The sequence below is a fragment of the Paenibacillus sp. FSL R5-0749 genome, from assembly GCF_038595085.1.
GTDB lineage: Bacteria > Bacillota > Bacilli > Paenibacillales > Paenibacillaceae > Paenibacillus.
Window position 1 is genome coordinate 6,686,602 of sequence record NZ_CP152005.1, and the last position, 57,671, is coordinate 6,744,272.

The 57,671-nt window shown below is 45.8% G+C and carries 56 protein-coding genes and 1 tRNA gene (2 of these 57 only partly in view); 9 read left to right on the plus strand and 48 right to left on the minus strand.

Going from position 1 to position 57,671, the window contains the following annotated elements; genetic code table 11:
* Together MKY85_RS29750 and MKY85_RS29755 are read left to right on the plus strand one after the other, a co-directional pair.
* Window positions 1-597, plus strand: the 3' portion of a protein-coding gene (locus tag MKY85_RS29750; RefSeq protein WP_342571498.1) for an AraC family transcriptional regulator. It extends 165 nt beyond the left edge of the window; only the last 597 of its 762 coding nucleotides appear in the window; its start codon lies beyond the left edge, outside the window; the stop codon is at window positions 595-597.
* 341 nt (window positions 598-938) lie between these two features.
* On the plus strand, window positions 939-1,178 hold the full coding sequence (locus MKY85_RS29755) for a hypothetical protein (protein ID WP_342571499.1): 240 nt from the start codon (window positions 939-941) through the stop codon (window positions 1,176-1,178).
* A gap of 268 nt (window positions 1,179-1,446) precedes the next feature.
* On the opposite strand, the gene MKY85_RS29760 is transcribed toward MKY85_RS29755, so the two are convergent.
* The 5 genes from MKY85_RS29760 to MKY85_RS29780 all read right to left on the minus strand — a co-directional run bounded on the left by MKY85_RS29760 (window position 1,447) and on the right by MKY85_RS29780 (window position 7,600).
* A complete protein-coding gene (locus MKY85_RS29760) occupies window positions 1,447-2,700 on the minus strand; it encodes a TerD family protein (protein WP_342571500.1) in 1,254 nt (417 codons plus the stop codon).
* A 299-nt stretch (window positions 2,701-2,999) separates the two neighbouring features.
* Window positions 3,000-4,490, minus strand: a complete 1,491-nt coding sequence (locus tag MKY85_RS29765; protein ID WP_342571501.1) for an aldehyde dehydrogenase family protein — start codon at window positions 4,488-4,490, stop codon at window positions 3,000-3,002.
* A gap of 28 nt (window positions 4,491-4,518) precedes the next feature.
* Window positions 4,519-5,604, minus strand: a complete 1,086-nt coding sequence (locus MKY85_RS29770; protein WP_342571502.1) for a 5-methyltetrahydropteroyltriglutamate--homocysteine S-methyltransferase — start codon at window positions 5,602-5,604, stop codon at window positions 4,519-4,521.
* Between the two features lie 313 nt (window positions 5,605-5,917).
* The gene (locus tag MKY85_RS29775) at window positions 5,918-6,499 is read right to left on the minus strand and encodes a TetR/AcrR family transcriptional regulator (protein ID WP_339258102.1); all 582 of its coding nucleotides are present in this window, start codon (window positions 6,497-6,499) and stop codon (window positions 5,918-5,920) included.
* Between the two features lie 90 nt (window positions 6,500-6,589).
* A complete protein-coding gene (locus tag MKY85_RS29780) occupies window positions 6,590-7,600 on the minus strand; it encodes a fumarylacetoacetate hydrolase family protein (protein ID WP_339258104.1) in 1,011 nt (336 codons plus the stop codon).
* 165 nt (window positions 7,601-7,765) lie between these two features.
* On the opposite strand from MKY85_RS29780, the gene MKY85_RS29785 reads away from it, so the two are divergent.
* Window positions 7,766-8,788: an MBL fold metallo-hydrolase gene (locus MKY85_RS29785; RefSeq protein WP_342571503.1), complete on the plus strand. Its 1,023-nt coding sequence runs from the start codon at window positions 7,766-7,768 to the stop codon at window positions 8,786-8,788.
* A 144-nt stretch (window positions 8,789-8,932) separates the two neighbouring features.
* Here MKY85_RS29785 and MKY85_RS29790 read toward each other — a convergent pair whose 3' ends face one another.
* Window positions 8,933-9,904, minus strand: coding sequence for an aldo/keto reductase (locus MKY85_RS29790; protein WP_339258106.1), 972 nt, complete (start codon window positions 9,902-9,904; stop codon window positions 8,933-8,935).
* 93 nt (window positions 9,905-9,997) lie between these two features.
* On the minus strand, window positions 9,998-10,750 hold the full coding sequence (locus MKY85_RS29795) for an SDR family oxidoreductase (RefSeq protein ID WP_339258108.1): 753 nt from the start codon (window positions 10,748-10,750) through the stop codon (window positions 9,998-10,000).
* A 149-nt stretch (window positions 10,751-10,899) separates the two neighbouring features.
* On the opposite strand from MKY85_RS29795, the gene MKY85_RS29800 reads away from it, so the two are divergent.
* Together MKY85_RS29800 and MKY85_RS29805 are read left to right on the plus strand one after the other, a co-directional pair.
* The gene (locus MKY85_RS29800) at window positions 10,900-11,349 is read left to right on the plus strand and encodes a MarR family transcriptional regulator (protein ID WP_301246303.1); all 450 of its coding nucleotides are present in this window, start codon (window positions 10,900-10,902) and stop codon (window positions 11,347-11,349) included.
* A gap of 552 nt (window positions 11,350-11,901) precedes the next feature.
* Complete coding sequence (locus tag MKY85_RS29805; RefSeq protein WP_342573511.1) at window positions 11,902-12,156, plus strand: transposase; 255 nt, start codon at window positions 11,902-11,904, stop codon at window positions 12,154-12,156.
* 128 nt (window positions 12,157-12,284) lie between these two features.
* On the opposite strand, the gene MKY85_RS29810 is transcribed toward MKY85_RS29805, so the two are convergent.
* On the minus strand, window positions 12,285-12,875 hold the full coding sequence (locus MKY85_RS29810; protein ID WP_340003695.1) for a YdeI/OmpD-associated family protein: 591 nt from the start codon (window positions 12,873-12,875) through the stop codon (window positions 12,285-12,287).
* Window positions 12,851-13,792, minus strand: coding sequence for an alpha/beta hydrolase (locus tag MKY85_RS29815; protein ID WP_342571504.1), 942 nt, complete (start codon window positions 13,790-13,792; stop codon window positions 12,851-12,853). Before MKY85_RS29815 ends, MKY85_RS29810 begins: the two co-directional genes overlap by 25 nt.
* A 99-nt stretch (window positions 13,793-13,891) precedes the next feature.
* Here MKY85_RS29815 and MKY85_RS29820 point away from each other — a divergent pair, with 99 nt between their 5' ends.
* Window positions 13,892-14,803 carry a YafY family protein gene (locus MKY85_RS29820; RefSeq protein ID WP_342571505.1) on the plus strand — a complete coding sequence of 304 codons (912 nt, stop codon included), beginning with the start codon at window positions 13,892-13,894 and terminating at the stop codon, window positions 14,801-14,803.
* Window positions 14,804-14,846: 43 nt separating this feature from the next.
* Here the strand turns inward: MKY85_RS29820 and rlmH are convergent, their stop codons facing one another.
* The 8 genes from rlmH to MKY85_RS29860 all read right to left on the minus strand — a co-directional run bounded on the left by rlmH (window position 14,847) and on the right by MKY85_RS29860 (window position 21,753).
* A complete protein-coding gene (gene rlmH / locus MKY85_RS29825; protein ID WP_017691463.1) occupies window positions 14,847-15,326 on the minus strand; it encodes a 23S rRNA (pseudouridine(1915)-N(3))-methyltransferase RlmH in 480 nt (159 codons plus the stop codon).
* A gap of 685 nt (window positions 15,327-16,011) precedes the next feature.
* Window positions 16,012-16,179, minus strand: coding sequence for a CxxH/CxxC protein (locus MKY85_RS29830; protein ID WP_017691462.1), 168 nt, complete (start codon window positions 16,177-16,179; stop codon window positions 16,012-16,014).
* 228 nt (window positions 16,180-16,407) lie between these two features.
* A complete protein-coding gene (locus tag MKY85_RS29835; protein ID WP_342571506.1) occupies window positions 16,408-17,385 on the minus strand; it encodes an MBL fold metallo-hydrolase in 978 nt (325 codons plus the stop codon).
* Window positions 17,386-17,456: 71 nt separating this feature from the next.
* A complete protein-coding gene (locus tag MKY85_RS29840) occupies window positions 17,457-17,852 on the minus strand; it encodes a nuclear transport factor 2 family protein (RefSeq protein WP_339258110.1) in 396 nt (131 codons plus the stop codon).
* A complete protein-coding gene (locus MKY85_RS29845) occupies window positions 17,842-18,648 on the minus strand; it encodes an MBL fold metallo-hydrolase (protein WP_339258112.1) in 807 nt (268 codons plus the stop codon). The genes MKY85_RS29840 and MKY85_RS29845 overlap by 11 nt, the downstream gene beginning before the upstream one ends.
* A 74-nt stretch (window positions 18,649-18,722) precedes the next feature.
* Window positions 18,723-19,436: a DsbA family oxidoreductase gene (locus tag MKY85_RS29850; RefSeq protein WP_342571507.1), complete on the minus strand. Its 714-nt coding sequence runs from the start codon at window positions 19,434-19,436 to the stop codon at window positions 18,723-18,725.
* Window positions 19,437-19,648: 212 nt separating this feature from the next.
* Window positions 19,649-20,173, minus strand: a complete 525-nt coding sequence (locus MKY85_RS29855; RefSeq protein WP_342571508.1) for a hypothetical protein — start codon at window positions 20,171-20,173, stop codon at window positions 19,649-19,651.
* A gap of 302 nt (window positions 20,174-20,475) precedes the next feature.
* Entirely contained in the window at window positions 20,476-21,753 is a 1,278-nt protein-coding gene (locus MKY85_RS29860; protein WP_342571509.1) for a trypsin-like peptidase domain-containing protein, read from the minus strand.
* Window positions 21,754-22,480: 727 nt separating this feature from the next.
* Here MKY85_RS29860 and MKY85_RS29865 point away from each other — a divergent pair.
* Window positions 22,481-22,693, plus strand: coding sequence for a hypothetical protein (locus MKY85_RS29865; protein WP_036611899.1), 213 nt, complete (start codon window positions 22,481-22,483; stop codon window positions 22,691-22,693).
* Here the strand turns inward: MKY85_RS29865 and MKY85_RS29870 are convergent.
* From MKY85_RS29870 to rpsF, 27 genes are all read right to left on the minus strand, one after another.
* A complete protein-coding gene (locus tag MKY85_RS29870; protein ID WP_339258117.1) occupies window positions 22,662-23,468 on the minus strand; it encodes an MBL fold metallo-hydrolase in 807 nt (268 codons plus the stop codon). The two genes, MKY85_RS29865 and MKY85_RS29870, sit on opposite strands and share 32 nt — an antisense overlap.
* Window positions 23,469-23,474: 6 nt before the next feature.
* Window positions 23,475-24,218, minus strand: coding sequence for a two-component system regulatory protein YycI (gene yycI, locus MKY85_RS29875; protein WP_253442245.1), 744 nt, complete (start codon window positions 24,216-24,218; stop codon window positions 23,475-23,477).
* A 272-nt stretch (window positions 24,219-24,490) separates the two neighbouring features.
* Window positions 24,491-25,771, minus strand: a complete 1,281-nt coding sequence (yycH, locus tag MKY85_RS29880; protein WP_339238872.1) for a two-component system activity regulator YycH — start codon at window positions 25,769-25,771, stop codon at window positions 24,491-24,493.
* Entirely contained in the window at window positions 25,755-27,605 is a 1,851-nt protein-coding gene (walK, locus tag MKY85_RS29885; protein WP_342571510.1) for a cell wall metabolism sensor histidine kinase WalK, read from the minus strand. The genes yycH and walK overlap by 17 nt, the downstream gene beginning before the upstream one ends.
* The gene (gene yycF / locus MKY85_RS29890) at window positions 27,605-28,327 is read right to left on the minus strand and encodes a response regulator YycF (protein ID WP_074092884.1); all 723 of its coding nucleotides are present in this window, start codon (window positions 28,325-28,327) and stop codon (window positions 27,605-27,607) included. Before yycF ends, walK begins: the two co-directional genes overlap by 1 nt.
* 232 nt (window positions 28,328-28,559) lie before the next feature.
* Window positions 28,560-30,092 (minus strand): peptidoglycan DD-metalloendopeptidase family protein, encoded by a 1,533-nt coding sequence (locus MKY85_RS29895; RefSeq protein ID WP_342571511.1) that lies wholly within the window; start codon window positions 30,090-30,092, stop codon window positions 28,560-28,562.
* Window positions 30,093-30,572: 480 nt separating this feature from the next.
* Window positions 30,573-31,316, minus strand: a complete 744-nt coding sequence (locus MKY85_RS29900; RefSeq protein WP_342571512.1) for a hypothetical protein — start codon at window positions 31,314-31,316, stop codon at window positions 30,573-30,575.
* A 223-nt stretch (window positions 31,317-31,539) separates the two neighbouring features.
* Window positions 31,540-32,826 carry an adenylosuccinate synthase gene (locus MKY85_RS29905; protein ID WP_339238880.1) on the minus strand — a complete coding sequence of 429 codons (1,287 nt, stop codon included), beginning with the start codon at window positions 32,824-32,826 and terminating at the stop codon, window positions 31,540-31,542.
* Window positions 32,827-33,270: 444 nt separating this feature from the next.
* Window positions 33,271-34,632 carry a replicative DNA helicase gene (gene dnaB, locus MKY85_RS29910; protein ID WP_253442260.1) on the minus strand — a complete coding sequence of 454 codons (1,362 nt, stop codon included), beginning with the start codon at window positions 34,630-34,632 and terminating at the stop codon, window positions 33,271-33,273.
* A 1-nt stretch (window position 34,633) separates the two neighbouring features.
* Entirely contained in the window at window positions 34,634-35,077 is a 444-nt protein-coding gene (rplI, locus tag MKY85_RS29915) for a 50S ribosomal protein L9 (protein ID WP_036611925.1), read from the minus strand.
* On the minus strand, window positions 35,074-37,065 hold the full coding sequence (locus tag MKY85_RS29920) for a DHH family phosphoesterase (RefSeq protein WP_339238881.1): 1,992 nt from the start codon (window positions 37,063-37,065) through the stop codon (window positions 35,074-35,076). The genes rplI and MKY85_RS29920 overlap by 4 nt, the downstream gene beginning before the upstream one ends.
* Window positions 37,066-37,076: 11 nt before the next feature.
* Window positions 37,077-37,988, minus strand: a complete 912-nt coding sequence (locus MKY85_RS29925; RefSeq protein WP_017691446.1) for a DUF2232 domain-containing protein — start codon at window positions 37,986-37,988, stop codon at window positions 37,077-37,079.
* 5 nt (window positions 37,989-37,993) lie between these two features.
* Window positions 37,994-38,296 (minus strand): MazG-like family protein, encoded by a 303-nt coding sequence (locus MKY85_RS29930; protein WP_253442948.1) that lies wholly within the window; start codon window positions 38,294-38,296, stop codon window positions 37,994-37,996.
* A 265-nt stretch (window positions 38,297-38,561) separates the two neighbouring features.
* Entirely contained in the window at window positions 38,562-38,987 is a 426-nt protein-coding gene (locus tag MKY85_RS29935) for a CBS domain-containing protein (RefSeq protein WP_091035263.1), read from the minus strand.
* Window positions 38,988-39,171: 184 nt separating this feature from the next.
* Window positions 39,172-40,206: an LCP family protein gene (locus MKY85_RS29940; RefSeq protein WP_091035261.1), complete on the minus strand. Its 1,035-nt coding sequence runs from the start codon at window positions 40,204-40,206 to the stop codon at window positions 39,172-39,174.
* A 432-nt stretch (window positions 40,207-40,638) separates the two neighbouring features.
* A complete protein-coding gene (locus tag MKY85_RS29945; protein WP_342571513.1) occupies window positions 40,639-42,228 on the minus strand; it encodes an MFS transporter in 1,590 nt (529 codons plus the stop codon).
* Window positions 42,229-42,454: 226 nt separating this feature from the next.
* On the minus strand, window positions 42,455-44,884 hold the full coding sequence (locus tag MKY85_RS29950) for an alpha/beta fold hydrolase (protein WP_342571514.1): 2,430 nt from the start codon (window positions 44,882-44,884) through the stop codon (window positions 42,455-42,457).
* 119 nt (window positions 44,885-45,003) lie between these two features.
* On the minus strand, window positions 45,004-45,894 hold the full coding sequence (locus tag MKY85_RS29955; RefSeq protein ID WP_339238886.1) for a D-alanyl-D-alanine carboxypeptidase family protein: 891 nt from the start codon (window positions 45,892-45,894) through the stop codon (window positions 45,004-45,006).
* Between the two features lie 252 nt (window positions 45,895-46,146).
* On the minus strand, window positions 46,147-47,976 hold the full coding sequence (locus MKY85_RS29960; protein WP_339238887.1) for an oligopeptide ABC transporter substrate-binding protein: 1,830 nt from the start codon (window positions 47,974-47,976) through the stop codon (window positions 46,147-46,149).
* 19 nt (window positions 47,977-47,995) lie between these two features.
* Window positions 47,996-48,901 carry an ABC transporter permease gene (locus MKY85_RS29965; RefSeq protein WP_253442274.1) on the minus strand — a complete coding sequence of 302 codons (906 nt, stop codon included), beginning with the start codon at window positions 48,899-48,901 and terminating at the stop codon, window positions 47,996-47,998.
* 29 nt (window positions 48,902-48,930) lie between these two features.
* Window positions 48,931-49,893 carry an oligopeptide ABC transporter permease gene (opp4B, locus tag MKY85_RS29970; RefSeq protein ID WP_253442276.1) on the minus strand — a complete coding sequence of 321 codons (963 nt, stop codon included), beginning with the start codon at window positions 49,891-49,893 and terminating at the stop codon, window positions 48,931-48,933.
* A 7-nt stretch (window positions 49,894-49,900) separates the two neighbouring features.
* Window positions 49,901-50,833 carry an ATP-binding cassette domain-containing protein gene (locus MKY85_RS29975; RefSeq protein ID WP_339238889.1) on the minus strand — a complete coding sequence of 311 codons (933 nt, stop codon included), beginning with the start codon at window positions 50,831-50,833 and terminating at the stop codon, window positions 49,901-49,903.
* The gene (locus MKY85_RS29980) at window positions 50,833-51,837 is read right to left on the minus strand and encodes an ABC transporter ATP-binding protein (RefSeq protein WP_339258133.1); all 1,005 of its coding nucleotides are present in this window, start codon (window positions 51,835-51,837) and stop codon (window positions 50,833-50,835) included. Before MKY85_RS29980 ends, MKY85_RS29975 begins: the two co-directional genes overlap by 1 nt.
* A 738-nt stretch (window positions 51,838-52,575) precedes the next feature.
* Entirely contained in the window at window positions 52,576-53,169 is a 594-nt protein-coding gene (locus MKY85_RS29985) for a M15 family metallopeptidase (RefSeq protein WP_339238891.1), read from the minus strand.
* 217 nt (window positions 53,170-53,386) lie between these two features.
* Complete coding sequence (rpsR, locus tag MKY85_RS29990; RefSeq protein WP_017691433.1) at window positions 53,387-53,659, minus strand: 30S ribosomal protein S18; 273 nt, start codon at window positions 53,657-53,659, stop codon at window positions 53,387-53,389.
* A gap of 56 nt (window positions 53,660-53,715) precedes the next feature.
* Complete coding sequence (ssb, locus tag MKY85_RS29995; RefSeq protein ID WP_307218987.1) at window positions 53,716-54,201, minus strand: single-stranded DNA-binding protein; 486 nt, start codon at window positions 54,199-54,201, stop codon at window positions 53,716-53,718.
* A 48-nt stretch (window positions 54,202-54,249) separates the two neighbouring features.
* Window positions 54,250-54,543: a 30S ribosomal protein S6 gene (gene rpsF / locus MKY85_RS30000; protein WP_036611944.1), complete on the minus strand. Its 294-nt coding sequence runs from the start codon at window positions 54,541-54,543 to the stop codon at window positions 54,250-54,252.
* 202 nt (window positions 54,544-54,745) lie between these two features.
* Here rpsF and MKY85_RS30005 point away from each other — a divergent pair, with 202 nt between their 5' ends.
* On the plus strand, window positions 54,746-54,940 hold the full coding sequence (locus MKY85_RS30005; protein WP_036611947.1) for a YjzC family protein: 195 nt from the start codon (window positions 54,746-54,748) through the stop codon (window positions 54,938-54,940).
* Between the two features lie 441 nt (window positions 54,941-55,381).
* Here MKY85_RS30005 and MKY85_RS30010 read toward each other — a convergent pair.
* The 4 genes from MKY85_RS30010 to MKY85_RS30025 form a co-directional block, all read right to left on the minus strand.
* Window positions 55,382-55,472: transfer RNA gene (locus MKY85_RS30010), tRNA-Ser, on the minus strand.
* Between the two features lie 103 nt (window positions 55,473-55,575).
* Window positions 55,576-55,785 carry a DUF951 domain-containing protein gene (locus tag MKY85_RS30015; protein ID WP_339238893.1) on the minus strand — a complete coding sequence of 70 codons (210 nt, stop codon included), beginning with the start codon at window positions 55,783-55,785 and terminating at the stop codon, window positions 55,576-55,578.
* Window positions 55,775-56,713 carry a mechanosensitive ion channel family protein gene (locus MKY85_RS30020; RefSeq protein ID WP_339238895.1) on the minus strand — a complete coding sequence of 313 codons (939 nt, stop codon included), beginning with the start codon at window positions 56,711-56,713 and terminating at the stop codon, window positions 55,775-55,777. Before MKY85_RS30020 ends, MKY85_RS30015 begins: the two co-directional genes overlap by 11 nt.
* 14 nt (window positions 56,714-56,727) lie before the next feature.
* Window positions 56,728-56,991 (minus strand): DUF3343 domain-containing protein, encoded by a 264-nt coding sequence (locus MKY85_RS30025; protein WP_342571515.1) that lies wholly within the window; start codon window positions 56,989-56,991, stop codon window positions 56,728-56,730.
* A 117-nt stretch (window positions 56,992-57,108) separates the two neighbouring features.
* Here MKY85_RS30025 and yyaC point away from each other — a divergent pair, with 117 nt between their 5' ends.
* Window positions 57,109-57,671: the 5' portion of a spore protease YyaC gene (gene yyaC, locus MKY85_RS30030; protein ID WP_036611957.1), read on the plus strand. It continues 43 nt past the right edge of the window; the window shows 563 of its 606 coding nt (coding positions 1-563); its start codon is at window positions 57,109-57,111; its stop codon lies beyond the right edge, outside the window.

Consider the following 57,671-nt stretch of genomic DNA (forward strand, 5'->3'; position numbering starts at 1 on the left):
GCGCCACATCAACAGCATGATGAGGATCACCGGGGGGACGCCGAGGTGCTTTTCGTTGGATTCCAAACGGATTTGTCTGAAATTGCCGAGCTGCAAGGCATGCATCAGGATGACCGGGAGCGTAGCATCCATAACTACATGCTACAGTTGAACACGGAATATACACGGCGGGGTGAAGGAGCTCAGGGCTACTTGAACGACCGTCTGCACCACATGTTACTGCACTTGCTTCATCGTGGAGGTAACAGTATGTATCCTCTGTTCTCCGGAGATCGACTCCAGCATGTGCTTGCTTATATGAATGAACATTTCACACAACGTCTCTCCATCGAGATGTTAGCTGATATGTCCGGCTACAGCTATGATCGCTTCCGGCATTTGTTCAAAGAGAAATACGGAGCCTCCCCTTCTCGATATATGCTGATCAAACGCCTGGATTACGCCAAGCATCTGCTTGCCAGCACACAGATGTCCATCTCGGATGTCTCCGCCGAGGCTGGATTCGTAAATGATGCTCAGTTCTGCAACATGTTCAAAAGAGAGAGCGGCATAACGCCGCGCTCCTATCGCAAAAATTTGCAGATCAAGAACATCTAACGCCCTCGATTTTTGCTCTGTGAGAGAGTGAGGGTGCCAGATGCTTTTTTGGGGTTAGATGTTGGATAAGCACCTCTCCAAATCCTTAATTTCTGTGCACTGTGCAAGCCTGTTCGGTTTAAGATCAACCTTCTTGAAAAACCGGCACGTTATAGTACTCCCCAAATTCCCTCTCGTCAAGAAATAATGTGCGAATGAGCGATATAACGAGCGAGCCCCCCTTATGCTTTCTATACAGTAATGAATCTCAGGATATGCAGGGCAATATCACTTTTTTCAATTCATCCGATATCACGTAAAATATTGTTCAGATTGATGAGGAATGAAGAAAGGAGCTCTACATGAACAGCGTGGATAAAATCCAATTTTTGCTCTTTTATGGTGAAGTGCCTGAGGCAACTTGTTACGGGTATATGGAGATGAATCAGGATGGCAATATGATTGCTCTCTACAACAGTTATGGCGAGGAGATCGACCTGTTTGGCGGGCATGAAATGGTTAAGGTGCGGACGCTTGGCAAATTCGATGATGAAGACCGCGATAATTTTTACTCCCTGTTAGAAAGTGATGGCGTGGGATAAACTTTACAATATTCGCCTAACATCTCGTGGCCAACCAGTAAACTCTTCCATGTTTAATTGATCGGCGATACATCCATTCGGCGCATTATATTTACGTTTTCGAACTTTACATAGCCCTGTAAAAATTCTCGCTACTTGTAGTATGTTTTACCATGTTGATTGTAACGAAAAGTCAGAAGGCCATCCTCTAAAGGATGGCCTTCTATACATGTTCACATCCGACATTTCATGCACGGATTTGTGGGGCAGTTAACTTGAACGAACCATTCTACTTATAGTTATTCATCGGCCCTTTATCCATGATCACTTCTACCATTTTGGAAGATCCCATCTTGAGCTTAGGCCTGAATTCTGAATTCGGTTTACTGTATAGCTCCAATGGACTGATTATTACGCCGTCTGGCGTGTTATAGAGTATTCCTGGAACACAGGTATAAATCTTATCATTATTATTGGCATTCTTGGACGAGATCGTAACAGAGGTCCCCTCATGATTATCTATACTCATCGACACCTTATATCTGTAAAATGATCCGGTCCCATTGGATTGAGCTGAGTAAACGACAGGAACAACCGCGAGAATATCATCTTTTAATCTTAATTTGATAACCTCTGTCTTCATGGCTTGGTTGCTTCTCCCCACATCGCCCATATGTTCTACGGCCCCGTTACCCAAGCTTTGAAGAGGCGGTACACCCTTCGCACCAAACATCGCCACATCAATCTGCTTTCCATCCTTATTGTAGACCAAAGCGTAGATATCATAATCTGTCCCGGTCTCCCATGATACCGTAGCCGTAATCTCTGGTGTCTTATCAATGAGTACTGACTTTTGCCCTTTCTCGAGGTTAATCTTACCCGTTACTTTTTGAAGGTTTAAAGATGACTTGGATGGTTGATTATTTTTTTGATCTGCGGTAGCGGTTGCTACAGTCGCATCAGGTCCTTTTGATGCTTCATTTGGAGTAATTTGAGGTGGGGAAGACTTCTGTGGCTCATCTGCTTCAACCTCAACACCATAGTTTTTACATAAGCCTTCAAGTCCGGAATTAAATCCACGCCAGATCGATTTCGCCTTTGTTTGCCCATTCCTTAGGTATAATTCGAGAACTACGATTCCATTTTCGCTCGTGAAATTGGATGGTGATAACTGAATAATCGTATTGTCCGTACATATTTCGGCTGTCAGCTTTTTCACATTCGAAAATCCTGTGTTATGATCCTCTGTCAGTGTTATTGCTATTTTGCTTATCCCATCAGGGACTTTATCCATATCGAAATGTATTCTATGTACTTTGGTATTGCCCACTTGCTCAGATGGTATAAGCGTGGCTACACCTGTCGAACTTGTTGGTTGATTGTAAAAGATGATCCCGCTATCTCCTTGTACCTTGTCCGAATCGGTTAAAAGGAAGGCTGTTAATGAAACATCGATGGAATTTGACATCTCGTGGCTAATCTTGATACTCCCTTTTGCCGAACTTAAAGTTGTATTTGCTCCCATCTGAAGAAACTGACTCACTTCCAATCACTCCCTATTCATTGATGTCTCGTATTCATGTTGATCTTTTCATTTTCAAAATTCAGAATATGTACTCACTCACTTATATTACCACATGAGGTGAATACTTAGGTGATACATACAGTGTGTTCCAAAGGCATTGAAAATTTTAATAATATAGCTTAACAAAAAAAGCGCCCTGTCTACTGATTTTACAGATCAGTAACAAAGCGCAAGTGTAGAGCTTAAATTAAGTTTTCATTTCACATCATATTCATTTCTGTACGATGCATGTTTGTATGCTATAAGATTAATACCTATTATTCTGGTATATAAGGAAGATCCAGTGTCTTCGGAACGTTGATGACATGTTTTTCGGTATAGGTGCGGATACCTTCCGCGCCGTATTCACGTCCAATACCCGATTGCTTGAATCCACCGAAAGGGAACCGAACGTCGAGCCCCTGCACAGCGGCGGTATTAATCATGGTCGTTCCAGCTTCAAGTTGACGTGCGACGGAGATGGCATCATCTTCTGTGCCCCACACAGAACTCGTCAATCCATATATGCTCTCATTGTGCAGTTGAATAACCTGCTCTTCATCGTCAAATGGTAGAATCGGAACCGTAGGACCAAACTGTTCCTCCACGACAATCGGATCATGAACATCGCAATCCAAAACAAGCGTAGGTTGTAAGAAGTAACCTTGGTCAAACAGCTTCTGATCCAAAATTTGGCCGAGAGGGATGACCTTAGCTCCGCGCTTTTGCGCATCTTCAACCAAACCAAGCACGACATTCTTCTGCTTCAGGTTATTCACCGGACCTACCGTTGTATTTGAATCAAAAGGATCGCCAATGCGAATCCAACGATTCGCCGCCTCTATATATTTTTCCACAAATTCATCATATATCGAACGGTGTACATACACACGTTTGGCGATCATACAGATCTGTCCTGTTGTTAAGAAATTAGAAATGACAATCCGGCGCATGGCTCGTTCATCATGAACATCAAAACTTGCCAAGAAGATCGCCGCATCATTACCACCAAGCTCAAGTGTCATATCCTTAATCGTTTCCGAAGCTGCTCTGATAATATGCTTAGCGGTTGCGGTTCCACCTGTGAAGGCGATCTTTGTGACATGAGGATTGGTAGTCAGTTCAACGCCCACATCCGCATCACCATGAACGACATTGATTACACCAGCCGGGAACTCACTCGCAATAATCTCTGCCACCTTCGCAGCCGCCAGCGGCGCAAATGGACTGGGTTTAAGTACAATCGTGTTGCCCGCAAGTAAGGCAGGAGCAATCTTAATCGTAGATAAAGCAATGGGATAGTTCCACGGACTAATCGCTGCCACCACACCAATGGGATCATAGGAAAGAATCGTTTTACCATTCTCATGCGTTTTGATCTCTTCCTGTAGAGCCGATGTAACTTCATTACAAGCAAACTCCATCCACATTAACGAAACATATATCTCACCATGTGCATCATACAGGGGCTTGCCATGCTCTCTAGACAGCAAATGCACAATTTCATTCTCAGCTGCTCTAATCTTCTCGATCGCCTTGCGCATCATCATAATGCGTTCATCAACGGAGGTCTGCTTCCATGTTTTAAAAGCCCCTGCTGCCGCTTCAATCGCTTCAACCGCTTGTTCTCTCGTAGTGACAGGGAAATAGCCTACAATCTCGGATGGGTTTGTCGGATTCTCTTTTGCTAACTGCGAAAGGGATTTTACATTTTGACCATTAATGAACGCTTCAACTATAATTTTCTCTTGGTCTGCTTGTGTCGTCATTTTGTATCCCCTCCGTTATTTAGATGGATTAATTCCAAACTTCTTCTGCAATTTCCTTCACATAACGAAGTTTACGCCATTGTTGTTCTTCCGTTAGAATGTTGCCTTCTTCTGTAGATGAGAAACCACATTGTGGGCTCAAACATAGTTGCTCAAGGGGTACATAGGTTGCCGCCTCTGCAATCCGAGCTTTAATTTGTTCTTTATCCTCCAACTCGCCTGTTTTCGATGTGAGTAAACCTAGTACGATTTTCAAATCTTTTCGATTCACATATTGTAATGGTTCAAAACCACCCGAGCGTTCATCATCAAATTCTAAGAATAATCCATCTACGTTTAAGCCTCCAAAGATAACTTCAGAAGCGTACTCGTAACCACCCGTTGAGAAATAATTTGATTTATAGTTACCGCGACAAATATGCATCGTCACAACTAAATCTGCCGGTTTATGAGCCAAAGTCTCGTTAATCATTCGCTGCATCGTTTTCAACTCTTCCGCCGGTTCCAGACCTTTGGCACGCAGCTTATCGTGACCAGCTTCTGAGAATAGATCTGCCCAAGCGGTATCATCTAATTGCAGGTATCGACATCCCGCATCATAGAAAGCTTGAATGGCTTTTTGATACGCCGCAATCGTATCCTGAAGGAATTGCTCCCGGTCCGTATAGATATTGGCGCCATTCTCCAATCGATATAGAAGCATGTTGGGACTTGGAATGGTCTGTTTCGCGACAGCGTCACCTGCATGCTTTTTCAAAAATTCAAAATCCTTAACAAAAGGATGACTCGAAAAATCTACTTTACCAACAACACGAATCCCGCCCTTGCGAGTCTGCATGTTATGGAATTTTGGTCCGTCTATTTGCTCATATAACTCTACGCCATCCAAGCCACCCAGAAAATCAAAATGCCACCAGCTTCTGCGGAATTCACCATCCGTAACGGCAGATACACCATTCTCCTTCTGCTTTTCAATGATTCGAATAATCTCTTGATCTTCCACAGCTCTTAATTCTTCATATGTGATGTTGCCTGATTTATATTGTTCACGTGCCTGACTTAAGTTTGCAGGGCGTAGAAAGCTGCCTACATGATCATTACGAAAAGGTATCATAGTTATTTCTCCTTCTAACTTTTTATTCTAATGAGTATAGCATGGTCGAAAGGAATGATTGTTATATGAAAAAAACATGGCTGGTTATAGCTTTTAACAATAGCCAAAAGACTTTAATACGCAAAAATCCACAACCTTCTATGGTAGTGGATTTATAGGTTGGAGCGAAGTGCAGTGGTCATTCGTTTCACTTGAATCTTACTAGGAGGCTGTAACATGACGACAGAGCGCAACCAACGAGGATGGAACAAACTAATGGAAGTAGGCGGAGGCGGAAAGCAGTCTTAGGCATATTTAAATAAATCAACAAAGCTTATGACTGAGACAAAATTCCTTTAACAAACAATGAGACACTGTGCTTGTAGAACTCTTCCTCGGTGACGAGTTGGAACTGATAGTGCTGGTGAATCAGCTCGCTCATCTGAAATCCGTAACACATCGAGAGAAAAGACATAGCGGTAAGACGCTCATCCTGTCTAGCTATAACTTTTTTCTTTTGCAGGCGTTCAAAATATTCAACCAGCAAGGAGTGCAGCTTCACTGGCGGATCGGCCAGCACTCTGTCCAATTCGGGAAGCATTCCTTTGTCACGGATGCCAATCAAAATGATGTCCGCATTTTTATGGAAAAACAAACGGTACTGCTGGCTTACATTCAGTAGATCGACTTCCGGATTATCGGTCGCGTCCTCTTTTAACAGCTTCTCAAATTGCGGGATATCTGCATGTCTTTCAACGATGGCTTCCAATATGCCTTGCTTGCTTCCAAATTGCCGAAAAATCGTAGATTCATTGACTTTAGCTTCCGTTGCAATGGCTTTGGTGCTTACTCCCCGATAGCCCTTCTTTTTGATGAGCCGTGTCGCGGCTTCAATGATTCTGTCTGAAGTATTCATTGTATTTCTCCTTTTGCATATGTTAAACCTATTCTACTACAAGTTTTGCATATGCAGCAGGGTCGGGGTTCGTCTTTCAAAGTCGTTTATTTAAGGGAAATCGCTTCTTTTTTTCCAGCGGCTTGGTTCCGTAATCTTGACATATTTAGGCACTAATTGCGTGAGCGTTCCTAATTTATCGAATGTAATCTGGATTCGGTCAGAGGGCAACAACCATTGTTCGGTCTCGATTGCGCAGCAATCTGGTATCGTCCCCATACCTATAATCGTGCCCGGGAGCGGCGTGAAAACTTTGAGAACCTCCTCCATCACTTTCCCAGGGTGTGCAGAATACTCGGAAGTGCTTCCCTTCCAGTGCAGTCTCTCTCCGATGCGTACATCCACATCTAGTGCCAGCGGGTTGTCGATTTCATCCGGCGTAACCAGAAATGGCCCTATTCCTTTGCTGCGATCAAAATCTTTGCAGCGCGTCGGTCCGGTCAACGCCTGGAAATCCGGCCACTGCACATCACGGACAGTACTGTCGTTAAAAATAACATAACCTGCGATGCAATTCCCCTTCCCTGTCACAAAGGCCAGTTCCGGCTCGATATCCAGGTATGAAGAGTATGATGGCCAATGAATGGTATCGCCATCGCCAATTAAAGCATTATGGTTACACTTGTAATAACTGAAATTCACTTTATTCGGACCTTGCTGGAATTTTTCGGCGATTTTTTGTTTAAGCTCTTCTCTTTCCGGCCCTGTATATTCTCTTTGCAGCAGATTTACGCCAGCATTTCTTAGATGTCTTGGCGTCAGCCCGAAATCGATAAGCGCAGCCGGATTCGAAACCGGCGGCAGCAGTTTTACCGCTGCGATCGGACAGATTTCATTTTCATTGAATTGATTCGACTCTTCGACAGCATATTGCATCAATTCCTTAGCGGCAGCATAACTTGCAGGCAAATAATGAAGATAGCTGTCCATACTTTCAAGACTGTCAGAGAATGTTCCCTGCTTTTTCATGATTGCAGCAAATGACACGACAAAGTGCTCGTTAATTACAAGCCCAAACAATGGTACCTGGGATGTCTTGGTTTGAAAGGTTACTAGCTTCATGTTGCAGTGCCTCCATCCATGTAGTGTGATGTTGTTCTGTTACAATCATAAATCACAAAGTAAATGCATGCAAGTACTCGCTTGCATTTATGTTTTTCATTCTCTATACTACAGACATAGTCAGTATGCCTTATCCCAAAAACATATACGTAAAGGAGAATTTTCATGAAGTATGGACGTATTATCCAAAAACCTCGCGTTAAATTTTTTGAAGTCGCAAAAGGCGTCTTTGCCGGTATTTCGCCGTATCGCGGCATCAGTTGGGCCAATGCCGGGTTCATCAACAAGGGTGAAGGGCTGGTGTATGACACGTTTTTCGATTTGTTCCATGCGCGGGAAATGCGGGAGGCTTTTAAGGAAGTAAGCAACGGCGGCTCTCCCGCATATGTGGTGAACTCGCACTATAACAGCGACCATGCCTGGGGAAACAAAGTGTTTGAAGATGCTTGCATTATTATGCACAAGGAGGCATCCAGAGAGCGTCTCACCGAAAATATCACCTGGATGGACAACGTCATCAGAAGAGGAAAGGATTCTGTGGAATCGACTTCGGGCGAGCGGTTTTTTGCAGCGGAATTTGAAGGATTCAATCTGGAAGGCGTAGAATGGGTACACCCGAATATTGAGATAAAGGACGATATCAGCATCCGTCTAGACGATACGGAAGTCATGATTTACAACGTAGCTCCGGCCCACTCCGACAGTGACTTGCTGCTGTGGATGCCAAAAGAAAAAGTACTGTTCGCCGGCGATGTCGTGTTTAACGGTTGTACGGCGTACAGCGAGGAGGGAACCCTCAATTGGGTTAAAGTGCTTGACCGCATTATTGATGAAATTAAACCCGAAATCGTTATTCCTGGACATGGCGCCATATGCGGCCTAGACTTCGTGAAGGAGCAGAGGGACTACCTTCTGAACCTGATCAGCGAGTTCAACAAGCATTACAATGACGAAATTGATTCCTTGTCCCTGACCAAGCAAATTGATATTTTCCGCTTCCTTCATTGGATTCAGCCAGAACGCTTGTATGTTACAGTGGATATCCTATTGAAAAGCAAACGAGGGTTACCACCCCTTCCAATTTGGAACGAGGTGCCTGCTAAGCTGGAAGACATGAAAGCTTTTTTGACCGAAAAATATGGCAATCAGATCAAGCCATGGGACCCTATGAGCGTTTGGCAAGAATAGCAATTCGAAGCTAGCTAGCGTACGAACAACGAAAAACGGCCCTGTCGCAAACGATGCGAACAGCGGCCGTTTTTTTTCAATTGTTTCCACGAAAAGAATTAGGCTTTGCATGATTAGCAGATGCACACCTTACTTGCGTCAAATTTATACGAATGGATGTGGAATATACAGTTCTTCTAAACGGGTAATTTCTTCAGAAGTCAATTTAACCGACAACGCCAAAACCGCATCTTCCAGATGGCTGATTTTGGTTGAACCCATAATCGGCGCTGTGACTTCTTCCTTTTGTAGCAACCATGCAAGTGCAATTTGTGCACGCGAAACTCCCCGGTTAGCTGCGATTTCTACCACTCTTTCCGCGACTTTGCGATCAGCCTCTTCCGTTTTATTAAACAATGCCTTTGCTACCTGGTCCTTCTCTGATCGTGCGGTCTGCTCATTCCAATCCCGAGTTAACCGGCCTGCAGCCAAAGGCAGGTAAGGAGTGACGCCAACTCCCTCGTCTCTGCAAAGGGGGAGCATTTCTCGTTCTTCTTCCCGATAGAGCAGGTTTAATCTATTCTCCATGGAAACGAACCGCGTCCAGCCGTTGCGCTCTGCGACATGCTGAGCTTTCGCAAACTGCCATGCCAACATGGAGGATGCTCCGATGTATCTGACCTTGCCCGCCTTAACTAAATCGTGAAGAGCCTCCATGGTCTCCTCAATTGGCGTATTAGGATCCCACCGATGAATCTGGTACAAATCGACATAGTCTGTTCCGAGTCGTCTTAGACTGTTATCAATTTCGGTCATGATAGCTTTACGAGAAAGTCCCAAAGCATTCGGACCTTTGCGCATCGGAACAAATACCTTTGTTGCTATGACGACTTCGTCACGATGAGCAAAGTCCTTTAGAGCACGCCCGAGAATTTCTTCGCTTGTTCCGTCGGAATACATGTTGGCGGTACTAAAAAAGTTGATGCCCGATTCAAGTGCCTTCTTAATTATCGGTCTGCTTTGCTCCTCATCCAGAGACCATGGTGTATTGCCGCGTTCAGGTACTCCGAAACTCATGGTTCCAAGACTTAACTTTGAAACCTCTAACCCGCTGCGTCCAAGTTTTACATATTCCATTTGGTTGCACACTCCTTAAGGATATTGGGAAGGCATACACGCCTTCAGGTTGTATACACATAATTCGGTGAGCCCGTGCTACTCGAGACTACGTCACCACGGGAGTTGGCGTCTTTCGTTTGAGAATGTGCCCGTCGGACCGTCCTCGTTGAGGAGTGCAAGGCGCACGGGATGTCGCGCGGCTTGCTCGACGGTGCCCGTGCCCTCAAAGTTGTTGAGATCCGTCGCGGTGAAGCCTGGGCATACTGCATTGACCTTAATGCCTGTCGACTCGAGTTCAATGGCAAAGGCGAGCGTAATTGCATTGAGAGCCGTCTTGGAAGGGCTGTAAACGGCTCCGAACATCTCGCGTTGTGAATTAGTCGGATTCGCGTTCAACGTCAGTGAGCCCGAACCACTTGATACGTTGACGATACGCGCTGTCGGCGCTTCACGAAGGAGCGGCAGCATCGCTTGCGTGACGGCGATGACGCCGAACACGTTCGTCTCGAACACGGCTCGCACCTCTTCTAGAGATGCAACGCTTGGGCGTCCCGACTTCCCAACCTCCTCAAGAGGCCTGCCCGTCGGACCATGGTGCGATATGCCCGCATTATTCACGAGCACATCGAGACGACCGAGTTCACTTCTGATGCGCTCTGCCGCGGCGGAGATAGAATACTGATTTGTAACGTCGAGTTGGAGGGCATGGGCATCCGCTCCAACACTCTTCGCGGCTGTCTCCCCTTTCTCGAAATTGCGGGAGCCGATGAGCACCGTGAAGCCGCGAGCCGTGAGATCTTTGGCAATTTGAAGACCGATTCCTTTATTGGCTCCGGTGACCAAGGCCACGGGTTTATCCTGCATAAGAAACAACTCCTTTAGTGGGGATTTACTGTTCAATACAGGTTAATACATCAACTCGGTACTCGAGAGTTTTCTCATAGGTTGACATGTCAACTTGAGTATAGGCTAACACCTTGTGGTTGACGTGTCAACTATGATATTATACTCGCATGGATATCAACAAAGTAAACGAAGATGAAATGCAAATATGGAATATGTGGAAAGGCTCCTTTAAAAGAATCTTCGGTCGCGTTGTTAAGGAGCTTTCTGAACATACAGGACTATCAGAAGGAGACTTTGGAGTACTAGATCGGTTAATTCAATTCGGAGATGGCAAGCTTCGTCAACAGGAACTAGCCGACTCGATGAACTGGGATAAGAGCAGATTATCCCATCATTTGACGCGGATGGAAAAACGTGGCCTTGTTAAAAGGGGGCCATTAGACGCAGATCGTGGTGTCCAGGTCATCATTACTTCTGCCGGAAAAGCAGCTTTGGATGAGGCCCTGCCCATCGTCTCAATGGCAATACGCAAGTATTTTCTGGATCAATTAACCGATCAAGACATTGAATCGATTACGAAGCTTGCGGAAAGAACAAAAAGCGACCCTAGCCTCTAGTAAAGCCTCGTTAACTTGTTCGTTTCTCTGGGCACTGTTCATGCTGTATATTCAAAAACGACAAGGGACTGAACCGGTCTTTCCCTTTATCTGTACCTCCAAGAAATGCAGCAGCCCGTTTAATTCGGCTTTTCCGCCAGTCGTGGGTAGCTCACCCCCTTTTCGCCCTATTTGTGGTACGGTTCCCCCGCGTTTGATCTTCAACTCTCCTGCCCGTTCGTATTATGAGATCAACCAGTTCTTTCTGGTTGATCCTTTTTTTCATTTGCATAGAGGATTAAAGTAGCCTGGTCGAACGTACCTGCCCGTGGAACTTGATCCCGAGAGTTATAATGTTCACCCCTACTTGTCATGAACATGATTGAGGCTGGCTGGGACGTAAGATCCCGTATAACAAGCGATGCTATGGAGCGACAAGAGATCAACCTTAGGGGATGCCGGTGAATTTACACTTACAAGGGGAGATGAAATGAATCCAATTATCGGTCTAGATATTTCTAAAGAAGAAAGCCATGGACAAGCCTTTCTAGAGCGCGGAAAGCCATTACAGGGATATTCCACTTCGAGCACACTCGAGATGGTTTAGCAAATTTCCTTCAAGCTTTAACAGAAGTTGAATTTGCATCTCAACAACGTCCTTTGCTTATTCTAGAAGCAACCGGTCATGATCAAAGTCCCGTAACTCAGTTCCTAGAGGAACATCATTATATTTATATTGTTATTAATCCGCTCATCTCAAATCGGCTTAGGAAGTCTCAACTTAGCGATTTGATTTGTGCCTCGCATTCAAAACGTTCTGACTTTTGATGAGAATTAAACCCTAATTGATTGAGAAATACAGTAGCTCCTCTCTCCTAAAGATCAGGGAAACAATAGACCCAGATTTATGCAGTACCAAAAATCCTTTTAACAATTCTTTTGTTATTTATATTTCCTCATTCTGTAATATTTTTTTTGCAATGTTGAAATTTTAGCCCCTCTTCAGATGAAGCGATCAATATTCCAAGCCTTCTTAATCGTGTTTCTTCTTTCTTGGCGCTCATTACCCACCAGATAGAATCTCTTTTATAGGATGGTGATAAATTAGTGAAGAATAGCCAGGCTGTTTGATTTGCCTTGATTTGTTCTTCATATTCTTTGGCAAGTTCCACGTTTCTTTGTTCAGAGGAATAGCCTTGTGCATCGGTTCTGTTGTTAAAGACGTGCATTCCTTCTGGTCTCATCTTTCCAAGCTGTATTAGCGCTTTTACCTTCTTTACGTTCACAGCACTCCATACACTATTTACTTTGCGCGGAGTAAAGCGAATCTTATAGCTTTGTTTATCAATGGTTTTTCGTATACCGTCAATCCACCCAAAACAAAGAGCGGCATCTACTGATGCAGACCAAGTAAGGCTTGCACGCCCTGTACTTATCCCAAAATAGCCCACCCAAATTTCACTAGCTTCAGCATGATGTTCTTCTAACCAATCGTTAAACTCTTCTTGGTTGTTGAAAAAAACTACATCTCCCATTGTTCCAGCCATTTTAAAATCGCTTGATTTGTTTCTTCCGGCTTTTCTTCCTGGATCCAATGACCGCAATCCAGATTGACCACTTCCACATTGGGCACGAACTTTGTCAGGTTTTCAGACTTCGTAACCACATCCCGGTCGCCGTAGATCATGAGGGTCGGTTGCTGGATGATTGGGTTCACTTTCGCCAATAAGCGCCAGTTGCGGTCAAGGTTCCTGTACCAATTTATGCTGCCCGTGAACCCTGATGTTTCAAAAGCGGAGACGTAAACGGCCAGCTCGCTTTCGCTCAATATGGGCTCGCCGAGCGGTGTTTCTGCTCTGGCGAGATTGATCAACGCCATACCTGGCTCAGGTGCTCTGAGAGGCTCGTTCTTCCGGTACAGGTTGCGAAGGAACCTGTATGTATTGTCTTCGAATACGGCGTCCGCGACGCCTGGCTGTCGATTGAAGTGGACGAAATAGAAATCGCCGCCAAGTATTTCTTCCATGAACTCGATCCAGGGTTTTTCTCCGCGCTCTTGATAAGGCAAGCTTAGATTTATCACTTTATTGACGCGGTTTGGATGCAACAAGGTCAGTCCCCAAATGACGAATGCACCCCAGTCATGACCGACAAAGGTAGCATCCTCGTATCCATAGTGATCGAGAAGCGCGATGAGATCACCCGACAAGTGTTCAATGTCATAGTCTCTTACTTCGGTTGGACGGGATGAGTTGCCGTAACCCCTCTGGTTGGGGACGATGACATGGTAGCCTGCTGCGGCAAGTGCGTCCATCTGATGGCGCCAAGTATAGGCATGCTCTGGCCAGCCGTGGCAGAGTACAATAGGTTTTCCAGCGTTTTCTCGGCCTGCTTCAAACACTTCGAGTTCCACACTGTTGACTGAAATAAGAGTGGGCTTGGGAAAATCGGTTGGATTAAACATTGAATTAAAACCTCCTTCTTGTGATACATGTAGTATAATGGATAAAAGGTGACACCTTAGTGTCACCTTTATAAAATCATGTAAAAAAAGAGGGCAAGTATGGACAAAGTGGAGAGACTCATTTCGATTATCATGATATTGCTGAGGAAAGAGATTGTTTCTACAACGGAATTCTCACAACTATTCAATGTCTCCAAAAGAACGATCCTTCGCGATATGGAAACATTGAGCTTATCGAACATCCCAATCTACTCTGTCAATGGCGTCAAAGGCGGCTACGGCATAATGGACGAATACAAGGTCGATAAACGCCTTCTAAGCAGCTCCGATTTACAGAATATATTGGCTGCGCTCGGCGGATTGGAACAACTCCTCCTTACTGAAGAAGTGGAAAGAACGATAAAAAAAATAGAGGCAATGGTTAGTCCATTGTCTCTGAATCGTTCCATTCAACTGTCCTTTTATGTTTGGGAAGGTCGGTCCGAAATTCTTGAAACCTTAAAGATATGTCAAGAATCCATTTCTAAAAAAAGGCTGGTTTCGTTTGATTATACAGATAAAGACGGGGTTGTAACGAATAGAATGGTCGAGCCCTATGAGTTGCATTTCAACGAATCGAGTTGGTACTTGAAAGTATTCTGTTTACATCGACAGGGATGTCGAACATTCAAGTTATCGCGGATCGATCATATTACGATGGATGAACGTACGTTTCATCCTAGAGACGATTGGTCAGAGCAAGGTCGCGTTGCAAGTTATCTACCGCAATTCGTCACGATTAAGGCATGGATATCGCCTAGCATAAAAGATCAAATCATCGAAAGGTATGGTCGAAGAAGTATTGAAGACCATAATGGTGGATCTTTATTAGCAACTATTTATGTCCCACAAAATCATATGGGATTTCAATTGTTAGCAAGCTTCGGCACTCATCTAAAAGTTGTAGAGCCCAAGTCCTATGTTGAAGACTTTCGAAATTATTTATATCAAATGATGGAGAACTATTCCTGATAGATTTAGCATTAAAGCTTCAACTTCAACTCAACTTTTCGCCCTATTTATGGTATGGTTCCCCCCGATTTATCTTCACAGCGCGATAAATCTGCTCCACCAGCACCAGCCGCATAAGCTGATGCGGCAGGGTCATGCGCCCGAAGCTCAAGCGCTGCTTCGCGCGGCGCAATACCTCATCGGAGAGACCGTGGCTTCCTCCGATGACAAACACGACATGGCTCGTCCCATACGTACCGAGCTTGTCGATCTCCAATGCCAGCTCCTCGGAACTCCAGAGCTGGCCATCCAATGCGAGCGCGACAACATGCGCTTCGCTCTTCACATGCGCGAGGATGCGTTCGCCCTCGCGCTCTTTTACCGCCCGAACCTCAGCTTCGCTCAGGGTATCGGGCGCCTTTTCGTCTGCGACCTCGATCATCTGAAACTTGATGTACGGAGCGAGCCGCTTGGCATATTCCTGAATGCCCAGCGTCAGATATTTTTCCTTCAATTTGCCTACGCCAATAATCTGAATAAACATAAAATCCATTCCTCCTAAATTATCTTGCTTGCGCAATATTCTATAAGTAAGATGCATCATTGCATCGTTCGTTCCAACGGTATTATACCTATCCTACACATTTCTCCAAATTCTAACGAACTCCACACACCTTAATTAGCCTCATTTTAGCTCCTTTAAAATCTAACGAATCCAAAACACGCTATTTAGCACCAAACGAGCACTCCCCAACACTTTCAAGGCCATTTCATCAATATAACGTGTCTACGATTCGTTAGATTTCAACCAAGCGGTATTTGCCACGAATAAGGTCCGTCAGTTTCTTCAGAGTTACTCCGCCCAACCCAGCCACGCCACCGTCCCTACCGACATCGCTGTCACCCCATTTCTACTATCCCCATACCCAGACTCCCATTTCTATTACCTACACACCTTGCACGTTTGCTACAACCTGACTCTTCCCAACTCGAAACAGAATCTACTCACCATAATCCTTCTCCTACTCTCCCTACTCCACCGTCAGCCCCCACAACCCTCGCCCAACTCCAAGCTGCCTACCAACACCCCCACCAATTCCCGCACAAACACAAAAAGAGCGCTCATCACGCTCTCCTTGGCTTCTTGCTGTGATGTTCATACCGGATGGAAAGTCAGCCTGAAGCGCCACCTTAAGTCACGCCTCCAGCCGTCTAAGTCCTACAGTACGCTAAACGACGAGGAATTCCGCGTGCTGTTCGCACTCAGCGCACTTCGCAGGCGGGTCCCAATCGGCAAATTCCGTCTCCTTCAGATCAACGATATCTGGAGCGTCCTCATACTCATCGACAAACATGTCGATGGCAATGTCCACGTGTTCTTTGCATACAACGTACATCCGTTAAGCATCCTTTCTGTAACCAGCTATGTTCCCGATTCACAACCGCGTATCCCATTACAGGATAGCCACTTCTCAGTTCTATCACACCTGCCGCCGAAAAGAAACCCCTGCATGTCGAATGAACGCAAAAAACATCCCTCCTGCACAGCAGGATAAGGATGTTTTCTCTTCATATACGCGATATTATAAGCTCTTATATATTCTTCCGCAAGCCTATCTTAAGACTTACGGCCAGGAGATATCGCCTTTAATTACTTTTGCGCCTGTCTCCAGATCACCTGTATTCGTAAAGTCAGGGTATGCTTCTTCCATTGCAGCGATCAACGCTGCAGAATCCTTAGCTTTCTCTGCTTCCGCTTCAAACTTGGCGATATAATCGCGGGTAAAGTTCACGCTCGAAATATCACCCGCACTTGTACCTACATAGTGACCCGGAATAACATGCTCTGGGTTCAAGGCCGTAATTTTGTCCAGCAGCTCACGCCAGTTATCGCGGCTCTCAGGGGTTTGGTTATCGGCCATCCAGACATGTTGGTTCTCGTATACAGGAACCCCGCCCAGAACTGTTTTGATGGATGGAACCCACAGAACAGTATGTGATGGATCTGGTCCATCCAATCCAATAATCTGTACAGCCTCACCATCTACAGTGAATTGATCGCCATCAAATGCATCAGGCACAACTTGTGCAGTTGGGGCATTTTCCTTCAAGATCGGGTTCCAGTAATCATTTTTTACTTGAATCGTCGATTTGATTCCTTCAACCGTAGCCGGTGTAGCTACAATTTTCACATCAGGATATGCCTCACGAATCACGGACAGACCGAAATAATAGTCCGGATCTTGATGACTGATAAATACGGTTGTCCATTTTTTGCCTGTAGCTTGGATCAGTTTGACCACTTCTTCGGCATCATTCTTCTGGAACTGCGCATCCACGAGAGCCACTTCAGTTGGGCCTTCAATTAGGTTCGAGGATACTCCAAAGATGCTTTTACTTCCAGGGTTAAATGTTGTAACTTTAAGCTCTGCCGCTTCCGGAGTTTTTGTGTTTTCCGTTGCTGTATTCGTTGTTTCTGCGGCATTCGATGCCGTATTATCTGCTGTTCCGGCATTATTCGTTGCGCTCGCACCACAAGCACTCAAAACTAACATGAGACTCAGGAGCAAAATTGCTCCAGTTGTTGATTTTTTGTTAAACATCGTATAAATCTTCCTCTCTAATGTCTACGATCATATGCATATGTGCTAACAATCGGAATTTAACTGGGTTGTTATTTGGATTCAATTGCGCTTTGCACCAGGTAACTATCTACATACTGTTTGAACTTGATAATTTTTTGATCTTGAAGCTTCCAGATATGCACGAAGTCTGCTTCAAAATATTTTCCTGTTTTTCGATACGTTCCAGAATACACGCCCACTGCAATAATCGTATCGCCATCTTCATAGAACTCGCTGACTTCTGCCTTATAGCCATCCCATTCCGTGCCCAAACGGTAGAACACATTCTGAGAAATATCATCATATCCGATGTATGTTCCCGCATAAGGAAAACCTGCTGCTTCTGTCCACTCCGCTTGTTCCGCTAAATAGGTCTGATACTTCACACCGTTTTCCTTCGAATCACCTTGGTATGTGCTTTGAATGATCTCCAGATTACTCGGCATGGTTCACCCCGACAGCCTTAGCGGCAAGAATTAATCCAATCTCAAGCGTATCCAGTCCGGGGAACCGTGATTTCATATTGGCTATAATTTGATCTGTTGTTGGTGATACACTCAATACTTCATCATAAGCAATCAGGTAACGCCGTGTATTGGCGATCGCCCCCGGTGTATTCTCTGTATGGTAAGCCTGATGCCCTGCAATAACGATCTCAGGTTGCAATGCTTCCAACTCATCCAGTGTACGATGCCATGCCTGACGGGATTCAGCATTCGTTTCCAACGTCCACACAAACGTTTCGTTATATACAATGTCGCCAGTAATGAGAGCTTTAATGGATGGAATCCATACGTAACTGTTATTGGGTGTGTCTCCCTGCAGACGACCTTTGATTCTCAGTTCATGACCTTCCAGTTCAATGACATCCTGATTCAATGCTTCTGGAATTACCGGTTCGTCTGGGACGTTATTGCCAACCGTTGGTTTCCATTGATCGATTTTTTTGGCAAACGTATTTTTGATATCCTCAACCGTCTCTGGAAGAGCAACTACTTTGGCTTGCGGATAAGTCGACTTAATGACTTCAAGACCGAAATAATGATCTGGGTGGAAATGCGTGATATAGATGTGAGTTAGATTTTTACCCAGCTCCAGCAGTCTTGCAGTCAGGCGATGGGCATCACTAAGCAGGAATTGAGCATCGACCAGAACCGCATCATTCTCTCCGTAGATGATTGCTGAGTTAACGTTAAAGGCTTGAACAGAACCTGTGAAAGCTTCAATCGATAATTTAGACATGTGTATCGTCCCCTTTTAATAATGAATTTATGATCCAGCTAAAGTATTGGTCTCGCGCAAAATGCAAATTATACTTACTTCACGCTGCATGTACCATCCACGCATTGATCAGCTGATCCAGAACCCGTCTGGTTGTCATTCAAAATAGTCAATGGACGAGATTCCTTCCATGCTGCATCCAGTATTTCGAGAAATTTCTTGCTGGACTGTGCTCCCGAAAGAGCATATTTACGGTCAATGACGAAGAATGGAACACCTGTTGCGCCCACTCGTTGCGCTTCCGCTTCATCAGCACGAACTTCGCTGGCATAGTCATCCCCCTTAAGGATTTGGCGGACCTCAGCTTCTTCCAAGCCAGCATCTACCGCCATCTCAATCAGTGTTTGATGATCACCCAAGCGCCGACCTTCTGTAAAATAACCCTGGAATAAATCTTGTAATATTATTTCTTTTCCTTGCTCTGAAGCATATTTTGCTAAGCGATGGGCATCGAACGTATTCGTCAGCTGAATGGAGTCAAACTGAAAATCAATTCCAGCCGCTCTTCCTTCTGATCCAATATTATCGTTCATGGCAATCGCCTGTTCGCGGCTCATTCCATACTTGCCAACCAACATGTCATGCACATCATGATCTGCACTTTGCGGAGCATGAGGGTCAAGTTCAAAACTTTTAAAAACAAGCTCTACGTCGTCTTTATTGGAAAATTGCTCTAAGGCCGTTTCGAATATTTGTTTTCCAATAAAACAAAAAGGACATGCAAAGTCTGACCAAACCTCTACTTTCATATAAAAAAACTCCTTTTTTAATCCTTGTTGTAACTATAATGATTACAACTCGTTTATGTAACTATTATAGTTACAACTAATTTCCTTTGTCAAGCATCACGTTTAAAATGAATACAAAAAAACGAGCCCGCTAAGGCTCGCTTGATGTATTTAGGTACTTTATGTCCCTTATCATTTTGTTTTGTCTATAATCTGCTCGTCAGCTCTGATGGTTACTTCAATCCCGATTGCGCCTTCGTCAACAGCTTGCCACTTTGAAAGGCAATAACTGCATTGGCACCATTGCCAGCAGTACCTTTATAGTTGTAGACCACCATATTCTCCGCTTCACTCAGCGCTTCACCTTCGCCACCAAGGATCTCGATAACCTCTTCCACAGACATGCCAACCTCAAGCTTCTCATACTGGGCAAACGTAATCAGCACCCCGTCCCCTTTCCCGGCCGATCCGTTGTTTCCGGTTGCAGCAGGCGTTTGACCACTAGCCCCACCTACCGCAATCACATTTGTATTCAGCTCATTCAACTTGGTTTCAAGTGCTGCGATCTTTTGCTCCTGCTCAACGCTCTTGGCTCCCTGTTCCACCAATTTCTTCTCAAGCCCAGCAATTTTCTCTTGCAGAGCACTTATATCCACCGATGCTCCTGTCGTAGCAACCTCAGATCCACAGGCAGACAACATCAACAAGGACAGCATCAAGCTTGTTCCCCCAAGTATCTTTTTCTTCAATCGTTCCATTAGAAATACCCCTTCCATTTTGAAATAAAAAAATGTGATCGACAAACAGATGTTATTTGCATCAGCGACCGTTCGAACATATAGACAACAGTTTACCACAGCCCAAGTCTGATGTATCTGCTACTTTGGCTCCGGGTCTAACTGATCATGGGAACACATAAATGGTTGATCTACTCATTTGCTGTCGAATGCATACGTCCAATCCATAACAACTAAAAAAGAGTGGTCAGTTGATCTGATCACTCTTCTAGCCTTACCTTAATTTAAGCCACGTAACGGTATACACCACGGCTGAACTTCCTTTACTCCGGTTTATCTGTCAGCTTCACCGATACTTTCTCCGCTTTGCCATCCCGGTAGAAGGTCACTTCAATCGTATCCCCAATCTTCTTCTGATCGTACAGATACTTCCGCAGATCCAGCGTGGAGGTAATTTTTTGCCCGTCAAATTCCGTAATGACATCATTCAGCTTCATACCTGCTTCAGATGCGGGACCCGATGCCTCCAGTACAACCACACCGCTATCCACGTGAGATGGCAGCTTCAGGTCCTTGCGCTGCTCGTCATCCAGTGGTGCATAAGGGTTGCTCAGATCGACCGTATACACGCCCAGGTATGGACGAGATACTTTGCCGTTCAATAGCAGGGAATCTACCGTTTTCATCACTTCGTTCATCGGAATCGCGAAGCCGAGACCTTCCACACCCGTATCCGAGATTTTCATCGTGTTGATGCCGACCACTTTACCGTTCAGATCGACGAGTGCACCGCCACTATTACCCTCATTAATTGCCGCATCCGTCTGGATCACGTTTTGCTCCCAGTCGTATACCCCATCCTGATTAATCGACACAGGCAGAATACGATCCGTATAACTGACAATACCAGATGTCAGCGTACCGCCCAGACCGAGCGGATTCCCGATCGCCAGCACCGTTTGACCGCGCTGAAGTTTACTGGAATCACCGATTTCCGCTACTGCACCCAACCCTTTATCTTCTGCGGATAATACAGCAATGTCGCTCACACGGTCCTTACCGACCAGCTTCGCTTTATGTGTCTCCCCGTCCACAGTCACGATCTCCAGGTCACTCGCACCTTCCACGACGTGGTGGTTGGTCATAATGTAGGCCTTGCCATCTTCCTTCTTGAAAATGACCCCTGATCCCAACGCAGAATCTTCCATCGACAGGCTACTGCCCGTTTTATGATTCACGATGCTCACAACAGAAGGGCGTACCTTCGCCGCTGCCTGGATAATCCGGTCGTATGGATCAGCTGCCTGCGCTGTCTGTGCACCGCCTCCACCACCATTACCTGTAGCATTCGCCAGCGGTAACGATGAGGGCTGTGTGATGAAGCTAAACAGCATGACGGTCACGATGGAGCTGATCACCGAACTAATCACAGCTACTTTCACTGTGGAGCTGAATCCCGTACGCGATCTGCGCGGATTACTCCAGCGGTCACGTCCACGTGCTCTGCCTCCAGGGCGAATGATCTGAAGTTTGCCTTTCTGTTCAGGTTCGGCGCGTCTTGATACTTTGGTTGAATAAAAATCGTCTCCAAACAATCCCATCGTGATCCTCTCCCCTTCGTTGTCACGCATCAAGACCCTGACTGCCGCCTAAGTTGTCGCATGAATCAACGATGATGGTGTCCTTACGTTCCCCCACTCCAGCCACAGCCGAGCTTTCGATCGCTGTTACTCACAAATTTTTTTATTCCATTTTCCTCGGTAAAATTTGTTCATAAAGGCGAACGCTACGCTTCTCCAGCCTCGTTCTGTGTCTTCCGTTACGTGCGTACCGTAAATAACCTCTCGTTTTCCCATGCTTTTTTGCATTTTATAAAATGGTCTTGCATATCGCCGCATCCCGGCATCAAATCAAGATACAGCGTCTATGTACAACAGAACGGACACGCCATTCTGTCAGTGACTCTATCAATCATGCTCTCGCATTCTATGACATGCCATTTCACACGCAAAACAGCCAAAATCACAATGCTCCTCATATACTAAACACGCCAAATCCAAAAAAGTTGCATATTAACGAAAATTACCGCACATTTCTGCTATAACGCGCTTAACAGTAAAGGTCCATAGTATCTATCACCACAAAATCCGGTTCGCTAAGCGCCGTTTTGGCCATTTTGAAGAACTTTTTTACCCCTGCATGGTCACAGGTTCAGCATACACGCCTTATCACTGAAATGTTAGCGGCAAAAAGAGGAATGTTTTCCATCAAGCCTGACTACAATAATAGTAAAAGACAATTCGAAGCTTCATAGAGGAGGAAGTATACATGGATCGCACGCGTACACTCACAGCCATGGACGAAGTTCATATGGCGGCCAAGCTGGCCGATCTCAAGGAAGAACACTATCGCAATACCCTTGCACTGAGTACCATCATCGAACTACTTATTGATAAAGGCATCCTAACCCGCGAGGAAGTCGAGCGCAAAGCCGCCGAACTGGACAGCTTTATGGCTCACCCACCCTATCCCATGGCGTAGGCCGGTCGTAATACGTATCACAGAGTTTGAACTCATGATCCCGATAAAAGCATCCACGGCTCTCCATCGCGTCACGCACCGACATTTTCGCCAAGTCCATCATATTATGATCACGGCTAAGATGTGCCAGATACGTGCGCTTGATGCGTCCGTTCATCAGTTCACTAAGCGCTGCCCCTGCTGCTTCGTTCGACAAATGCCCAATGTCGCTCAAAATCCGGCGCTTGGTGTTCCACGGATAACGCCCCATACGCAGCAATTCGACATCATGATTCGCCTCCAGCACCAGCACGTCGGAATCGGAGATCGCATCGCGAACCTTGTCGCTCATGTACCCGAGATCTGTTGCAACAGACAGCTTCTCACTGCCGTCATCGAACGTATACCCTACTGGCTCAGCCGCATCATGCGAGATCCCGAAGGATTCAACACGCAGTGACCCAAAATCATGCTTTTCACCCGTCTCAAAAATCCTCCGGTTTTCCTCTGGAATCGCCCCAACCGACTTTTCCAGCGCCGCCCACGTATTCAGATTCGCGTAGATTGGTAAATTATATTTCCGAGACATCGCGCCTAGTCCTTTAATGTGATCGGAATGTTCATGTGTAACCAGAATCCCGTCCAGTTCTGCCCCAGAAATCTCCCTTTCCTGAAACAGTGCATCCAATCGCTTCGCACTAAGACCCGCATCAATCATGAGAGAGGTCCCCCCATGCTGTATGACCGTGGCATTACCTGTCGAACCGCTGGATAACACGGTAAAATATATCCCCATAACGCATTACTCCCCTGGTTTGTCTGTCTTGGGACTAAATACATCCCCACTGATGCCCTGCACGTACAACACTTCGCCACTTTCCAGCACGAACCGCCATGCCGGCATCGCTACCTGTATATCTGAATTGAACAACTGGCCGTAATAGCCCAGCTGAATATCTTTGACAATCGCATCATTTGGCAAAAAGTTCTCGATCAGCGTTCCCAGCGCCTTCGACGCCGGAAGTACCTGCTGATCGCTCTCCTCTGCGGTTGTAATTCGCACCGGAGTCTGACGATAACCCTTTATTTTCTGGTCGCTGTAGAACAACTCCAGACTCACATTGAAGAGCGGCCATTTGCCATCCACCAGTGGGTGAAGCACAAAAGCCCCATCCTCGGCCATCAGCTGATCCAGCCGGTATGTCCCGATCTGTGGAATCTCACGCTGTAATGCATCTTCCAGCTCACTCTGTGAGAAAATCAACTTGCTATCTACCGGCTGTTCCAGCTCCATATCAACACCAGCCTTGTCCTCTTCAATGAACTCATAGGACAACTTCGGCAACTTCGGCGTTTCATTCGGAATCGGAGCCAGCACCTGAATGCCCTTCTCTTCCATCGCCTGCTGTGTATTGTCTGCCAGTGAGGTGAAGTCCAGATTGGCTCCGGCCGTCTCCCGCGCATCCATCCAGATCTGGTAACCCAGCACCAGATTGAGCAGCAGAAAGGCATAGATCAACACATTTTTCGCCCGTCCCCAATCCATAACATCCCCCCCTAAACTAGCTGCTTGCAATACTTTCTCAAGTTGCCTACACCCTCCACCGGAACTGGCCGTTTATAGCCTTTGAACTTAAAGCTATACGATAACGGAGAGGGCAGAAATAACCTGAAGAAGCGGAGCGTTCGCCTTTACCACCAGATTTCTCCCGTGTTAAAAGGGAATTCAAGAAATCTGGGGGTAACAGCGATCGAAAGGTTATTCTGCACGCGTAGTGATAAAGTACAGCTACTCTTTGGTTTAAAGACTATAACCCATCAAGATACGGTAGTCTCCTCCCCGTTTCCAAAGCGAATAACCCATACCGGAATCAGCCTTAGTCCATCCTCAGTTGTAGAAGGACGATACGCTGGATATACATCCACAACCTGGCGATTCTCACCTGCGACCTTTTTAATCAGAGCCTTCAGCTTGTCTCCGCCAGGCAATTTGACCGATTTCTTGGTCTCTGCACCTTCGTTCAGGTACTCCAGCGATCGTTCATAACTGGATACCGTCTCCTGCTGCATCTCCATGCTAATCGTGCCGAAGCGGAACTGCATGGAATCCATAATCGGATAACTGCCGTAATACTGCTGGAATTCAAGCCGTGTTTTGCTGTCCGTGGTCCCCAGCATCATGCGCGAACGGCCTTTCCAGCCCCCATGCTGATTCACAAAATCAACCGCAGACAACGCATCCTTCGCAGGATCAATCTGTCCTGCTGGCGGTGCCGCCGGATCGGTGTAACTGATCCAGCGCTGTTCCTGTTTTACCTGCAGACTACGTTTACTGTCCGTGTAAATCTCAGACCCGTCTTTTTCCCGGATGTTCCGAGTCATGCTTGGGTCGAAGAACAGACTGCGCTGCATCTGCTCAACCGTGAACTGACCTGTCGGCACATCCGCCTCAATTGTCTCCAGAGGTTCCGCCGGGATATAATAACCGCCATCCATTAAGGTATATGGCGTCCAGTTCGTACCGAAGTCAACATGCTGCTGCACGTCTTGTACTGTCAGGTCCGCCTGCGTTGCTTCATATACCACGTCTCCCTTGGCGCTGAAGAACAGCGCATGGGCCTTCGTTTCATTTTTAGCCGTATAGATCGAGATTCGGTTAATGGTCTCCCCCTGGAATAAGGAATCCGTCCCGAGCCTCATTACCCGCTGTAACAATGCTACGGGAATCCCTTCTTTGAACGATAGTTCAAACCCAGGGTTCTCCTTGCGAATCTGATCCCAGTTCACCGATTGCACGCTGCGGCGCTGAAAATCATCGAACGTCCGCCCCTGTAACCTTGAATAGATCAACTGATAGAACGTATTGCCAGGGTAAAACACCGTATGTTTATCCTCGCCCAGATGAATAATCATCTGATCAGGGAAGATCAATTCTTCAATATTGCGTTCCTGACCCATATTTTCCGTCTTCACATAGTTCGTCTCTGACGTCACAATGGAATCGCCGCCTCCGGGCAGACGGTAGATTAGAAAATAACTCTGAACCAGACTGGCTACAACAAGGGCAGCAAGCACCAATGATTTAATCCGTTCCTTCACGGTGCTCACCCCCTTCCTCACGCATCGGCAGTGTGAACGTTACTGTCGTGCCTACGTCCACTTCAGACTCCAGAGAGATGCTGCCATCATGCGCCTTCACAATTTCCCGGGCAATGGACAGTCCTAATCCTGTACCTCCCATACTGCGAGAACGAGCCTTGTCCACCCGGTAAAACCGCTCAAAAATGCGATCCAGATCGCGCTGTGGAATACCCATTCCGGTATCTGATACCGAGATGGCAAGGGCGTGTCCATCACTGCGTCTAGCAGCAATCGTAATGGTGCCGCCTTCCAATGTATATTTCAGCGCATTGGATACGACATTATCCAGCACCTGATCAATCTGGTCTCGATCCAGTGGAACAGCCGGAATATCATTCTCCACAGACAGCACTGGCTGAATATCCTTCTGATGCATCTGGAATGAGAAGCGATCGGTCACTTCCTCCAGCATTTCCAGAATGTCGGTTGGTTGTTTCCTCAGCAAAGCCTCTTTGGAATCCAGCCGCGACAGGTGCAGCAGATCCGTAACCAGCCTGATCATTCGCTCCGTCTCGTTCTGAATAACACCAACAAAACGACCGGCAAGCTGCGGGTCTTCCAGTGCACCATCATCCAACGCTTCCGCGTAACTCTTGATCGTAGTCAGTGGTGTACGCAGTTCATGGGATACATTCGCCACGAATTCACGCCGGGATGCCTCAAGCTCTTCCTGTTCGGTAACATCCTGAAGTACGGCAATGGTTCCCGTGATCCCCCGTTCACGCCGATGAACCGGTGTGAACGTCATCCGAATGACCACAGGCTCTTCTTGTCCTGCGGGTGCAATTTGCAGCAGCGTAGAACCTGTGAACCCACTCGCGAGAGCTTCCGCATCCTCCGGATCAATGCCGAGTAATATGGCAAAATGTCTTCCTTCAATATCCGCAGGATGCATACCCAGTATGCTGCTGGCACGACGATTTACGAGAATGACTTTCCCGTACTCATCCGTAGCTACCACACCATCACTCATATTGGTCAGAATGGAGGTCAACTTCTCCTTCTCCTCTTCATTCTGAGAGAGTGCATCCCGAAGCCTGCTGGTCATATAGTTAAAAGCCCGACTGAGCTGACCAATCTCATCCGTGCCGAATACCGGTGTCTGCTGATCAAAGTTACCTTCTGCGACCGCTGTCGCCCTCCGAGTCACTTCCTTAATCGGCTGCGTAATCGTATGGGACAGGATCACGCCAAGTACCGCGGTTAACACCAAGGCAATCAGGATACCGGAGATGAAGATTTTGTTGATTCCCTCCATCGTGGAATACAGCTCGTTCATGGATGCTGCGATGTAGACCGCACCAATGATTTTGCCGCCGGACAGCACAGGCTTGGCGACGACTTTTTTGCGAACATTATCCTCGTCCACGATATATTCCTCATTATCCCGAATGCCTTGCAGCGCACGGCTGACGACGGTCTGGGTGTTTTTTCGCCCCACATAGTCTGAATGTGAACTTAGCGAGGTCGTCAATACTTTTCCGCTAGCATCCAGCACTTGAATCTCGGCACCGTTAATGTTGAACAGGTTGTTCACCAGCACACGTAGATTTTCCGTTTTGTCCTCGCCAGCCTCTGCTTCTCCACCCGCCATCGTCTCCCCCACGAGAACCGACAGCATCTCCGCACGGGCCTGCAAGTCTTCCGTAAAGTTGCTCGTTAGCGAATTCTTCATCGCGCTCACAAAATAAACGCCGATCAATTGCATCGCAATCAAAATCAGCAGTACATAGATAATAATCAATTTCGCCTGAATCGTTCGAAAGAACGAGAATCGCGCGAATCGGCCCATTATATCCCCACGCTTTTGGCACTGCGCACGAGATAACCAAGCCCGCGGCGTGTCAGAATGGTTTCCGGTTTGCTCGGATTCTCCTCAATCTTCTCACGCAGACGACGGATCGTGACATCCACAGTACGTACATCGCCGAAATATTCATATCCCCATACCGCTTGCAGCAGATGTTCCCGAGTCATAACCTTGCCGGAGTGCTTCGCCATATAATAGAGAAGTTCGTACTCACGGTGGGTCAGATCGAGCGGTTCCCCGCCTTTGTAAGCCGTATACATGTCCATATCAAATGCCAGATCAAATAGCCGCATGACCTGCTTTTCCTCATCTTCCGGCGCTTCTGCCGTAATCGCAAGCTTTTGCCGTCTGCGCATCTGTGCCTTCACCCTTGCAAGCAACTCACGCGTACTGAACGGCTTCGTCACGTAATCATCCGCACCCAATTCCAACCCGAGTACCTTGTCGATCTCGCCATCCTTGGCGGTAAGCATAATGATCGGCATCTCCAGATGAGCGCGCACCTCACGACATACATCCATACCGTCCTTGCCCGGCAGCATCAGATCCAGCAGCATCAGATCCGGTTTTTCGGATAACGCCAGTTCAACCGCACGAATGCCATCAAATGCACAGATGACCTCGTACCCCTCTTTTTCCAAATTAAACTTCAGAATGTCTGCGATGGGCTGTTCATCGTCCACCACCAAAATCTTCCCCTGCATCGGCTGAATTCACCCCTATATCCTGCTTAATCCGCATTAGCGTCTATATCTATCTTCTATGTTCAGCTTGTACCAAAGCCTCGTTGATTGTTGTATATACTCTATAGTTTAACATACCTGAAGCACCGTCACATCCCGATCAGAGGCTTGAAAGGTCTTTCATTTGAAAATTTTTTACAGCAGCAAAAAACAAGGCCAGCATCATTGCCAACCTTGCTCTCCTTAAGCTCTATTAGTTCAGATACGTTAAAGGATTTTCTACCGTTCCATTCTTAATAATCTCAAAATGCAGATGTGTTCCGGTCGAACGACCCGTGTTGCCCATAACACCAATACTCTCGCCTTTTTCAACCACTTGTCCAACCTTAACGCCAATGCTGTTCAGATGTCCATACAGTGTTTCGTATCCGTTACGGTGGTTAATAATGATGACATTACCATAACCGCTTTTCTGTCCAGCAAAAGTAATTACACCCTCGTCAGACGCTTTCACATCGCGGTTACCTACCAGATCGACACCTTTGTGCTGGCGCCCCCACCGTTGTCCGAAGCTGCTGCTCATCGTTGCATTGGATACCGGCCAAGCAAATTCACCTGTGCCCTCGCCAACGACTTTGGTTCCGCTAAGGACCACTTCAGTTACAGCTGCTTTAATCACTTCCTGACCAAGCCACTCTTCCTGAACAACTTCACCATTTTCTTTGGTTATACGGTACTGCATGCTTTTCAATCCGCTTTGTCCTGGACGCACGACTTTTGTGGTACCTGCTTTCAACTCAGCACTTTTGCGTACTTCCACTTGCGGTTTAATCTCAATCTGCTCAACAACCTGCTCCACCGATTTAACGGTTATCGCCGGTTTCGGAACGGTCAGGGTCAGTTCGTCTCCAATTTGAAGCGACGTTTCCTTGATGCCCGGATTATGCTGGCGAATCTCACTTTGTGTAATTTCATACTTGGCAGCGATCGACGAGATTGTATCTCCTTCATGAACCACATAAGTTACAGGCGCGTCTTTACCGACGGTTAATGCTTTAACCGCCTCGGACACATCCCATATTTTGTTTGGGTCAGCCTTCACCACATCCGTCGCTACATCTTCCTTGATGCCTACCGACTTCACGGTTGTACTTGGTCCCTCGTTTTTCTTCGAGGAATTAGCCGATACCGACTTCGTCTTCAGCGAACTTCGCACAGTCGATGCCGATATGTATTTGCTCTGCACCTGTTCCAGGATTGCATCCGCTGTAGCCTGATCTTTCACAATACCAATGACTTCACCGTCTACCTTGAGCTCCACGCCTTTGGCGTAGGCTGTTAGCATGTCACCCAGTTTGTCCAGCGTCTCGTCACTGTTCACTTCAGGTTTGTATGCTCTTACCGTTTCGGTTGTGATACCATCCGTGTTCAGCACCATCTCTGCATCCGGATATTTATGTTGATATTCCTCGGTTTTGTCTGTAAATAGTTGTTGTAATTGTGCTTCATCTGCAATGGTACCAATCTCGCTACCTTTAACCATTACTTTATAATACGGCACGGTATTTGCAGTAACATATTGTTTGCCTGCGAACCCGAGCGATGCTGCGATGAATACACCACAAGCTGCTGTAATGATCCATTTGCGCGAGGCCAGAACGCGCTTCTTATTCACACTGAAGGTGGACATGCTCATGTTGTTTTTGTCTTCGGCCGTCCGGTGTTCCCCGGATTGTTCGTGTACCCGGTCTTTGCCCGGTTGGCGTATGCCTCTGAAACCTTTCATGATTCTCTCCTTTTCAGCACTTCTCAGTTCGCATTTCTGTCAAGACATCACCCATCGTGTCTGTCCCATGCTCGTTGATACTTGTATTGGGTGTCCGCAAAATCAGGACTTTAGCTGCGCTCATAAAAGTGTCAAAATTTTAACCTTTTATCACACCCGTATACTTTAACACAGGTTTTACACTTATTTCAACTCTACACATCACACCGCAAAGCCACGCCACGCTTGGTTTTCCTGAATTATCCATAAGTTCTTATGACCGATCCATCACCCATTATGCCTCAACATCCGCTGTACTATGTACTTTTACTCACAATTTAAGACTAGGTTCTAAGACCCAGTAAAATATGCTTTATTTTTCATAAAAATACAAATAAAATCCCTCACCAGATCAACTCTGATAAGGGATAAGGTAAACGGAATCATAAACCTTTCGATCATCTCCAATGGCCCATGAACACGCCTGTTTTAACTTCCAATTTATTCTGTTTGCAGGACTTCCATCAGGTTGTCGTACTCTTCGCTGGTCAGGTACTTCGAGATCACCTGTTCAATCTCACGTAATTCCTGTTCGGTTAGGCCACCTTCCATGGCGCCTGAGATCTGCTGCATTTCTTTCTGTGGTAGCTTATTCATGAGCAAGCTGAAGATTTTTTCTTTCTCCTCTGCGGGCAGCTTGTCCTTCGCTCCTGTGATGTCATCCGGTGATACAACAATCGCATCATTTCCTGAGGAAGCACCACCGCTAGCCGCTCCGGTTCCGTTCCCCGAAGCTGAACCGCTTCCCTGGGCTGTTCCTGATTCACTACCTGTGCCTGTGCCTGAGTTTGAGCCTACGGTCGTATCTGTACCTGAACCTTCACCTGCGCCCTCGCCTGAGCCATTCCCTTGAGACGCCTCGCTGCTTGTATCTACGCCAGATTGACCGCTCTCCGTACCATTTCCCATAACTGAAACAGCATCTTCCGGAACCCGCTCTTCGTCCGCTCCGGTCGGCTGATCTGTCGTCCCATTTCCCGATTTATTCCCCTCACTGGTTTTACCACCCAAGGCACCCTGGAACATGGCGGTTAAGCCCATGGGTTGACCTTCCCACTGAATATTGAAACTTGCGAGTAGCGACTTCGCATATGACTGTACAATTAATCCGGTCGTAAGCAGGGTCAGTGAACTGACCAGCAACACGGTTAGCACGATTTTGACAAACCAGACAAGCAACTTCATTCCGTTCTCTCCCTCCGATTATCCCACCCGTTCTAGCATGCGCATGTCGGGATCTGTGACTCTACTGTTAACCAGTATTGACGGAAATCTCGGGATTATATCCGATAAACATACAAAAAACCTCCAGTCATCGCTATCAAAGCAACAACTGGAGGCTTTACTGCCGGAGTCGGCATAGTAATCTATTTGATTAATTCAATAAATAATCTCTCTATTTCTTCGATTACTCGTAGATTGGAAGAACTTGATTCGTTTGCTCACGGTTACGACCAACGGAGAAGATCGCAATTGGAATGCCCGTCAGTTCGGAAACACGTTTTACATAATTCTGTGTGTTCACTGGCAGGTCTTCAAGTTTCTTCGCTCCAGTGATATCTTCGCTCCAGCCTGGCATCTCTTCGTATACCGCTTCACATTCAGCCAGCATTTTGAGGCTTGCCGGATAGTGTGTGATAACCTCGCCGCGGAATTTGTATCCTGTGCAGATTTTTACGGTTTCCAGACCCGTCATTACGTCCAGAGAGTTCAGGGACAGACCTGTAATACCACTAACACGACGCGCATGGCGAACAACAACACTATCGAACCAACCCACACGACGTGGACGTCCAGTTACCGTACCATACTCATGTCCCGTCTCACGGATTTGGTCGCCGATCGCATCATGCAATTCCGTAGGGAATGGGCCATCTCCTACACGAGTTGTGTAGGCTTTGGCTACGCCAATAACTTGCTGAATACGAGCTGGGCCTACGCCAGACCCGATACATACGCCACCTGCGGACGGATTGGATGATGTAACAAATGGATAAGTTCCTTGGTCAAGGTCCAACATCACGCCTTGTGCGCCTTCGAACAATACTTTTTTGTTCTCATCAATATATTCGTTCAGAACAACGGATGTATCACGTACATAAGGACGCAGAATTTCTGCGTATTCGAGGTAATCTCGCAGAATCTCTTCCACATCAACAGGCTGACCGCCATAGACTTGCTCAATGACGCGGTTTTTTTCTTTGACCAGGTGACGCAGTTTCAGTTCGAAATCTTCAGCATCCAGCAGGTCAACCATTCGAATACCGATACGAGCTGATTTGTCCATGTAACATGGGCCAATTCCTTTGCCAGTCGTACCAATTTTGTTCGGGCCTTTGCTCTCTTCTTCCAGTGCATCCAGTACCATGTGATATGGCAGGATGATATGTGCACGCTCACTGATGGACAGGTTCTTCGTTGTAAAATCATTGTCATGAATATAATTAATTTCTTCGATGAGTGCCTTCGGGTTGATAACCATTCCGTTACCAATAACACACGCTTTATCCGTGTAGAAAATCCCTGATGGAATCATCGTCAGTTTATATTTTTTGTTATCAATCAGAATTGTATGACCCGCGTTGTTACCACCTTGATAACGAGCCACCACATCAGCGCTCTCCGCCAAATAATCCGTGATTTTACCTTTTCCTTCGTCTCCCCATTGCGTTCCCACTACAACTACCGTTGACATAGTTAACATTCCTCCGTGGGTGCCTTGCGCACCTTTGTATTGGTCTGTCCGTCCTCTATCCCGGCAGGCATGTTACGCAATAAACCGACTGAGAAGCGTGCTAACGGACAGTAAAAATGTCCTTCCGTTACATTCAAGGGAAGGTTTGCGCTGCTTTAACGCAGCAGTATTAGTGTACCAGTACCTTTTTTCAAAGTCAAATCAAATGGCGAACAATTAGATATAGTACAACTGTAATGTTCGGGATTTACCCATAATTTCGACACAAAAAACCGGAGACCTCAGTCCAATCTTGCTTGACTGCTATCACCGGTTCAAGGATATCTATTTCAATGTGAATCTATATCTGGTATTTATAACACATGTTTGAGTTCAGTTGCTCTAATAGTTGATCTTCGGGACAGACGAGTTTGCTTCCTGATCGAAGCCGTCAGCACCTGCCCGTTACATCGCAAAGGCGTCATTGTGCGCCCTCTCGTAGTTGACGAATTTATTAAAGTTTTTCAGGAAGACCAGTTCTACTGTACCTACCGGACCGTTACGCTGTTTGGCGATAATGATCTCGATAATATTTTTCTTTTCGGTATCCTGATTATAGTAGTCATCCCGGTAGAGGAACGCTACGATGTCGGCATCTTGCTCAATCGAACCCGATTCCCGCAAGTCACTCATCATTGGACGTTTATCCTGACGCTGCTCTACACCCCGGCTCAGCTGAGACAAGGCGATAACTGGAACTTCCAGTTCCCGGCCAATTTGCTTCAGTGTACGTGAGATCTCGGATACCTCTTGTTGACGGTTCTCCCCGGCTTTGCCGCGTCCACTAATCAATTGAAGGTAGTCAATCAGGATCATACCCAGACCCTTCTCCTTCTTCAGACGACGGCATTTGGCACGAATATCGGCTACCGTGATACCAGGTGTATCATCGATATAGATATTAGCTTCGTTGAGAGCTGCGATACCCATCGTCAGCTTCTGCCAATCTTCATCCCCTTTGAATTCCCCTGTACGAAGAACTCCCGCGTCCAGGTTAGCTTCCGCACAGATCATCCGTTGTACGAGCTGTGCAGCCGACATCTCCAGACTGAAGATGGCTACCGTTTCTTGCGCCCGGATGCCTACATTCTGGGCAATATTCAAGGCGAAGGCCGTCTTACCTACGGATGGACGCGCCGCTACAATGATCAAGTCACTGCGCTGGAAGCCGGCAGTCATCTTGTCCAAATCGATGAAGCCGGAAGGGATACCAGTTGTCGTTCCCCGATTCTGATGCAGCGTTTCGACTTTATCGAATACTTCCATCAATACGTCCTGAATGGCTATAAAACCACTACTGGAGCGACGATTGGAAATCTCCAGAATACGACGTTCAGCTTCTCCAAGCATGGCTGCAACATCTTCGCCGCCTGTATATCCTTCACTTACGATCTGTGTTGCCGTACGAATCAGACGACGCAGCATCGATTTCTCTTCGATAATCTGAGCGTAATAGTCTACGTTCGCGGCTGTAGGTACACCATGTGCCAGCTTAGCCAGATAACTAACGCCGCCGATGTCCTCCAGCTCACCTTTATCCTTCAGAAGCGAAGTCAGTGTCACGAGGTCAATCGGTTGATTTCCCTCACCCAGCTGAATCATCGCTTCAAAGATTAATTGATGGGGTTTATCATAGAAATCCTCGGTTTGCACCCGTTCCATCGCTGTAATCAGGGCTTCACCCTGCAACAGGATTGCACCCAGCACGGCCTGTTCGGCTTCCAGGTTCTGCGGGGGAATCCGGTCGAATAACATTTCTCCGCCCATCTTACTCTTCCGTTACCTGTACCTTCAAGGTTGCCTTCACTTCAGGGTGAACCTTGACAGTTACTTGTGTTACGCCGAGTGTACGAATAGGCTCGTCCAGCTCAATTTTGCGTTTGTCTACTTTCAAACCCTTTTTAGACAAAGCTTCTGCGATCTGTTTGCTGGTAATGGCGCCGAACAGACGACCACCTTCGCCGGACTTGGCTTTCAGTTCAGTCACTTCTGCTTCCAGCTTCTTCGCGAGTGCTTCCGCTTCTGCTTTCTCTTCCTGTTTGAGTCGTTCCTCAGCTGCCTTCTGGTTGTCGAGTGTCTTCATGTTGCCGTCCGTTGCCAGACGAGCAATTCCCCGTGGCAGTAGGAAGTTCTGTGCGTAGCCCTCAGATACTTCCTTCACTTGCCCTTTCTTGCCTTGACCCTTCATATCTTTTATAAAAATGACTTTCATTCGAACAGCCCCTCTTCCTTTTCGATTTCAGCCAGTACGTTCGTCAGCCGTTTTTCTGCCTCTCCAAGCGTTCCTTCGAGCTGAACGGCAGCATTCGTCAAATGTCCGCCACCGCCCAGTCGTTCCATGACAACTTGAACATTCATGCGTCCCAGCGATCTCGCGCTGATGCCAATCAGTCCATCCGGACGCTCACTAATTACAAATGAAGCGACCACGTCAGTCATGTTTAGCAATGTGTCCGCCACCTGGGCGATCATCATCTGTGAAATCTTGCTGCCAGGGTCCGTGACCGCCAGCGCAATGTTCCCGTATACCATTTTAGCATGCTTTATGATTTCTGCCTTAGCAATATATTCTGACAGATCTTCTTTCATCAACCGTTGGACCATAATGGTGTCCGCACCACTACGTCGCAGGAAACCTGCGGCCTCGAACGTTCTAGACCCGGTGTGCAATGCAAAATGCTTCGTATCCATCGTGATTCCGGCAAGCAGAGCCGTAGCTTCAAGTGGAGTAAATTGTACTTTGTCATGAATATATTGCAAAAGCTCCGTTACCAGTTCCGCAGCCGAAGAAGCGTAAGGCTCCAGATAGATCAACACAGCATCATTGATGAACTCCTCACCCCGACGATGGTGATCCACAACGACAACACGGGTTGCAGACTGCACCAGTTTCGGCTCCATGGTCATAGAGGCCTTGTGTGTATCCACCACGACCAGCAGCGTGTGCTCTGTCATCATCTGGGTTGCTTGTTCCGGTGATACAAATGCTTTGGACAACTTCTCGTCCTTGTTCACTTGCTCCATCATCCGTTCAATCGCTGGATTGATTCCATCCAGAACAATGCGTGCTTCCACATTGTACAGACTCGCCGCTTTCCATACCCCGATGGACGCACCGATTGCGTCCATATCCGGAATTTTGTGCCCCATGATGAGCACTCGATCGCTCTCCTGCATGAGGTCACGCAGCGCATGCGCAATAACTCGTGCTCTCACCCGTGTTCGTTTCTCCACGGCGTTGGACTTGCCCCCGTAGAAAGACAGACGTTGCCCCGATTTCACAGCCGCCTGGTCGCCGCCGCGTCCAAGTGCCATGTCCAGACTGGACTGTGCCAATTCTCCCATCTCGCTGATGCTATCCGAACCAAACGCGAGTCCGACACTGAGTGTCATGGGCACTTTGAGGTCAGCGGTCATCTCCCGAACTTCATCCAAAATGACAAATCGGCTCTGCTCCAGTTCTTGCAATGACTTATGATTCAGCATCAACAGATAACGATCCGAAGACAGCCGGCGCAGGTACACTTCATACTGTTTGGCCCATGATGTAATCTCACTGGTCACACGAGCAATCAGCGCGGTACGCTGCTGGTCGTCCATGCCTTGGGCAGCCTCGTCCAGATTATCGAGAACGAGAATACCCAAAGCAAGGCGTTCATTTTCATATTTATCACGAAGAATGGCTAGCTCCGTAATCTCGTATACATATACATACCGCTCCTGCGGGTTATGAATAACTCCATAATGCCGATCATCCAACTGGAATTCGTCATGGAATTCCCTGGATGCATGTTCCTTCGTCCCATCCTTCTTCTCTTTAGGCTGAGGAAGTTTGGGAAACAAATTAAGCAGCGGATTACCCACCATTGTCTTCTCCTGGAACATCTCCGCAACAAAGCGATTATGCCACTCTACCGTACGATCTTCGCTGTACAGCACAATTCCGAATGGAAGCATGCTGACCGCTTCCCCCTCCATCCGTTTGATCCGGATAGACAGGCCATTAATATAGTCGTTAAGCTCACGGCGGAACGCGAGCTCCGCCTTAATCATGACGATTCCCAGCGCCGAAGCCAGTATCAGACTAATCAAACCAAGCGTCCAGTTATAAATGGTAACGAACATAACGAGCAATAGAAGCAGTATGAACGCCCATACGGTATAGTAGCCGTGCCAGCGTTTCTTCAGAAATTTAGGCAAGACTCATCACCCTATCGTTTTGATTTCGATATTGCCTCACGAAGCGGGAACGCCAGATCGATAATTCCGATAATCCGAAGCGGACCAATGAAGAAGACCGCAGCCGCCAGGAAATATGGTATAACCGGATTCCATTTCTTTGTATGTGAGAGAAAGAAGAAGAAGCCGATCGCTTGAATCATGAAGCCCAGATTGATTAATGGCGACAGGTTCATGGCAATCATCGTCCAATATGTTCCATCGCTTTGTCTCGAGATCACTTCGATCAACAGTGCAAGGAAATAATACCAGATCAACGCACGCGGCATACGCCACTCTCTCGCTGGTGGAAGCTTCGATACCACCACACCCATCACATTCAGAATCGGACGCGCAATGGCGTGCGTAATGAAGGCCATTACCATCGATGTAACAACGAGAGCAAACGGAATCATAAGCTGCGTTTGCTTGGCGACATCCTCGGTCATCTCAGGAGTCCATGCAAACCCGTTAATCATCTGATTCGATGAATTCGTTAACGGTTCAATAGTCAATTTGACTACATCTTCAATATAACTGGACAGGTCGAATTGGAAAATGACACTGCCAACCAAGAGCAACAACAAGTATTCTGCCAACATCATGCCACTTCCCGCCATCAGTGCAAACAGCGCCGATTTGCGTGTTTTATACGCGTGACCCATAACGATCGCTGGCAGGGTAAAGATAAGCAATAGTAACAGGTAGATGGGGTGGAATACGACCAAAATAACAGCTACAGGCACGAGATGCCATATAAAAGATTTTAAAGATAATGAAGCATACAAAATAACTCCCGGTATCATCATAAAAAATATGGCAAGTACCGATAAAGGAGTTAACAGCGAAAGTAGCAAGAGCAGATAAACTGCGCTCCAAACAGCTGATTTAAAGCTAAATTTCAACAAATTCACCTCTTACGCATATGATCTTCTAGTGCGGAAATATCCTGGTACCAGTCTTCAAGCTGGTGACCTTCCTGTTTATGCTTCCTCAACTTCTCAACTAGCAGAGCATCCAGATCCTTGAAAGGAATACCGAGCCTGCGGCCCAATATGTAACTACTCATAATCAAACTGGCAAGACTATCCCCGATTCGAGTTGTACTGCCTTCCCATAACGCCTTGAATAATCGGGATACCTGATCAAGCACTTCGGTTTTCAGCCATTCAATCACTTTAGCACGTTTGGCTACATCCAGTTCTTTAGGCATATTGGCGAAAGTCACTCTCCCCCGAAAAAGCTTTATTCTCCATTATAGCATAAAAAGAGGGCCCGCAAAATTACCCCAAAAAGCGGAGAAGTTCTCCGAAACTGATGTCAGGTACTTATGCGGAGTCCTCCGTACATCCTATCGACCTATATATTTGTCAAAAGCTTCGAATGCGCCCTTGGTTCAGCACTTCTTAAGTTTAACATGATACTGGATGGCTGTGATTATCCCTCATGACACCATAATATTTAAATTCGGTACAGCTTTACTTAGCCTTGATTGATTCTTTGGCTACAATGCCCTCGCAGTACTCTATAATTTGACTCCGTCTGACAATACCAATGAATCGATCCATATCGTCGACCACAGGAACAAAGTTCTGAACTTTAGCCAGATTAATCAGGTCTTCCATGTTGGCGTCAATGGATACGGGTTTAATATCCAAGCGGAGTGGAACGTCTTTGAGTAAAAATTTTGAAGCGTTTTCAAATGAAATCTTTCCCTCGGCATTCTTCATATACCACAGTAAGTCGCCTTCGGTAACCGTACCAATATATTTGCCCTCTTTATTCAAAATGGGAACCGCCGTAAAACGATGATATTCCATCCGTTCCAACGTTTGCCGCAGCGTAGAATCCGACGTCACACACGTAACCTCTTGTTTGGGTAGCAAAAAGAATGCGATGTTCATACCCTTGTGTATCCTCCTTATGAATTTCTTCGTTCAACTTATCTCGCTCAACTTATATTATACGGATTAGAACGCAGGATGTTCCAAAAGGATCACAGTTCTCACTGCAAAGAAAAAAAACAGCAGCCCGCGAATAAACGTACTGCTGATTGTGGTCTACAACACATCATCGGTATGGAATTGGTTATTCAATCTTTTGCCGGTCAGGGATCATTACTTCGCCGGCTGGAGTCGATTGATCCATCCAGTTGTTAATCAGCTCTTTGGCATATTGGACATCTTTCTCGTCAGCCTGGCCATAATAGATACCATCCTTTTTCATCCCCTCACCAAGAATGGTGAAGCTCGAAATCTGAGGTTTCTCCTGAGTAAGCACCTGTTTAGCCAGATCAATAATAAACGAAGCTCGCATATCCGTCTGGAAGCTGTCTCCCATAATCTGAATCAATTCCGGAATTTTGGCGATTTGATTCAAATTGAGCATCTCATTCGCCATCGCGTTCAGGAAAATCTGCTGCCGTTTAGTACGATTAAAATCACTATCCTCACGGTATCTTACATAATACAATGCTTCCTGCCCGTCATAGATCGGCTTACCGCCTTCAATCGTGAATTGCACATGATCCGGGTTCTTGTTCACAATGTCCTCATCAATTGGCAGTTTTACACCACCAAGCGCATCAACTACTTTTTTGATCCCGTCAAAGTTGATCGTTGCATAGTAACCTACATCAGCATCAAGGAATTTCTCCACCGTATTGATGGACATATTCTCCCCACCAAAAGCATAGGCATGCGCCAGCTTATCATAATCATCTACGCCGTCCTTGTTTGCATCCCGTCCAACAATCTGCACATACGTATCACGTGGAATGGATACCAGAAGCACACGAGATTCCTTGGGGCGTACTACAGCATAGATAACCGTGTCTGAACGTCCGCGCGTCTTCTCATAGGCACGTTTATCCGAACCCAGCAGTAACACGGAGAAAGGTTCCTTACGGTATACTGTTGGATCAGGCGTATTGTTGCCTTCTTGCGGTACATAAGAGCGGGATAGCTGATCTTCTACCGAGCCGGCGAGAAACAGATCAAATGCCGCCACAGCCAGCTGTTGACGGAACAAGTAACCTCCGATTAACAAAACAACAAGTGAAACGAGCGTTATATATAGGCCTTTTCTTCTTTTCTTCTTCTTATCTTTAGTTCTGCTTTTCATCCATTGATTCCTTCTTCACTGTCAAAATGATACTGCCAGGCTATATAAGTTTCAGCTAATATTTACACAAATAACGGAGAGGTCAGAGAAAACCTGAAGAAGCGTAGCGCTCGCCTTTATTACCGGATTTTAACCTTTGGAAAGGAAATCAAAAAATCTGGGGATAACAGCGATCGGAAGGTTACTCTGAACTCGCAGTGATGCAGTGTAACGATTCGTTGAACTTATATAATACCAATTAAACGTCTGAGATACCTTGTGACTCGGTGTTCTTCAAAGTTTTCTCTCTCTGGAATCAAGACACCGCTTACGCTCGTTCTATTGTAATCATTGCGGGAGGAGGAAAAGTTACAATCCGGTTAAATTGAAAAGAACAGTGACTCCTTTTTCGTTTCAAAAGGTACACTGTTCTCTTCATTTTCACACATGGTTTTATCCGTTCGTCGATACACTTTCCACATGAGGATTCTTCTCTTTATGACGCAGACGTCCCGTTATAAGCGCAGCCACCAGCGTAAGCACACTGAATATAACCGCGGACCAGAAAAGTCCACTGTAACCTTCCCCTGTCGTTTGATGCAGTGCCTGAAGTAACACATCGCGGATACCTTCATCAGGGATCTGGGACAGGCCCTCAGTCAGACTGGAGACATCACTCCCCGATGCCCCGCCTGACGCATATTGTTGCAGCATTTCAGGTGGCACCTGAATTCCTTTATCAGCGAATCCTGCCTGAATGTTGGACCCCAGATTAGTGAAAGAACGTGCCAGGAATCCGGCGAAAATGGTAGGTGCAATAGCCATTGCCATCTGCCGGAATAACGAGCTGGTCGCTACCGCGATACCTTTGTTATTCTCCCCCGCCTGTTCGGTGACAAGTACGTTAACTGGCGCACCAAGCATCATGCCAAAACCGATACCTACGAGCGTACTCGCGATGACAAATTGCCAGATATGCTCCACCCACAGCGGGAACAGCAGGAATCCAATGGCAGATAATAACCCCGCAACCGATAACGTCCAGATTGGCCCTTTGCGGTCAACAAGGTAGCCACCTCCGCCCGCCCCAATACCGGATGCCAGCGCGAGTGGAGTAAACCAATACCCGGAAGCCGTATTGGATACGCCAAGATACTGTTCAACGAAACCGGGAATAAAGATCACCGAGGCCAGAATGGCTCCCGAGAAAAAGGCAATCAACAGCGTCCAACGAAAGGACGCAATGCCCAGAAGCTGTGTTGATACAACAGGTTCACGTTCAGATCCTTCCAGTCTTTTTTCCATGAAGTAAAAGAGCACCAGTATGATTACACCTGCCAAGAAAAAGCCGAAGAACATTGGTGATCCCAAGCTTTGAATCATGTTCACACCGTCCAGATTGCTGAAGCTATACATTAGACTGAGTACACCCAGCGTCAGGACAGCAATACCGCTCCAGTCCACTGCTGCACGATTAAGCTCCTGCTCTTCATGAATAAATCGGATACCTGCAATGAATAGCAGGATGGCAATAGGTACGTTGATCAGGAATAACCAATGCCAGTTGCCCGTAATGTCCAGTATAAAAGCACCGATATTCGGCCCCAAAATGGCCGCAACACCATTCATACCCCCTAGCAGACCCAAGGCTGTACCTTGACGCTCCGCTGGGAACTTACTTAGCACGTAGGAGCTGGCAATGATAAATATCCCCCCACCGCCCAAAGCTTGAATGACACGAGCGATCAGGAAGAACGTAAATGATGTGCTTAGCGCAACCAGCAGGGACCCGATCCCAAACAGCGCCACTTCTATCAAAAACAGTTTCTTGCGACCATAACGGTCAGACAGTTTGCCTGCAATCGGAACACTCACCGCAAGCCCAAGTGTGTAGAGCGTAATCGTCCATGCTCCCCACGTTGGTGACACACCAAATGATGCATTTAAGGTGGTCAGTGAAGAGGTGATGATTCCGTTATCCAGTGCAGCCATAAATACCCCTATGGCAAATAGGACCAGCGGCCATTTCATTTGTTTTTGCATCACATGTTACCTCCCGATCAGATCTTGATTTAAGTATCGTACAGTGGGTCTGATACATATATATTAAACCGAATTGAACAATAATGACTCACTGGTCATTTTAAAACAAAAGAAATCCATATGTCAATTTAACAATATAGTTTATGGTTCATTTTTATCTGTGATCCGATAAAAAAGCTGCCCACAGGTTTGGTAAACCTGCGGGACAGCCCTCATGCCTAACGTATTATGGCTGCATCAGGTGACGATTCAGGAATTTCTCAATCGCACGATACAGATCAAGCTGATTCTCCACATTTGCGAAGCCATGACCTTCATTGGTCTTTAACATATAGGGTACATCGACTCCACGCTTGCGTAATGCTTCAACAATCTGGTCTGACTCGGCTTGTTTGACACGTGGATCATTAGCGCCCTGAACCACGAATAATGGAGCCTTCATCTGGTCGATGTGGAAGAGAGGTGAAATCGCTGTTAACAGCTCCTTGTCTTTTACGGGATCTCCTACACGTTCATAGAACATACTACGCTCAGACTCCCAATAAGGTGGAAGTGAGTCCAGAAGGGTGAAGATGTTGGAAGGTCCCACATAGCTGATGCCAGCAGCATAGACATCCGGTGTGAAAGCCAGTCCTGCCAGAGCGGCATATCCACCGTAAGAGCCTCCATATATGGCTACTCGTTTTGGATCAACCGTCCCCTCTTCAACCAGCCAATTCACACCGTCTGTGAGGTCGTTCTGCATCGCTTTGCCCCACTCTTTATTACCTGCATCCAGGAATTCTTTGCCGTATCCCGTGGAACCACGGAAATTGACCTGAAGAACAGCATAACCACGGCTTGCAAGGAATTGAGTCTCAGGATTGAAGCCCCATGAATCACGCGCCCAAGGACCACCATGTGGAACAACCACCAAAGGCAGGTTAGAAGTCTCAGCTCCTTGAGGCAATGTTAGATAACCATGAAGGGTCAGACCATCACGTGACTTATACGTAATAGGCTTCATATCTGCCATTTGACTCTCATCAATCCAAGGTGCAGCATCAGCCAGTTTATCGAGTTTGCCTGTTTTGGAATCATAGAAATAATACGTTCCCATTGCTTTGTCACTATACGCTACGAACAATACTTGGCCTTCCTTACTTATGCTACCGATACTTACTTCCTTGCCTGGCACTTTCGCTTTGATATCCTGCATTAATGTTTTGAACTCTTGATCAAAGAATTCATAGTTCACTTTATCTGTCTCATATACAGCAGCAAGAATAGTACCCTTTTCTTTGGAAGGTACGAAGTTGCTTACATCCACATCTTTATTTTCATAGATGGTTTTGGTTACCTTTTTGCTGCTTGGGCTGTACTCGACAATCGCCGTTTTGTCTCGCTCCAAGTTGGATATCGCATAGATATTTTTGTTATCATACGTGAACATGACTGGCGCAAAAGTCTCTCCAAGCTTCGTTGTCAGAAGCGGCTCAAATTCTTTGTCCTCCGATTCACGATACAGTAACGAAGACACATTGCCATCACTGGACACGGCAACACGAATTTTACCTTCGTGATCCGTCAGCCAGCCCGTAATATTACCCGGGTTCTCTGCAGCAAGTACAGCCTCCCCTGTCTTGATGTTAATCCGATACACATCGAAAATGCGCGGATCACGCTTGTTCATGCCTACCAAGATTTCATCCGGAATATTCTCAAGCGGATCTACCAGGATGGCTCTTGTGTTAGGATATGGCGTCAGATCCTTGCTGTTTGTACCATCGATATCCGTGACATATATATGGTAATTCTCATCGCCTGCCTTATCTTGTACATAGAGCAGCTTTTCATTGGTTGCCCAAGCAAATCCTGCAATATTACGTTCTGTTTCGCTCGTAATCCGTGCAGGCTTATCCTGGCCATTTGCAGTAACTACGATATTCATGCGGTTGTTCCACGGCTCCAGGTAAGCAAGGTGCTTACCGTCCGGGGACATCTGGAACCCTGCCTGAGCAGGCTGTTTGAAGAAGTCTTCCAGAGGAGTAAGACCATCCGATTTCACATCGAGTCCAAGCGCCAGATATAGTGCATCAGCGAATTCCCCATGGGTCACTGACTGTTTGGCGTTAAATGCGCTACCTTCAATAATAAAATGCTGTTTCAATCGCGCAGCGTCATCCGCATGCACAGCTGGAATCTGATCGGCATCACTGTATACGACTTGGATTCCATTATCCTTCAGTTCAAATGCACGTGTGAACAACGATGCCATCTGTGCACGTGTAAGTGGAGCATCCGGGGCATATCCTTTGGCTTTCCCTTGAATGAAACCGCCTTGCTTTAATGCGTAGATGGCAGGCGCTGCTTCATTCTCCGGCAAAACATCTGCAAAACCTGTAAGTGATGCAGGCGCACCCAGTTGAAGTACCCGTTGCAAAATGATTGCTGCCTCCGCGCGAGTGATTGGAGTCGTTAATTGGGCCATGCCATCTGTCGTACCATCTATGTATCCGAGTTGTTGCAGTGTTTGTGTTGCCTTGGAAGCAATTGCCTCCGAGACAGAGGCTGTAGGTTTAACGGCTTCGGCCGCCTGGACAGCCGGTTGAATCAGTGCGATGGACATAGCCATGGTAAGCGTGAGAGCGTATACCTTTTTACTAATTGCGTTCAAACAATCTCCCCCTTTAAAGTGAATTACATAATAATATGGAATTATACGTAAGTCATTTTACCATGATTAACCATAAGTTAACAGCGAGATGTCTCTCTGAGCAAGCCCATGTCCACTCTTTATTTTGAGCCCGAAAATCCATAGTTGAACAACTTCCGTGTTTCCACAAAACGCCCTTCACGGGTATCGGTCCCAAAAACAACTGAAATCAGTCTTTTGCCATCACGTTCAGCTGTCCCCACAAAGTGATATCCCGATTCTTCATCATATCCGGTTTTCAATCCGTCATTCCCATCATAAGCATAAGGCCCACCAATGGAGGACAACATCCAATTCGTGTTGCTCATGTACATCCCTTTTTGATGCATGGAGACTTGCATTTGACTGGAGATTCTTAAAATCTCGGGATGGTTATTCAGCAGATATCGCGCAAGTTTGCATGCATCTATAGCCGTCATTAAGGTTTGCCCTTGTATTTCCATCGGACGGTTAGGACCAAGCAGCTTTTCACTGAGGCCCGTTGAATTCGTGAATTGTGTATTTTCAGACAACCCGATCTGAGAAGCTTTCTGATTCATCTGCTGCACAAACTTCTGCTCTGAACCACTGATATGTTCAGCGAGAGCGACAGTTGCATCATTGGCTGAATAGACAGCCACGATCTCGAACAGCTCCTGAACGGTGAATTGCTCTCCCTGCTTCAGGGTCAGTTGACTGCCACCCACGGAACTGGCATACAGACTCACATTAACTAGATCGTCCCATCTTATATCTCCTTTAATCACGGCTTCCATCACAAGCAGTTCTGTCATCAACTTACTAACGCCTGCAGGAGCAATCTCTTCGGAGCCGTTAAAATCCATTAGGATCTGTTCGGAGTTCATATCCATTAATACCGCGGATTCAGCTTTAATTCCCGGTTTGCCTACCAGCATGTCCGGTTTTACACCCAAATATATAATGAGCAGTAGAGCCAGCAGCATACCTGCCCGTTTCCACCATTTTTTCATAAGATGATCACCTCTTACCTATATAGACGAAGTGAAGAGGCATTTTGTCTGCACTTTTTTGAAAAAAAGTTAAATTTTTTTTATTTTTTGGTTACAAAAAAAACATGAACCCCATACACCCATGCCAGAGTGTACAGAATCCATGTTTGTAAAGACACTTTAGTTCAATTTCCCAGGAGAATTCTTCATCATAATCTAGCAACCGACTTCTTAAAGGACCCCAATCCTTACAGTTGCTACTGGAAGAAAGGATTACTCAGCTACAACTGCCTTTTCTGCATTCACTTGCAAGTCGCTCAGGTAAACACCTGTTCCATCGCCAATCGCGTAGTTCATTACACGTTTGTTAACTGGTGCTACAACTGCGCGATACAGTGTAGGGAATACAGGAACTTCATCTACCATGTATTGCTGCCATTGATTGTAGATCTCTTTACGCTTGTCTACATCGAATGCTTCAGCAGAGATACCTTGTGCCAGCAATTTGTCATTCTCTTCGCTGGAGAATCTGGAGAAGTTGTAGAGTGCATCACGGCCGTACAGGCCAGATGGATCTACGTCAATACCAACACCCCATGCGGCTTGATACACATCAATGTTCGGATCATCTTTACCTGTGTTACCTACACGGTCATAGAAGCTGTTGAATTCAACCATTTCCAGGTTTACTTTCAAACCAATAGCTGCCCATGATTGAACATAATAACGTGCCAATGGTTCAGCTGTGTCGCCACCAGTCATAGATACAAAATTGATTTCGAGTGGTGTTCCATCCGGATTCGTACGGAATTCACCATCCAGTTTGTAACCAGCTTCATCAAGCAAAGCTTTCGCTGCTTCTGGATCATACGTTACACCTGGATTGCTGGCATCATGGAATTCTGGGTGAGACGGTGGAATCAGGGTTGTTGCATTCCAACGCAGGCCATTATAGAAACGTTTACCAACTTGATCGTTATCTACAGCCATCCACATTGCTTTACGCAAGTTTTTGTCGCCCATTTTTGCTTCAGCATTGCTTTTAACTTTTCCATTCTCTTCATCCCACGTTCCCAGTTTGAAACCGATGTACGTATAAGCACGATCGATTGCGCCCAGGAATTCTACGTTGGACAGGTTAGCATTGTCTTTATATTGATCTGTCGGGAAGGCATCCACGAGGTCTACCCCGCCAGATTTCAGTTCTTGAACAACCGTTGTCGGGTTGATAACTTTCAGAGTTACACTATCCAGTTTTGGAGCTCCACGCCAGTAGTCATCGTTTTTAACAAAAGTTACAGACTCACCTGGAGTGATAACATCCACTTTAAATGGACCAAAACCAATTGGTTTTTCACGTACTTCTTTGGAAGAAGACATTTTTGCTACATCCATATCTCCGAAGATATGTTTAGCGAGTGGGTACGTCCACACGCCACCTGTCAGCAGGGACGGAGTAGATTCTTTATACGTAATGCTGATTTGTTTGTCGCTCAGCACCTTAATACCAGAGATTGTTTTTGCTTTTCCAGCATGATACTCATCCATACCCACTACACTAGTGAAGTTGGAGTCGTAACGTGGACCATCATACGCTTTGTTACCGATAACTTCATAAGCAAACTGCAGATCTTCAGCCGTTACCGGCTTACCATCATGCCAGTTTACATTGTCGCGAATAGTCAGTGTGAACGTTTTACCATCTTCGGAAGTCTCATATGTTGCAGCACCATCATTGGTGTACACATAGTCTTTATCCCAAGTCAGCAAACCTTCATCGAACCATTGAAGAACCTGTGCATCAGGGTTACCGGAATAAAAGTTGAAATTCAGTGTACCTTCAAAAGCAGTATCCGATACAAGTCCGAATGTAATTGATCCACCTTCGATCGCAGTACCTTCATTCGTTTTGACATTGTTGAAGTCTTCAATGGAGTAAACGCCCTCTTCATTAGCAGGTTTTTCCTCCGTTTTTCCCTCTTCTGTGTTGTTGGTAGCAGGAGCTGGAGTAGCTGCTTCTTTTTCAGAGCACGCTGCGAGCACCAATACAAAGACCAACATCATCGTGAAAAATAGTCCCCGTGAAAATAATCCCTTTTTCATGAACCTTTCCTCCCTTTTTTTAACCTCTTCTTTGTCTTGCATCAGTCGCACGCTTTAGGGCTTGACCGACATTATTTATACTCAACATCAATACCAGGATCAGTACTGATGCGGGTAGCCATATCCACCATCTGGATTCCAGGGTTTGCGGATTACGTGCATAACTTACGAGTGTTCCAAGACTAGGCGTACTTTCGGGAAAACCAAACCCGAGGAAAGACAGCCCTGATTCGAGGCCAATGTTGGCAGCGAGATTCAATGTCATCGTTACGATGATAATGGAGCTCAGATTCGGAAGAACCTGTGAGAGCATAATCTTCAGATGAGAAGAGCCCAATGTTTTTGAAGCTTTTACATAGTCCAGCTCCCGTTCCTGTAATGCTTTAGAACGAATCAATCTGGCGATACCCATCCAGAGAAACGCCGTCATGATTAGAGAGAACGAGATGATATTGTATTTCGGTACTGCCGTAACAAACGCGATAACAATCATCAACATCGGAAGGATCATGAAGAAGTCAACAACACGCATAAACAGGTTGTCTATCATTCCACCGAAGTAACCGGATAAAAGGCCAATTAAGATACCTATGAAGCCAGTCATTAACGTTACAATAATTCCAATAGTCAGCGAGTTACGTGTACCAATGACCAGTTGGCCAAATACATCACGACCCCCATAGTCTGTTCCAAGCCAATATTGTGCAGAAGGTGGTTCATATAAGGCAAACAGATCCACGCGTACGATATCATCCTGATTCAGAATGAGAGACGTGCCATACACCAGCAACATGACCAAGCCCAAGAAAATGAGCGAGATTAGTGCCACCTTATCTCTGACAAGCTCCCTCCATAAAATACTCAAACTGGAGGGGCTTTTATCAACTTTTTGTGAAGTTACAACTACCTCGTTGGCCTTGCTCATCTTGTTTTCACCCCGAAATCTTCAAGTTCTTACTTGATCCGTATACGTGGATCTACAATTCCCAGAATTATGTCAGACAGCAATGCCCCGAGAATGGAAGCTACGCCATATAACAATACGAGTGCAGTCACAACGCTGAAGTCACGCAATGAGATGGAATTCAGGAACAACTGCCCCATACCTGGATAACTGAATATGCTTTCGATAAATACGGTACCACCGATAAGCCCCGTAATCTCATATCCGAAGAATGCGGCGATAGGTAGTAGCGAGTTTCTCAAAATATGTCTGTTATAGATCCTGGATTCTGAAGCCCCTTTGGCTCTCGCAGTAATAACGAATTCCTTATGCTTGATATCAATGATTTCACTACGCAAATATTGAACGGTAGATACCGTTGTAATCAGTGCCATGGATAATGCCGGCAATAATAGATGATAGAACTTACTCATTACGTAGCTGAATGTGCCTGGTGTAAGTCCTGGCGCAACGCTTCCTCCCGTCGGGAACCAGCCGAAATGGAATCCGAAGATCCATACCATCACCAGTGCGAAGATAAACAATGGAGCGGCGAAGCCCAAGTAGGTGTAACCAGTGATCAACCGATCAGACCAGGTATCGTTGTAACGACCACTGATGATACCCAGTGGAATAGCAATCAGGTAAGTCAGTACAAGTGTCGCCAGTGCGAGCCAGAACGTGTTTGCTACACGTTGACCGATCAGGTCCGTAACGGGCATTTTGAAACGGAAGGATTGTCCAAAATCACCTTGGATGGCGTTTTTGATCCAGTCCCAATATTGCACGTACCAAGGATTATTCAATCCCAGTCTCTCTCGCTGGGCTTCCAACGCTTTGGGATCAACGCTTGGATCAAGCAATCCGGTTAGCGCATCACCCGGCATGGCCTTGGCCATCAGAAAGACCAAAAGACTTAGTAAAAAGATCTGAGGGATCATTATGATAATTCTGCGTACTATCGTTTTCCACATATGGCCTTCAACCTTTCTGAGGTAGAGCTACTCGGTGAGTATCGGAAATGGATTGGAGCGAGTATGCAAGCCCTTCCTCATCAAAGAAATTTCGGTATGAATGTTCATACTCGGACTTGACCTGTTGACGGAAGGCTACCATTTCCTCTCGTTTGGTTGGGTCCATATCCGGAATGGCAGCAATCAGACGTTTGGTATAGATGTGTTGCGGATTCTCAAAAATATCATTCGTTGTACCTTGTTCCACATATCGACCTTTATACATAATTCCGATCTGATCACACATATGGCGGATGATGCCCAGATCGTGACTGATGAACAGATACGTCAGATTTAATTCTTTTTGAATCTCCTGCATAAAGTTAAGTACCTGAGCCTGTACTGATACATCCAGTGCAGAGACAGGTTCATCCGCGATAATCAGCTTCGGCTTCAGTGCAATAGCCCGTGCAATGCCGATCCGTTGCCGCTGCCCCCCTGAGAATTCATGCGGATACTTGTAGATGGACTCCGGACTCAGACCAACTTTTTCAAGTAATTCTCTTACTTGTCTTTTCTCCTCGGTCGCTGTCAGACGCTCATAGTTACGAAACGGCTCAGCGATGATATCGATAACCCGCTTCTTTGGATTCAGTGATGAATATGGGTCTTGGAAAATCATTTGTACATCCCGCTGAAGCTGCCTGTTTTTACGTCGCTCCGTAGCCAGATTTTTACCGTTAAACAGAATTTTTCCGTCAGTGACATGGTTCAGCCCAATAATGGCTCTACCTGTTGTCGTCTTGCCTGAACCTGATTCGCCAACCAGTCCATAAGTCTGTCCTTGTTCAATGGAGAAGCTCACATCATCAACAGCCTTTACACTGCCGATTTCCCGTTTAAGCAACCCCCCGCGAATCGGAAAGTGTATCTTGAGCCCTTCTACTTCGAGTAATGCCATTATGTTATTCCTCCTCCGCTTTGGTCAGGGAAATGAAAGTGCTGGTAACAGGTACACCGTACAAAGTGACCTGGTGCAATTTCATGCATCTGCGGGTTCTCTTCATGAGCCGATTCACTAATCCATGGAATTCTGGCTTTGAATCTGCACCCTTTGCGAGGAAGATTTTTGAGTGATGGTACGATGCCTTGGATAACATGTAATTTGGATCTTTCTTCAGACAGGGTGGGAATAGAATTCAACAATGAGCGGGTATATGGATGCTTCGCATCGTTCATCAATGTGAAGATATCTGCGATTTCAACAATTTCGCCTGCGTACATAACGGCAACGCGATCAGCCATCTCAGCCACAACACCCAAATCATGTGTAATCAGAATAATGCCTGCGTTAATTTCATTCTTCAGATCTCGGATTAGCTCCAGAATCTGTAGTTGAATGGTAACGTCAAGCGCCGTCGTTGGTTCATCGGCTATGAGTAGTTCTGGTTTGTTAGCAATCGCAATGGCGATGACAATTCTCTGTCTCATACCACCAGATAATTCGTGGGGATACTGCTTGTATATTTGTTCGGGACGTGGAATCCCTACCTGATTCAATAAGTGAATAACCTTCTCTCTCTTCTCTCTGGAAGACAGCTTAGACTGATGAAGTGTAAGGATCTCTTCAATCTGTTCACCAATAATCATTAGAGGGTTTAACGCAGACAATGGATCCTGAAAAATCATAGCCATTTCTTTACCGCGTAGCTTGTTCAACTTGTTTGGAGAGATGTTGGCAATATCTTGTCCTTTATAGAGAATCTGGCCTTCGATTTTTGCTTTGTTATGCAAGCCCATAAGAGAGAATGCAAAAGCACTTTTACCTGACCCGGATTCACCTACAATCGCCAACACTTCATTTTTTTTCACCTTAAGGTTAACGTGATCCACTGCTGCATAATAGTCATCTTCAATTCTGAATGATGTCGTTAGATTTCTGACTTCCAATAGCTCTGTATTCAAATCAATCACCCTAACCCCATAATTTCCGTAGATTGTATTCGTGTGTAGAGGAATGCATCCACTGTATATTTCCAAGTTCTTGAAGATAACGAACAATAGCTTATACAAAATACCAAATCATTAGGAGAAACTAGTTTAAGAGACTTATATTTAGACCATTGGTCAATTAATGTTGATAATTCCTAGTGGAATTATACAGCAAAATAATTAATGTAATCATACGTGTAATTTTAGCTAACGTCAATGCTTATTTTGAGATTTTTGGTATAAATGTTTTTTATAATACAGATTTGGATATTAGTAATATTATAAAGGCATATAGCAAGGATTTGGGGAGTTATTTTCATGTTTTTAGATGTGAGGTGCACATAGGCAATTGGTCAATTTAACATATACATAACATAATAGTTACATCAGTTGTATGTGTATCTCTTAATTAGGGTAGAGTTTCTTAAATTAACGTGAGGTAAATGTTACATTTAGTAGTGTTGATTATATCTCGAACTATAGCTGAAATTTATTCAATTGGAGCTACCATGCTTATATTTGAAATAATATGTGCGATCAAAGTAAAAAATCTAGTTATTATAGTATAGTTTTATTTATTTGCTTATGTAAAGACCAAATTGTCATCTTTTATCATTTATTTTACAAAAGAAAGAAAAAAGCCCTGCAAAATGCAGTGCTTAGTTAATATTTATTCATTTCATTGTATATAAACAATTGTTTTAGGAAGTTTTAGGAAGTTTCAGGAGGCCTTTTACCACGTTTTAACTCATTGATACTCAAGCCAAAATCCATCTGTAAGTGAGGATAGTCCGGAAAGTTAGCCCAGTCTCCACCCCAAGTGAAACCTAACTCTTTGGCGAGATCTACAACTTCCATCCAGTCTGCCTTGCCATTCCCGTTATCATCTCGCTCCATATCCCACACCACATCACCCTCAGGCGTCCTCAATGCAAAATCAATAGCTAATCCATAGTTATGATATGACTCACCACCACGCGCATTCGTAACGATATTACCTGCACTTGAGCGTCCTTGGTTGAATAGTGCGTCTTGCTCCTCAGAACTTCGGTAGCCGTGGGTAATAACCATCTCTATTCCTCGTCTCGCTGCCTTCCGTACCAATAATTTCTCATTCTCTGCTACCACAGGATGAAGGCCTGTGATCGGTACAACCTCTTGAATCGTTGTCCCGGGCCACATGTTATCTATATCACCTTTTTGCTGTAACCATACATATATAATGGAAAGTAAAAGAGTTGCTAGAATCCAGGTTTTCAGACTTCTCTTTTTTCTCTGTTTGCCTCTACGCTTTGATGTATTCATATCCACTCCTGGTGATTATTCTGAAATATAGCTATTTCTGCGAACTGAGCCTTTTCAGTAGATTAGACTCTATTATAATTCATTTGAGCCTTAAATGCTTCTATCACCATAGTTTTGGAATCTCAGATTAGCCAGAGTGAGCATGTTATTTTATTGTATAAATACAAAAAAGCAGCCGGCTATGAGCCGACTGCTTCGTATGCAAGCTGAGTATATACTACTCAGTTGTGTATGGCAATAATGCGATTTGACGGGAGCGTTTGATTGCAATCGTCAGCATGCGTTGATATTTAGCGCTAGTACCTGTTACACGGCGTGGCAAAATTTTTCCACGTTCGCTGATAAATTTACGAAGCAAGTCCGTATCTTTATAATCGATGTGAGTAATTTTGTTAGCTGTGAAGAAGCACACTTTACGACGTTTATTACGGCCGCCACGACGTGCCGGTCTTTTATCGTTGTCTCCGCCTTCTCTTTGCTTGAAGCCCATGCTTTTCAGTCCTTTCCTATCATGTAACCCATATCTCCGAAGAGTATCAGCTCATGTTAAAATGGCAAATCATCATCCGATATATCAATCGGTTTTCCGTCATCAGAAAAAGGATCCTGATTGTTGCTACGCGAATTATTGTTATTGTTCGCGCGTCCGCCGCCTCCATAAGAAGGCTCTTCACGCATTGGTTGCCCACCGCCGCCACCGCTATTATCACGGTTAGCTGACTCCAAGAAACGAACATTATCAGCAATAACTTCGGTCACGTATACACGTTTTCCTTCGTTATTCTCGTAGTTCCGTACTTGAATGCGTCCTTCGACTGCAGCCAGACGTCCTTTGCGCAAATAGTTTGCACAGGTCTCGGCAAGCTGTCTCCAGGTTACGACCGGAATGAAATCGGCTTCCCTTTCTCCTCCTTGGCTTGTAAACGGTCTGTCCACTGCCAAAGTAAATTGCGTAACTGCTACTCCTGCTGGAGTGTAACGCAACTCAGGATCCCGGGTTAACCGTCCGATCAGAATGACACGGTTCAACAATGTAATCCCCTCCTTCAGAGCGTATTGGTGCGTTAATCACGAGTTGTCTTAAGCAGACTTAACGTCGTTGGTAATGAGATAACGAATTACTTCGTCAGAAATCTTCATGAGACGCTCAAGTTCAGTTACAACTGCTGGTTCAGCAGTGAAATGTACCAGAACATAAAAACCATCACGGAATTTCTTGATCTCATACGCAAGACGGCGTTTACCCATAACGTCGTGAGCTGTAACTTCACCACCGCCGTTGGAGATGATGCCTTGGAATTTATCGACTGTAGCTTGAACAACTTCTTGCTCAATGTCAGGACGAATAATGTACATCACTTCATATTTGCGCATAATTTTCACCTCCTTATGGACTCTGGCCCTCAATCCAGGTTGAGAGCAAGGAACGAGCACAAACTCGAACTATATTAATATAACAAATACCGAGTCAAAGTGCAAGCAAACGTTCCCTGTACATATTGGCACATGATCAGCCCGGCTATGGAGCACACTACAAAAGCAACAAAGTAACATAATCTGCAGAGGAGGTTTTATCATGGGTGAAAAAACCGAGTTTGAACCAGGAGACAAAGCCCCAAACGATGGAGAGTACACGGAAGTTGGGGAAAAAAGCTTTGTCACGGAAATTCAGAATCCAAAGCGGGTTACACTGCAAAAAGGTGAAGCATTTCCCGAAACAAGCAATCAAAATCGTAAGTGGAAGAAGCTGACCAAAGCCCGCGTCCATTAATCGCAATACTTTTTTCACAATCCATGTATACAATACGGAATAAAGCACATAATACAATTAGGCGGTGCACGAGAGAGGTGTGGTTCCGTTGGACAACGAAGCCGATCATTCGCTGTTGGAGATTCATCACGTAATTTAAGAAGCAAGTGGTTATGTGTTGTAAGGCCCTTCGTCTGAAGCACGCGTATTGCTACGTGCAGTACACCAAGTTTCTGATTGTTACGACCGATTGTTTCCTAACAAACAAATGCACCGCCGGATAAAGAGCCCTTCGGGGCTCTTTATTTTTCGACTTTAATCATTGTTGCTGTATCTGATATGGATACGTGTTCAATACATATTCGATAAAACGTTATACCAAAAAAGACTTCCCTAATGGGAAGTCTTATTAACGATCTTTTTTATAAAACTCAATGTGTATTGAGTAAATTGTAAATGAAGTGGCGGAAAGGGTGGGATTCGAACCCACGCACGCTGTGACACGCCTAACTGATTTCGAGTCAGCCCCCTTGGGCCTCTTGGGTACCTTTCCGCAGCAATATTGATTATAGCATGATCATTTACAGAACGCAACACTCATGCGGGGCCTGCATGTAAACGTTATTTTGAGCACCCTGCCCCTATTATTTTCAAGGTCATGATTCAGTGGACTCTTCGGCTGAGCGCAGTACTTTCTTCATGTTTTTCTCGAATTTTGCTCTTGGAATCAATACGCTATGTTTGCAACCGACACACTTGATCCGAATATCCATACCCATACGAATGATCTCCATTTCATTACTGCCACAGGGATGCTGCTTCTTCATCTGCACGATATCCCCAAGCTGGAAACTTTTACGCTCCACCTGTGCCATCCCCCTCATCTTTATCCAAAGCTGCTGCCTGTTCCAATGCTGCTTGATGACTCATCTCACGATACTCCAGCGTTTTTTTCACATCGCCCTGAATCTGACGTTCCACAGAAGCACGGGAGTTGGGCATACATTCAGCTACGATCCTCACCACATACTCTGATGTGGACATCGACTGTATACCGAGCACATCCGGCACCTTCACAATATTTAGGTCACGCTCTTCGATTCCGACCAAAGATTTCTTCACCAGATGTACCGACTCATCGAGAGTTAAGTCCGCCTTCATCGGTATATCCACTACAGCCAGCGAATTCGACATGGAGTAGTTCGTTACACTTGCAATCGTCCCGTTCGGGATAATGTGCACCTCACCTTGCCAGCTGACCAGTTTGGTTGTTCTAAGTCCGATCACCTCAACCGTTCCCTTGTAGGTTCCCGTCTGTATAACATCCCCCACAGCGAACTGGTCCTCCAATATAATGAAGAAACCCGTAATCACATCCTTGACCAGACCCTGTGCACCGAAACCAATGGCAAGTCCCAGCACACCGGCACTCGCGAGTAGCGGTCCAACTTGGATATTGATCTCAGATAACAGTAGCAGAATCATAATAAAATTACATGTTATGGAGGTCGCATTTTTCAACAGTTCCCCTACAGTTACGAATCTGCGCGGATTTACGCGAATCTTGCCTTCCTGCTTGCGTTCCATGGAACGATCTATAATGCGATATACCACCTTAATAACAATACGGGTGATGATAAAAATAATGATGATCCGAATTGAGCTGAACATAATGTTAAGCCACATATCGGGATCTGCAATTCTGTTCCAGACTTTATCTGTCCAACGAAGGGCTTCATTCAAAGCACCAGTGGTGTCACTACTTCCTCCTTGAGCAAATTGAAATGGCAACATCCGGCATGCCTCCTCTACATCGGTATGTTATCATAGCTGTCTTCTGTTTTGAAATAGATGCCCCGGATCTCTACGAACTCGTTACGAATGATCTTTTGCACTCGCTCCAGATCCTCTTTTGGAAACTGGATACATAGCGCACACCCTGCTGTAATTTCTTTTGGCGTAGGGAACAAATCAATCTCTATCTCCGCAAACTCCAGCAGCATTTCAGCACGCAGGGCCTGCTGGGTTGAATCAAATGCAATCAGCATCCAATCATTAATCCATTCGTCCATGTCCGGCTCCTTTCGCCATACGTTTAACCTTGGAGAAAAAGCTTGTCCTCGTGAAGTATAAAACGCTCTACCTTTCCATATACTGTTACTACTATTCCAAGGGAAAGGATAGATCCTATGAATCCTACTTCGCGTTCCTTTTCATCACAAGACATGACCAGTTTAAAAATCCCCCATACCGATCCAGGCATTCACTCCGCCATTACCCATCGGTTGATGTTCCATCTCTATAAAGCCCATTCTCTGCAAAATGTAGTGATCGTCTGCATCGGCACTGATCGCTCAACAGGCGACTGCCTTGGTCCTCTGGTCGGATCAGCCCTTTCCAAGTGGGACAGCCCTTTATTCCATCTCTATGGTACCTTGGATGAACCCGTCCATGCGATGAACCTGCAGGATACACTTCACAATATACAAAAAACACACCATAACCCTTATGTGATTGGCATTGATGCCTGTCTAGGACAATCATCCAGTGTAGGATGCATTCAAGTCGTCAATGGCCCACTCAAACCAGGTGCGGGAGTAAATAAAGAATTACCGCCGGTCGGCGATATCCATCTGACAGGTATCGTTAACGTCGGCGGCTTTATGGAATACTTTGTTCTACAGAACACACGGCTCAGTCTCGTTATGCGCATGTCCGAGATTATATCCAGCAGTCTGTATTCGGCCATTCG

Excerpts from the sequence above, each read along its gene's own strand:
- MKY85_RS29755 (WP_342571499.1), top strand. The coding sequence starts at position 939 with ATGAACAGCGTGGATAAAATCCAATTTTTGCTCTTTTATGGTGAAGTG.
- MKY85_RS29765 (WP_342571501.1), bottom strand. The coding sequence starts at position 4,490 with ATGACGACACAAGCAGACCAAGAGAAAATTATAGTTGAAGCGTTCATT.
- MKY85_RS29770 (WP_342571502.1), bottom strand. The coding sequence starts at position 5,604 with ATGATACCTTTTCGTAATGATCATGTAGGCAGCTTTCTACGCCCTGCA.
- MKY85_RS29775 (WP_339258102.1), bottom strand. The coding sequence starts at position 6,499 with ATGAATACTTCAGACAGAATCATTGAAGCCGCGACACGGCTCATCAAA.
- MKY85_RS29780 (WP_339258104.1), bottom strand. The coding sequence starts at position 7,600 with ATGAAGCTAGTAACCTTTCAAACCAAGACATCCCAGGTACCATTGTTT.
- MKY85_RS29785 (WP_342571503.1), top strand. The coding sequence starts at position 7,766 with ATGAAGTATGGACGTATTATCCAAAAACCTCGCGTTAAATTTTTTGAA.
- MKY85_RS29790 (WP_339258106.1), bottom strand. The coding sequence starts at position 9,904 with ATGGAATATGTAAAACTTGGACGCAGCGGGTTAGAGGTTTCAAAGTTA.
- MKY85_RS29795 (WP_339258108.1), bottom strand. The coding sequence starts at position 10,750 with ATGCAGGATAAACCCGTGGCCTTGGTCACCGGAGCCAATAAAGGAATC.
- MKY85_RS29800 (WP_301246303.1), top strand. The coding sequence starts at position 10,900 with ATGGATATCAACAAAGTAAACGAAGATGAAATGCAAATATGGAATATG.
- MKY85_RS29810 (WP_340003695.1), bottom strand. The coding sequence starts at position 12,875 with ATGGCTGGAACAATGGGAGATGTAGTTTTTTTCAACAACCAAGAAGAG.
- MKY85_RS29815 (WP_342571504.1), bottom strand. The coding sequence starts at position 13,792 with ATGTTTAATCCAACCGATTTTCCCAAGCCCACTCTTATTTCAGTCAAC.
- MKY85_RS29820 (WP_342571505.1), top strand. The coding sequence starts at position 13,892 with ATGGACAAAGTGGAGAGACTCATTTCGATTATCATGATATTGCTGAGG.
- rlmH (WP_017691463.1), bottom strand. The coding sequence starts at position 15,326 with ATGTTTATTCAGATTATTGGCGTAGGCAAATTGAAGGAAAAATATCTG.
- MKY85_RS29830 (WP_017691462.1), bottom strand. The coding sequence starts at position 16,179 with ATGTACGTTGTATGCAAAGAACACGTGGACATTGCCATCGACATGTTT.
- MKY85_RS29835 (WP_342571506.1), bottom strand. The coding sequence starts at position 17,385 with ATGTTTAACAAAAAATCAACAACTGGAGCAATTTTGCTCCTGAGTCTC.
- MKY85_RS29840 (WP_339258110.1), bottom strand. The coding sequence starts at position 17,852 with ATGCCGAGTAATCTGGAGATCATTCAAAGCACATACCAAGGTGATTCG.
- MKY85_RS29845 (WP_339258112.1), bottom strand. The coding sequence starts at position 18,648 with ATGTCTAAATTATCGATTGAAGCTTTCACAGGTTCTGTTCAAGCCTTT.
- MKY85_RS29850 (WP_342571507.1), bottom strand. The coding sequence starts at position 19,436 with ATGAAAGTAGAGGTTTGGTCAGACTTTGCATGTCCTTTTTGTTTTATT.
- MKY85_RS29855 (WP_342571508.1), bottom strand. The coding sequence starts at position 20,173 with ATGGAACGATTGAAGAAAAAGATACTTGGGGGAACAAGCTTGATGCTG.
- MKY85_RS29860 (WP_342571509.1), bottom strand. The coding sequence starts at position 21,753 with ATGGGATTGTTTGGAGACGATTTTTATTCAACCAAAGTATCAAGACGC.
- MKY85_RS29865 (WP_036611899.1), top strand. The coding sequence starts at position 22,481 with ATGGATCGCACGCGTACACTCACAGCCATGGACGAAGTTCATATGGCG.
- MKY85_RS29870 (WP_339258117.1), bottom strand. The coding sequence starts at position 23,468 with ATGGGGATATATTTTACCGTGTTATCCAGCGGTTCGACAGGTAATGCC.
- yycI (WP_253442245.1), bottom strand. The coding sequence starts at position 24,218 with ATGGATTGGGGACGGGCGAAAAATGTGTTGATCTATGCCTTTCTGCTG.
- walK (WP_342571510.1), bottom strand. The coding sequence starts at position 27,605 with ATGGGCCGATTCGCGCGATTCTCGTTCTTTCGAACGATTCAGGCGAAA.
- yycF (WP_074092884.1), bottom strand. The coding sequence starts at position 28,327 with ATGCAGGGGAAGATTTTGGTGGTGGACGATGAACAGCCCATCGCAGAC.
- MKY85_RS29895 (WP_342571511.1), bottom strand. The coding sequence starts at position 30,092 with ATGAAAGGTTTCAGAGGCATACGCCAACCGGGCAAAGACCGGGTACAC.
- MKY85_RS29900 (WP_342571512.1), bottom strand. The coding sequence starts at position 31,316 with ATGAAGTTGCTTGTCTGGTTTGTCAAAATCGTGCTAACCGTGTTGCTG.
- MKY85_RS29905 (WP_339238880.1), bottom strand. The coding sequence starts at position 32,826 with ATGTCAACGGTAGTTGTAGTGGGAACGCAATGGGGAGACGAAGGAAAA.
- dnaB (WP_253442260.1), bottom strand. The coding sequence starts at position 34,632 with ATGGGCGGAGAAATGTTATTCGACCGGATTCCCCCGCAGAACCTGGAA.
- rplI (WP_036611925.1), bottom strand. The coding sequence starts at position 35,077 with ATGAAAGTCATTTTTATAAAAGATATGAAGGGTCAAGGCAAGAAAGGG.
- MKY85_RS29930 (WP_253442948.1), bottom strand. The coding sequence starts at position 38,296 with ATGCCTAAAGAACTGGATGTAGCCAAACGTGCTAAAGTGATTGAATGG.
- MKY85_RS29935 (WP_091035263.1), bottom strand. The coding sequence starts at position 38,987 with ATGAACATCGCATTCTTTTTGCTACCCAAACAAGAGGTTACGTGTGTG.
- MKY85_RS29940 (WP_091035261.1), bottom strand. The coding sequence starts at position 40,206 with ATGAAAAGCAGAACTAAAGATAAGAAGAAGAAAAGAAGAAAAGGCCTA.
- MKY85_RS29945 (WP_342571513.1), bottom strand. The coding sequence starts at position 42,228 with ATGCAAAAACAAATGAAATGGCCGCTGGTCCTATTTGCCATAGGGGTA.
- MKY85_RS29955 (WP_339238886.1), bottom strand. The coding sequence starts at position 45,894 with ATGAAAAAATGGTGGAAACGGGCAGGTATGCTGCTGGCTCTACTGCTC.
- MKY85_RS29960 (WP_339238887.1), bottom strand. The coding sequence starts at position 47,976 with ATGAAAAAGGGATTATTTTCACGGGGACTATTTTTCACGATGATGTTG.
- MKY85_RS29965 (WP_253442274.1), bottom strand. The coding sequence starts at position 48,901 with ATGAGCAAGGCCAACGAGGTAGTTGTAACTTCACAAAAAGTTGATAAA.
- opp4B (WP_253442276.1), bottom strand. The coding sequence starts at position 49,893 with ATGTGGAAAACGATAGTACGCAGAATTATCATAATGATCCCTCAGATC.
- MKY85_RS29975 (WP_339238889.1), bottom strand. The coding sequence starts at position 50,833 with ATGGCATTACTCGAAGTAGAAGGGCTCAAGATACACTTTCCGATTCGC.
- MKY85_RS29985 (WP_339238891.1), bottom strand. The coding sequence starts at position 53,169 with ATGAATACATCAAAGCGTAGAGGCAAACAGAGAAAAAAGAGAAGTCTG.
- rpsR (WP_017691433.1), bottom strand. The coding sequence starts at position 53,659 with ATGGGCTTCAAGCAAAGAGAAGGCGGAGACAACGATAAAAGACCGGCA.
- rpsF (WP_036611944.1), bottom strand. The coding sequence starts at position 54,543 with ATGCGCAAATATGAAGTGATGTACATTATTCGTCCTGACATTGAGCAA.
- MKY85_RS30005 (WP_036611947.1), top strand. The coding sequence starts at position 54,746 with ATGGGTGAAAAAACCGAGTTTGAACCAGGAGACAAAGCCCCAAACGAT.
- MKY85_RS30020 (WP_339238895.1), bottom strand. The coding sequence starts at position 56,713 with ATGTTGCCATTTCAATTTGCTCAAGGAGGAAGTAGTGACACCACTGGT.
- MKY85_RS30025 (WP_342571515.1), bottom strand. The coding sequence starts at position 56,991 with ATGGACGAATGGATTAATGATTGGATGCTGATTGCATTTGATTCAACC.